A 56,504-nucleotide genomic window follows, 5' to 3' on the forward strand; every position below is an offset into this window, starting at 1 on the left:
CACGGTATGAAAAACGGGCAGAGAACTATCTGGCGATGCTGACAATTGCTGCAATTCTAATTTGGCTCAAATAGGGCATTACCTTACATTTAGACTTTGCAGATACGCCCTAGAACAATCTTTGCAAAGTTACATCAAGGCTTTAACACCCGTAGCCTGCACCCGTAAACACAGGTTTAAGCTGATTGCCCTGCAATTCATACACGCTGAAGTTAATTGATTCATAGCCATTGTTCTGAATCAACACTTCCTGTTTGCCGTCGCCATTTGCATCGATCGCGCCCAACACTTCATAAGCACGAGACACTTCACTCGTAGGAACAAAGTAAGGAACAACTTGACTTGCTAATATTTTTGGTTGTGGTGCAGTGTAGCCTAACCAAACATTGGCATAAATCGATTGTACAGTAGCACGATTTGAAGGCGTTACAGGTCTAGCGGGTGCTTTTCGCAGTTTGCCGTAGACTTCGGGTTTGCCATCACGATCGAGATCAAACACTTGCATATCCATCAGCGCAACTGAACCTTGCACCGATTTTGCCTGCGGATTTTTAGCGATTTCGCGAGTGCCGATCTGAATCAGGTCTTTACGGTATTGTTGTCTCTGAACAGGCGTTGAACGAACCGGAGTGACGGTAGATGGGACAGATTGTGCGGCAAGGGTAGAGCGCCAAGTCTCGTCAAACTCCTGACCGTTGAAGAAGCCGCTTAACTGTCTTTCACGATCGCGAGGAAGCTGATTGAACATTGTTTGTACATTAGATTGCCCAAGCAGTTTTCCTCGTCCGATTAACAGCGACGAACAAGCAAACTGACTCACGCCTAAGCGATCGATACTAAATTTACCTAGTGAATTGCCCTGAGCATTCACAGCCGTAAAGGTTGGATTGCTGTTGAGGACACTCTTTGCAGCATTGCGTTTGACAATATCGGCTTCTTTGGCATCCTGCCGCATTTGAAGTGTGACATCGAGACTAGCATCACTGTAGCGACCATTCTTGTACTGAACGATCGGATAGATTTCGCCACGATACTGTTGATTTAGATTGTTGCGCTTAACAATGAATAGCCCAATCAGATTGTCTTGACGCGGCGTTGGAGATTGAGCGATCGCAACAGAGCGCGATTCAGTACTTAAAAGCCCACAACTGCCTAACACTAAAGCAGCCCCGACTCCAGCGAAAAGCTTAAGATTAATCATTTTTGTGAATCTATAGTGATGACTTCAGGAAGAGGAAATAGCGTTAGTGTGTGAATTTCTCAGTGCAACTGGCTGTACATTCATCAACGCCATGCGTAGAACTCTCAACTGCTTTGATGTGAATTGAGTTCTGCATCAACCTCCATTACATAGATTCAGCGATCGGATCGTAAGTTCCGCAAAGCTTTTTCGGACTCAGCAACCCTGCAATATCCTGCTCTGAAGTGAATCGCATTCTCAAAAATCGAGCCGATTCACTTCGAGAGGTGTGATCACGCTAGTTTTTGTTCAGCGAGAAGACAAAATTGCTGTTGGCGACTTGTCCTGACATTGAGGCTCCCTTGATTGTGCCGCTCAACATCAGCGAAGTATTGCCGCTGAATTTCTCAAGCTTCAGAGTCACTTTGCCGCCTGTTTGCGTACCGATCAGCTTGCCTTGTTGCAGCACTCCATTTTCGCCCAAAACTTGCCATGTGCCTTGATAGCCCAATGCACTGCTTTTGATTTGCAACAGCAAAGATGTGACCGCATCATCACCTTTGCTGTGGATTCCGCCTTGCCAAACTCCGATCGCAGATGCAGGCATTGTAAAGCTGTTGAGAGGCTGAACTGGGAACTGTCCTTGCTGTACTGTTTGCGCTTGTGTCGGTTGTAGGGCGATTCCAGTCGTTAAAGTGGTTGCGGTAAACAGTGCGATCAAGGTGTTGCGAGCGTTCATTTGATATCTCCTAAGGTTTGAGTTGTGAAGTGTAAAACGTTGTTGCGTTCTACACTTCACAAGTAGGGCGGAGAAGAAACCTTTATGCACACCCGCTCAGAAAAAATGCAAAATTAAGCTCCCGATTGCTCCGCAAGTTGCTGCCGCAGTTGATCTGCATTGTTTAGTAGATCAGACTGTGAGATCGCACTTTGCTCCCCAGTTTTCAACCATTTAAGCTGTACAGTTCCCTGCTCTGCTTCAGCATCACCGAGAATCAAACAAGCCGCAGCCCCAGAACGATCGGCGCGTTTGAATTGCTTTCCGAACGCGCTGCCGCTCATATCCAGCTCGATCGCAAATCCAACGCGGCGAAACGATTGAGCCAGTTTTAATGCCTGTGCTTCTGCTTTTCCACCCCGCGACACAACATAGAAATCGATCGAGCTTGTCTGAGTTTGCTGCATTTTCTGCAATAGAATCACAAGCCGTTCTAATCCCATTGCCCAACCGACAGCAGGCGTATCCGCGCCGCCCAATTGCGCCACTAATCCGTCATATCGTCCGCCTGCACAAACCGTTGCTTGTGCTCCCAAATCATCCGACTGAATCTCAAAAACGGTGTGTGTGTAATAGTCCAAGCCGCGAACTAATCGGGCATTGATATTGCAAGGAATTCCGAGATCTTGAAGCAAGGCTTGAACATGATCGAATCTCTGTTTTGACTCTGCACTCAAGTAATCTAAGATGCTCGGTGCATTTTCTAAAATCGCTTGCGTTTGTGCATCTTTCGAGTCAAGAATTCTGAGCGGATTTTTAGTTAATCGCGTTTGAGAATCAGGATCGAGTTTGTCCTTAAATGGCGTAAGAAATTCAATTAATGCAGTTCGATAATTTTGCCGATCGTCTGCATTTCCGATCGAATTCAATTGCAGCGTCAGATTCTTTAATCCGATCGATTGCAGAATATCGGTGGCGATCGCAATCACCTCTGCATCGGCTCTCACATCCCCGCTTCCTAAAACCTCAACACCCAATTGATGAAATTGCCGTTGCCGTCCTGCTTGCGGACGCTCATAGCGGAACATCGCCCCGGTGTACCACAAGCGCTGCACGCCGCCTTGAGCCTGCATTCCGTGTTCGATATACGATCGCACCACTCCCGCCGTTCCTTCTGGTCGCAGCGTAATCGAGCGATCGCCCCGATCTTTGAACGTATACATCTCTTTGCCGACTACATCAGTTGCCTCTCCGATGCCGCGCTCAAACAAATCGGTCTGCTCAAACATCGGAGTGCGAATTTCTTGATAAGCCGCACGCGCCAGCGTTTCACGAGCGATCGCTTCAATTCGTTGCCAGTTGCCGATTTCTTCCGGCAAAATATCCCGCGTTCCGCGAGTCGCTTGAATACCCATGTCACACAAAATCAAATTCGCTTACTCAGTCTACCGACAAAGTTAAGCATTATGGTGACGACCCCTGACAAATTCCGCTAGTAAGGGCTAGGTTCTCGTCCATGCATTACTTGCAAAATGAAAACGTCATTGTTACGAACAACATCGTAAAGACGATCGCCATACTTGCCAAATCACGAGATTGAACGTTTATCTCAATCCAAACTCAATCTCCGAAGCCAGCTAACGGTAAAACGCAGCGGCGGTAGATAAACTTAAATTAAGTACCAGCGGCTTTCATCCGTCCGCTGCCATGGCGTGTTAGCTTGCCGCATAAAGTAATATTTATCATTAAACACTGGCTCATACCTACTCTTTACTAGGTGGTGTTTCTTCTCCTGGCAATTGCCGATCCTTCTTTAATCCCGTTACTACAGAATCTAAGATATCAGGAAAGGGATTGAACTCCTCCTACACCAATTACATAGCACCAGAAAAGGAGCCGAAGATATTGCTTATCTCCTACTTTAGATAAGCCTATCTCAACCTGTAGACCCACGTTTTCCCCCACCCTTCCCTCTATGGTGAGGAGGCCAATAGCTCCCATTTTGCAACACTTTGAGAATGGATTAGCGATAATAATAAGTAGGAAGAATAGACTATGTTTTTTCACAAAAAAGAACTCATCCACAACGTTGAGATTAAGGAAGCAAATCCTCGATATGCTCAACTGCTGCTAGAGCAGTTTGGTGGTGCTACCGGAGAGCTTACTGCGGCATTGCAATATTGGGTGCAGTCATTTCATGTAGAGGATGCAGGGATGCGTGATATGCTGCAAGACATTGCGATCGAAGAATTTAGCCATCTCGAAATGGTGGGCAAACTGATCGAAGGGCATACCAAGAATGTCGATCAAACAGAAGCATATAAGAGCACACTATTTGCTGTGCGGGGAGTCGGTCCTCATTTTCTAGATAGCCAGGGCAGTGCGTGGACTGCAAGCTATCTGAATGAGGGAGGTGATATTGTGCGCGATCTCAGAGCAAACATTGCCGCAGAAGCCGGGGCACGCCAAACTTACGAAGAACTGATCAAGTTAGCTACAGATGAAGGAACCAAACAAACGTTAGTTCATCTGTTAACGCGGGAAATTTCTCACACAAAGATGTTCATGAAAGCCTTGGAATCGTTGGGCAAATTGGACGAGCCATTTTTCGGCAATATTCAACCTGACGAGACCGTTGATCTTTACTTCAACTTGTCATCGGATGGGGAGAAAGATGAGCGTGGTGCCTGGAATTCTGATGAGAACTTTGAATACATTGCAGACCCGGCTAACCACGGCAAAGCTCAAGTTCAACGCAAAGCTGAACAAAAGCTAGGGTAGTGTTCTAGATGTGTGGAGTCGATATTGATATCGCTGTTTACCTGCCCCAGAGCAACCGTGTTTGACCCCATGATCACTGCCACAATCTGGGCAAAGTACAGGTTCTAAATCTACGTATAGTTTTAGAACCTGTCTCAATTCTCCCTTATCTCCACACGTCTAGAACGCTACCCACTCAAACCTTTATCTTTGGAACAACTCAACTGTAACTCAGCATCAAAAAATACCAGATAGCATTGAAGAACGTCCTCACCGAGAGATAGAGTAGCCTAACGGTTCGGTTGAGCGGCTGCAAGTAAACTTTGCATCCACACCGAGATCTTGCGGAAGTCCGCTCCAACCGAGTTGTTATGCGGCTGGTAAATGCATAAGATCTCAGCTTTTTTCGGACAACTTAATCAACGTAGTTACATGCATACACCACTCTTTAGATTGAAAATTGTACTGCAAGCTGAAATCTCCCAAACTTCCTTTCAATTGGTTTTCAACTATATACTTGACTGCCTTAACAATACTGCTAGGAATCATAGCTCTTGCTTCATCGGAGTGATACTTATTTAAGGCTATGCTTAATTGATTATTACCTAAATCAACTTTCAATATCAGATCTGTTTTCTGGTGGCGACACACAACGGCATGAGGATAATCTTTTAATAAGCCGTTGGTAACTGCAACTATTGTCGTCAGCTCTTTTTCCAACTTAAAGAACCATGATGCAATCTCTTCACGGTGACTTTCTCCTATTTCTTTGAGAGCATCACCATTTAGAAGTCCATCCAGATATTTTCTAATAAACGGCGCAATAACAAATGAAACCACTAATCCTATAGCGGGAGTGACTGGTGAAAGAAAGTTACTGCCGCTACCTCGGACAATCGGGCAACGAGTACCACCAAGTTTTTCTTCCAGAGACAGCAGGAAATGTTTTACCTCATCTGGGAAATCAGGATCGAGCAGATCATAGCTGTACAATAGCGAGATCGTCTCTAATTTAGATTCAGCTCTACTAGGTCTATTAAATCCTTCCCATGAACTTGAACTTTTCATGCTGATATATGGCTTGTTGGTCGTTTACTATTCAAGACTCTAAATCCAAACCACCTTCTCCATAGGACAGCAGATACTCATTACAGTTCAAGTTTCTTCTTCATGAGTTCTGCTGCTGCGGTTTTCTGCATTTCCTGCCAATTAGAAAACCGAGTTTTTTGGCTGATAAATTGATTCCATTCAGCCTCAGGAATAGAAAGAAAATCTTCGGCAGACTCAACAGAAAAACCACTTGCTTCTAGCATTAATTCAAAGCTTTGAAATTGTGTGTAGCTTTGGATAAAACCGGGAGTGAATAACTCAGCGAATGAAACTTGCTGAGGCCTACTTAACTCCTCAAGACGATTTAAGAACTGTTTTCCCTCAGGTGTCCACGAGAACTGAGCAGACATGATTTCTCCTTTGTGTATAGGGTCTAGCTAACCTTCATTGCCTGAAATGTTAAATCCAAAACGTCTTGGTTCCCTGTTTTCCTCTGGCGTGACTTTGACTGGCACAAATAGAATACTGATCTGTGTTACGTGCTGCACAAGCCGAGCTTTCTGACCTTGCTCAGTAGTTCCTGATAAAACAACGTAATAAGGATCTCGATAATTGATTGATTCGATATGCAAACATATACCACCCGCAAATGAAGCAAGGTAAGCGCCTATTTCTTCATCGGGTCTTAGTCCAGATTCAAATTCTTGAATCTCCTCAAGGAGACGATTGAACATCACATTGGCATAGCCAAATTTTTTCTCCATGCCCCAAACGATTAAAGTGTGGATGGCCGAACAATAAAGTACGGAACTCCTGCTCTAGTTTCAGCTTCACAGATGACTTTCCGATCAACTGCAATACTCATCAATTATTTGCAAGAACCGTCCCACCGATAAGATGAAGCCGCATAACTCTTTTTTAGACGGATTTGATCCGCCTTATTCTGTCTAACTCCTCTGATTAAGAGTCTTATATGGCTTTTCGTCTGGATAAAACTCTGAATCAGGATGATATATAGAATTTTGTCTGTATATCACTCCAAAACGGGCAACTATGTGGACGAAATTCTGTATAACACACTGATTTGGAACGTTATCTAGATGCACATCTACATAACACCTCAGATCTGGGTGATTAGGCAGGCGAGAATCTGTATAACACCCTAGTGCGGCGAGGTATACGGAAATCTGTCCATATAGTAGCGAATGGAACAGGCCTTTTTCATTTTTCAAGTAAATCATCTAACTCGGTATAGCTGGGTAAGGTCGTGTCGATCGCTTTTCCGTTTCTCAACACAATCCGATCGTGCTGCGATCGCGACAACAATTCCCGATAATTCCGCCCCTTAAATAACACTAAATCCGCAGGCAAACCAATCCCAATTCGCCCCGCATTTGGCAAACCCATTAAACCCGCAGGAGTCGAAGTAACCGCCTTCGCCCAATTCCCAAATGGATGATCTAACTGAGCAATTTTCACCGATTGGCTAAACACTTCTAACCCATCGTGGTCGCCGTAGGCATGAAACGGATCGCGGCAATTATCTGAAGCGATCGCCACCGGAACTCCTGCTTGTTTTAGCTCATGTAATAACGTGACTCCGCGCCATCTTGGAGTTTTTCCGGATCGTCTTCCTTGCAGGTAAAGATTGCACATGGGCAGGCTAACAATGCCGATTCCAGCTTCTTTTACAAGCGCGATCGTTCTGTCTGCCTCGGTATCTTCTTGAACTGCCAAACTACAACAATGACCGCAAACAACTTTGCCCTGATATTCATGTCGAATTGCGGCTTCTGCGACTCGACGTAAGGTATCTGAGTTTGGATCATCGTTCTCATCCGCGTGAAAATCTAAATTCAAGTTCCGTTCTTTCGCGAGTGAAAAGACGCGATCGATCTGTTGATCAATCTCAGGATTGATCAACGTCACTCCGCCTAAAATTCCATCAGATTCTGCGACTAAATCTGCAAGTTTTTCTCCTTCAGGTGTTAGAAAATAATCCAACGAAACCAGGCAAACGCCTTGCAAAACAATCCGATCTGCCCATTTCTTCCGCAAATCTCGAAACACCCCAAAACTGATCGCGCCTTGTTTATCTGCTGAATCTAAATGTGTCCGAATCGCTTTCGTCCCATGAGCATAGCTACACTTCAGACCAAACTCCATGCGACGATACACATCTTCCGCATCCCAATTCTTCTCTGAATCTGCGCGGACTGTCGCGAGTGCGCTCTCAAAGGTTCCATCTGGATTTGCTGCCCGATTCCAAATATGTCCCTTGTCTAAATGCGTATGCAAATCTACAAAACACGCCCAAACCATGCCGCCCTGTAGATCGATCGATGCAACTGCATTACTGCTCTGAGTTCTCGCTGGAACGATCGCAGAAATCACATCCTCGACAATTTCTAAATCGACGTTCAGCAAATCATCTGCCGAAGCATTCTGCGTTGTCCAAGGCTCCCCGCTCACGAACAAAGCAGCAGGAACATGAGCATTTCTAATCCAATAGTGATTTGCATCAAAAATCATAAAGTCTGAGCCATTGCATTCCTCTGATTTTGCCATGCAACTCGAATAAATCCGAGTAAACTAAGAAAGCTTGGAAACCAATGTAAAAAAAGTAACAACCATTATGGAGTGGCACCCGACCGACGCACAAAGCTTAGCCATCATCGATCGAGAAGTGGGTGATCACACTCTATCTCCGGCCGAATATGAAATCGTCCGACGAGCGATTTATGCAACTGCGGATTTTGACTATAAAACCCTGATTTATTTCTCGGATTTGGCGCTGCAATCCGGTGCAGCAGCGCTTGCGGCTCGGACAACCATTATTGTCGATGTGCCAATGGTGCAGGTTGGAATTAATACCAACATTCAAAACACCTTTGCCAATCCAATCTATTGCAGCATGGAGACGATCACTCGTCCCCAGAAAGAGAAAACCCGTGCAGCTTGGGGGATTGAGACATTAGCTAAACGCTATCCAGAAGGAATCTTTGTCGTCGGACAATCTCAAACTGCACTGATGACGCTTGCCGCCCTCATTCAAGCGGAAGAAATTAAACCTGCTTTAGTTGTTGCCACGCCGTCCGGGTTTCTCGATGTCGATGCTGCCAAAGCGCGATTGAGTGATTCTCTAGTTCCGCATATTCGCACCGAAGGCAGAAAAGGAAGCGCAGTCGTCGCGGCTGCGATCGTCAATGCCCTCGTGGATCTCGCGTGGCAAGCCTACGGCGGCAATCAAGCAAGTTAACGTCGCCGTCTCGATCGTGGAATCCGTTTTCTCGGTTGCGGTGCTTCAAACTGCTCGTAGCGATCGTCGTACTCCTCGGGTTCATCCCGACGATCGTCGTACTCCTCGGGTTCAATATCGATCGTGTTCAACCGCCGACTCACCGCTTCAAACTCATCGCGACGCAAGTAAGGATAATCGCTCACCCAAACGCCAACGCGACTGACAAACACATCGCTTACTTTAGCAATCCGACTCAAATCCGGTCGATCGGACATCACTAGCATTTCCGCCGTATCTCCAATCCGAATCGCTTGATGTTCGCGCTTAAGCGGCACTTGAATCCGCGTGGCAAATCCTGACTCATCCCCGACTTCTACATTAATCCGCCGCTCTCGATTCTCTGTGACAACCAAATCGCCCCGGTTATTCACACTTTCTTGAGTGCTAACGACTTCATCACTAACGAAGACATCAAACACCTCGCCGCGCAAAAATCCCGCGTACTTATAGCGCCGACACGAGGCATTTCGCGCTGCTGCCAGAACTGCGGGACTCCACAGCCAATACACCAGCGCAAACAGCGACATGAAGAACGTTACACCCTGAAGCACGTCCTGCAATTCGCCTGACGCAAAAAACGCTCGAATTAGCAGCACAGTTGCCAGTGCCGAGATCGAGATCAGCACTCGACGCAGGAAATCAGGAAACTTACCCCAGCAATACTTATACTGAGCGCCAGTCCCCACGAACGGAATCAGATCTTCAAATTTCTTACGGCTTAAAGGAACTAGCATAGGTCAGTCGATCGACAAACAAAACGGCGTTCCTTCAATTCTAGACTGGAGGAAAAGCACTGGTGCGATCGACTAAACGGCTTGCGCTTCAGAAGGCGCTGATTCCAGAGCATTGTTCAACTCCTGACGCGCCAAATAATCCGCTAATTGCGCCTCAATTTTAGTACGGACTGCTTGACGATATTCCAGGAAATGCTCATTCAGCGCACAAACCGAGAAGTAATGTTCTACAACGGTTGGATTGTGTTTCAGAATGCTGAATAAGTGGTGCCAGAATTTCCAGCGCGTTTCTCTCACGACCCCTTGTCGCCAACAAACAGTGAGAAATGCTCGGATAACCTTCCAGGTCACTTTTCTTAATTTTGCAGAATGTCTTGGCGCTCCCAGTTTCAGAAAATGGCGATAGGTGCGATCGAGATAGTTCACCGGATCATACAGCCGCCAAAATCCATCGATATATTCTCGTGTCACTTCCTCTAGCGGACGAGTCGGCACAAAGTTCATCAGCGTGGTTTGATTCAGGTTGGCGTTGTCTTCGACTAAGCGACCTTCTCGTTTTAAGCGATGCCAGAGTGCGGTATCGGGAAGGGCTTGCAGCATCGAGAAAATCGCGATCGGGATTGTTGTTTGCTCAACAAATCGCACAATGCGATCGCCCGCTCCCGATGTTTCGTTATCAAACCCGATGATGAAGCCTGCCATCACTCGCAGTCCTGTTCGGGTGATGGCATCGACTGCATCAGACAGGGAATTGCGTGTATTTTGATGCTTACTGGTCAGCGTCAAGCTCGATTCATCTGGCGTTTCAATTCCCAAAAACACGCCATTAAAATTACACTCGACCATCAGATCCATCAGTTCAGGATCTTGTGCTAAATCGACCGAAGCCTCGGTGCTGAGATGGAACGGATACTCATGCTCTGCCATCCAGTCTTTCAGCGCTCTCAACAAGAGTTTGACGTTGCGCTTATTGCCGATGAAGTTATCGTCCACCATGAAAATCGATCGTCGCCAGCCCAATTCATATAAACGATCGAGTTCGGCTAGAAGCTGCTCTGGGCTTTTTGTGCGAGGCTTACGCCCATAGAGAACAATGATGTCGCAGAATTCACACTGAAACGGACAGCCCCGCGAGAACTGCACCGACATATTATCGTAAGCCTCAAAATCCAGCAGATCGAATCGAGGAATCGGAGTAATGGTCACATCCGGTCGATCGCCCTCAGATCGATAAGTCCCTTGTGTTTCTCCGCGCTGAATCGCTGCGATAAACTTCGGCAAGGTAATTTCGCCTTCATCCAAAATTAAATAATCCGCTTCTGCGACTTCTTGAGGCAGTGCCGTTGCATAAGGGCCTCCAACTGCCACACGCTTTCCACGCCGCTTCGCTTCTCGGAGCTGCGCTAACAGATCCCCTTTCTGCACAATCATTGCCGACAGAACCACCAACTCTGCCCAGTCCCAGTCTGCCTCAGTCACCTCGCGAACATTGCGATCGACCAGCCTAAATTCCCAGTCTTGCGGCAGAATTGCTGCTACTGTAATCAGTCCAAGCGGCGGCAGCATCGCTTTCCTGCCCACAAGCTCTAACGCTTTTTCAAATGACCAGAAACTTTGAGGAAACACTGGATACAGCAGTAAAACACGCATATTGAAGCTGTGGCAATTCTTTCAAGAACGAATCAAAAGCTGTCGCAAGCTTATCTTGATCTTTCTGTTGACTTCTCAGACTTCGTATTTCGTAACAGTTCTGCAGGAGTTCTGCAAGGTTTTGTTAAAACTTCTCAACTCCACGGGAAGCTCTGCCTGATCTCTTTTAGGTGAGCCAGCCATTTGATTAACTCTTGCTCACTCAATCGCTGTTTCTCTGGAAAAAGTTGCGCCAGTTCTGCGGCAGGTCTTCCGGTTTGCTCCACCCACGCCTTGATCAACACTTCTCGATCAACCAACACCCCTCCAAGTCCTAACGATCGCTGGATCTGCAATTGCTCTTCACGCCCAACAACATCCACAACAAACTCACTCCGTCCCGCTTTGTACAACACACCTGCTAGAGCTTGCGTATACGCCTCGCTATCATTCACACGAGAAGTTTCAATCGGTTGTGCCTGTCCAAATCTGCGATTCTTTGCCCAAATCAGCACGATCGAAAGAACGATCGCCTGCAAAAGTACGACCGATAGAGGCGTTCCGAGCAAGTATCCTAACCAACTTTGCCGACTTTCAGTTTTGGCAGTTTCGTCGCGGTAGCCGTGCAGGTATTCATCAATCCAAATCTTTTTTCCAGTTACTAATTGCGCCAGAAACGGAAAATTCCCTGGCTCATCTTGATACGCATTAGCCGCTAAAAAAGACGTTACGGCATAAATAATTCGACCTTTTCCCTTGGGTTCTTCCCAAACGATCGATCCAAAGCGATCGCCCAACAATCGTTTAATTCCTTTATCGCTTGTCAGTCGTCTAGAAGTCTCAATTTTTACCAAGCCTCGATCGCTCTCGTGCTGCGTGGAAAATCCCGCCTCAGTTGCTGCTAGATCGCGTCCGCCTAGAACAATCCAAGTATTGCCGCGATCGATCCAGTTCAAATCGGGATTCGCCATTCCAAGCCCAGAGGGATCAACCTGGATCATTGTGTTTCCCGTGCCCGAAATTTGCTCAATCTCACGGATTGTTTTCCGCCACCGCTCAACCGGAGTTCCCTGACGCTGCATATAGGCATACCAAGCCCCGTAGCCATCCGGGGAACGGCTGAACGTAGAGCCGCTGGTAATTCGGTTGCTTCTGGGTGCGATAAACAGGGTTAAGCTGATGATCACAGCAAGCGCAATCAGCCCGAAAACCAAACGTCGATCGAGTTTTTTCATCACGCCATTTTTGCCATATCAACCGTTGCGCGTTCAATGTTGCCATAGGCGCGTTGGACTCGATCGAACATTTCCGCTGAAATTGGCGTATCGCTAAAACAAAGCAACTCGTGAGTTTCAAGTAACATTTGATACGACTCAGCTTGAGGCAGTAGTTGCACCAGCCGGGAATATTCGCGATCGGTACGGCTTTTGTCGATCGTAATCAGCTTCGTCTCATTCAACCGCTGCAGCATCGCCATATAAAGCGCCCTAGATGCTTCTCGGTAATTTCCCTGCTGTTGAAATTCCTGAGCAGACTTTACCCAGCGTGCGATCGTCCGCTCTTTTTCAGGCTGGGAAGCGGTGCGATCGAAAAACTTCGCAATCTCAGCTTGATTTCGATTTAGATAAGCGCGAACCCAGAGATAGATTTGAAATCCCAACCAAGCGACAGCCGAACTGACAAGCACCCAAAAACCTGCCTCTAGCCACCAAGACGGGAACCACCAATTTGGCGCATCGGGCAAATTCGGAGGCTGAGCCTGTGGAAATCGTAATTCAAGCCACTCGCCCACCCGCCGAAAAAACTGCTGGATTTGCCAATTAAAATCGCTTCTCTGGAATTGCTCAGCCGCCATCAGAAATTACTTGGTAAAGCTACTGACCACCCATAAAACCAGAAAAGTTACCAGACTGATAAAAATTTCGTTCGGGGGCAGCATCGGTACAGAGGGCTGCAACAGCGTATAGGCAACTCCACCGATTGCAAACCCCACCAACAAGCCCGCTACCCCTAGCAGCACCGCTCGCCCTAACTTCCGCTCTTTGCGGAAGAGAAAATACAACGCTGTTCCCGTCGCCAGCGCCATCGAAACTTGCAGCACCTGATCAGTGGGATAAAGATATACAAGCGTGCCTAGTCCCACCATTGCCACCCCAGGAAACGCGATATCCTGAGTGCTCGGCTGATCGATCAAGCTCATCAACCACTGATTCGATTTTGAGGCTGGAGCGGGAGTTTCAGTCGGAGTCGCTTGCACTAATTTCTCTGGAAATCGAATGCGATCGGGCACTTTGATCTTGCCTTCTTGGCGCAATCGAAGTCGCTCCATCAGCACAGAATCATATGCTGCTTCCACTTCTGCGATTTTTCGCTGATCACCTGCTAATTCTTCAACCAAACGGGCACGAGCCGTCTGAATCTCTTCAAACGTCGCACCTTCAGAAACGCCTAACTTTTCATACGGGCTTTGGGCACTCATGGGCTTGTTACTCCACCTTCTCTACCAAAGTAACCTAGCTGCATTGGGGATTACAACTAGAGTGTAGACGATGTGTTCCCGACTTGGAGATAAGTTTTCTGATCCAACTGGATCACCGCTTTCTCTGTAAAGCGCGGTCGCCGCGCTGTAATCAATGTGCGTATTCCCTACTTCTAGTTTAGATTCGACCGTAAAATTGCGGAAACTTTATCAAACCAGGATATTCTAATCAAAAGCTAAGGCATACTAATGCTGATGACAAATTTCTTCTGTGTAAAACAGAAATAGGAATTTTTTCTTAAACGCCCGATCGCTCCCTTCTCAATTTACTTTTAACGCAAAGTTATGGTCATGGCTCCAGCCAAGATACTCGTCGTGGATGATGATCCGGCAATTCGGAATCTCGTTCATCGCTTCCTTACCAAGCAAAGTTATCAAATGGAATCTGCCGAAGATGGCAAATCCGCGATGCAAATTTTTGAGCAGTTCAATCCGGATCTCGTCATCCTAGACGTAAATCTACCGGATGCGAACGGCTACTCGCTCTGCCAGGAGATGCAAAGCCGCACCAACGTTTTTGTCTTGATGCTGACCAGCCGGACAGATGAGGCAGATAAGGTACGTGGGTTCGCTCAGGGAGCAGATGATTACATCACGAAACCGTTTAGCTTGGTGGAGCTAGGTGGTCGAGTTGGCGCAATTCTCAAACGTCAACGGATTGTGACCACTGCCGAGCAGCAATGTCTCGCTTTTGGGGGATTGGTCATTGATCCGGTACGGCGCGAAGTGAAGCTGAATGATGAAATTGTGCCCCTAACCGCGCTAGAGTTCGATTTGCTGCACTTTTTAGCGGCGCATCCCGGACGAGTTTGGCGACGGGCGGAATTGATTCAGGAAGTTTGGGATTACGAGTACGTCGGCGATCAGCGAGTAGTGGATGTCCATATCGGACAGATACGCAAAAAGATCGAGATTGATACGAGCCAGCCTGCTTTGATTCAAACGGTTCGGGGTGTCGGTTACAAGTTTGAGTCGCCTGCGGCAGTTAGCTAGGGCAAAAAACTCAACCCAATATAAAACCGGGGAAAGCTTTTGCAAACCCCGGTTTTATTGTTTACAGATTTAATAGGTAGATGAACAAAATTAAGTTCCGCATTGGGTTTGGGCTTCGGCTGCGCTCAGCCTACAGTGATCTGGCTTTTGAGCGTTGAGCGTAGCCGAAACGCGGTAACCCATTCTGTCTACCTACTTGCATTAATTTAGCTGAGTGTTTGCAATGATCTCTACAACACGATCGTTCTTCAATCGAAGCATCAATAGCGAAGCGTTCGCATCATTGCTGTAAAAGATTCTGTCCTGAATCGTCGTGCTGGGTGTTCCATACACTCGCGTGACTTTACTGCGACGATCGCCCACTCGAACATCTTCTAGTGTGGCAACTTTGGCGCTCCGGGTTGAGATGGAATAGACCGATGCGTTGCGCGCTTGATTGGCTCCTTCTGGTACTTCCAACCGGACTTCGAACTCTGCATACTGCCAGCGCAGCAGTACCCCACAACAAGGAGACTTCTCTGCTTTCATTTTCAATGGCTTACCCAGCCTACGCTGCACTTCAGAGGCTTTCATTCCCAGTTTGATTCCGCCAATACCCATTCGAGAGTAGGAAAGTTCTTGCCTTGGGGAGGTGGGAACAGGCGCGGAAAATGAGATCGTTGGCGGAGCCGCGATTGTAGCAATGGTAAGCACAACAACTGGAAGAAGCGCTCTGTAATTTGAAGGCATCATCATTGGCGTATAGGGTGTTGAGGAATGCTTCAATCTGCGATCGACCCATTCCTCAACACCCTACAAACGGTATTGTCGAAAGACATCGCTCGCCGCCCGATGCACGATCGAATGCCGATAAACGAGCGCATCCATGTCTTCGGCATATCCGCCTCCAATCACACAAGCAACCGGATAGCCTTGCGAAACGCAGGTGGTTAAAACTTGCATCTCTCGACGATATAAGCCTGAATCTGTAAGTGCGAGTTTGCCTAAACGATCGCCCCAATGCGGATCAACGCCTGCGTCATACAGCACTAAATCTGGCTTGATTTCAGATAGTAAATCGGGTAAATATTCTGCCAAGGTTTGTAAGTATTCATCATCTTCCATGCCTTCTGCTAACGGAACATCTAAATCACTTTGCTGTTTTGTTCCAGGAAAGTTAATTTCGCAGTGCATAGAGAATGTAAAAACACTTGGATCAGATTGAAAGATAAATGCCGTACCATCACCCTGATGCACATCTAAATCGACAATTAAAATTCTTCTAACTAGCCCTAATTTCTGTAAGACACGAGAGGCGATCGCTAAATCGTTAAAAATACAAAATCCCGACCCATAATCGGGAAAAGCATGATGAGTTCCACCCGCAGTATTACAAGCTAAACCATATTGCAGAGCAAGTTTGGCAGTGAGAATTGTTCCTCCGACTGCGGTACAAGTCCGATTCACCAATTCAGAACTCCAGGGTAAACCGATGCGCCGCTGTGCCTTCGCATCAAGGGTTCCAGAGCAGTAAGCGCTGACATATTCGGACGCATGAACGAGTTCGAGCCAAGTTTGTGGTGGGCATTCAGGACGGTGAAATTGTGCGGGATCAGCGACTCGATCATTTAGAAGCATCTCGTAAAGTTTCTTAAATTTCTCCATTGGAAAGCGATGATCCCGTGGCAACGGTGCAACGTAATTGGGATGGTAAATTAGGGGCAAATTCATGCAAAAAAATGATCGATTTCTGTCTGTAGTTTTGTTAAAAAATTGCGTTCATTATTGCTATTTGTAAGACTTTCTAGAGTAGTAGACGTTTCATCCTTTAGACTGATTCATGACTTAAACCCGTCTTATACTCGCACTATGGCTCATTCAAATTGGCACGACTATTTGAACCTTGCTTCGTTCTTTGCCAGCGTCCTCGGACTCTATGTTTTGTGCAATAAAAAGCAAGCAGAGACAGAAGACGCTGATATTGCCGATCAGGTTCTATTTTCGATGGCGTTTGCCTATTGGATTGTACATTGCGTCGCGATTGGGGCACAGAAATGGATTTGCCCAGATTGGGAGGTTTGTATGCTGAGCCTCAAGTGGACAGGCGTAATTTCCTACCTCCTCACCTTCTCCTGCGCGCTGAGCCTACCGCTACATCGAATCGCCTCGACTCAACAGCAAGCGGAATAGTTACTTGAGCGAGCGGTTACTTCCCGTTCAGCAAGGCGATCGCGCTTTCAAGCTGATCTTGGTTCAGCGTCGTGAGAATGAAAACCTCTTGAACTGATTTACCTTGACGCGCAATCGCCTTGAACCCGCCCCTGATGGGCACAGAAATTTTGAGCTTAAACTGGGGAGAATGAGAGCGCACCGACCCGATTACCGCTGGCGTAACGGTCTGGATTCCCTCCACCTGGATTAGCTTCTCAAGCATTGCAATCAACCCCGGAATGTAGGTCGAATGCGTCAGCACCAGCCGCCCCGGTTTATTTTTCATGCTTGCTCCAAGGGAGCCATCGTTAAGCCCTCGACAGTTAACTGCATATGATAGAGTTCCGCTTGTTCTAGTGGGCCTGTCCAGACGATCGCTTGTCCTTCAAAATGCACTTGATTGGTCAGCTTCCAGGCGCGATCGCTGGTCATTTTTGGAATATACTGCATCAGGCATTTGGCGACGTGCTCAAATGTGTTGAAATCGTCGTCCAGAACGATTACCTTGTAGTTCGGATAGGTTTGGCGAGTCGTTTGACTGGTTTTCTCAAGAGTCGTGCCCCCCGCCGTCATTGAAGCTGAATTGACAAAAACGCTCGTCATAACTCTCAGTAAGGGCTTAATTCACTAAATTTATTACCAAATTCTAATTCAGTCTTCACTAAGTCGCTCAATTTTGAAATAGTAAGCTTGTTCTAAGCTAGAGATATTTGAATTAGACGATGCGAAAAAGAGATCGCCACAAGTCAGGAGCGGGCAGCGTGTTCAAAAATATTAGCTGGATGTTAGCGGGAAGCGGACTCATGTTGAGTGCTGTTCTCGTTACTGGATTCTTGCGATCGGGCGATCAGTTTTTCGCTCAGCTTAAATCGTTAATGAACGCTAAGCCACCAGAACCCAAAGTCGAAACTCGATCGGTGGTGATTCAGCAGGTTCGGCAAGTGAGCGAACTGACAACGGCTGTATTCACAATGGAGGCAGTGGTGCCGACGCAGCAGGATGCAACGATCGCAGGCATGGTGATTGGGACGACAAAGCTGTTGTACATCGCGCGAGGGGAGGTTCGAGCAGGCGTTGATCTAAGTGGGCTAACCGCTCAAGATGTGAAAATTACGGGTGATACGGTTCGATTGCAGCTACCTGCACCCAAGATTCTAGACAAAAAGATCGATGTGACTCGATCGAGCGTGTACGACTACAATCGTGGGCTTCTCGGATTAGGGCCAGATGTTGCCCCCAGCTTACAGAAATTAGCTCAAGAAGAAGCGCTTAAAAAGATTCAGCTCGCGGCTTGTGCTGATGGAATTTTAGACAAAGCTAACGATCGAGCAAAATTAGCCGTAAGCCAGATCATTCGGATTTCTGGGATTAAACAAGTGATTGTTGAACCACAGTCTGTCGCAACACAGGAATGTTCAGCACCATAAAAAGAATACAGAATTGAGAAATTCTACAGCAAAAATACTGATTCTTGTTAATGGAAATTGCTCAAGATTATAGAGTTATTACGCTACTTTCTTTAAAGAAAGTAAGATATTTAGGCAGCCCTTTTTAGCTAAATTGAAACGCTCATCAAGCCGGGGATCACCCTGTAGATAGGTGATCCCTCGATTTACCGACTCTAAAATAAGTATGAGATTTGAACCGGCTGAGCTTTTTACCGCTAATAATATGAAGTAATTCGTCACAACAGTCTGCGAAGTCGTCGCAAATTTAGTAGCAATCACTACAACTGTTAAGCGAACATCAGCCGCTCAAAGCTCAAATTATTAATGTTTTGATTTAGCGATCGTATCGAGGAATTTAAAATGCAAGTCATTCAAGCTGTTCGGTGCCCGAACTGTGGTGATCATGCCGAGCGAATTCAAATTGAACCTGATCAATTGACGCGGACGCAGTGTGCCCAGTGCGATTATTTGATGATTACTTGCTCTAGAACAGGCAGAGTAATCGAAGCTTACGCACCGGGCATCTACGCGCGTCGATAAATTCTTTTGAAAGTCCTCAAAATGTGAGGACTTTCAATTGAGGACTTTCAATTGAGGACTTTTAACCTTAAACTCCTGCAAAAGAAGCTCGGAGTTGGCCACAGGCTGCATCCGCTTCTAAACCGCGTGTTTTACGAACGCTCACCGCAATATTCCGGTCTTTCAACGCATTCACAAACTGAGTAATCCGGCGCTGATCCGGTCTTTGATAATCGGCTTCACTGATCGGATTGTACGGAATCAGATTGACGTGACTCTGGAATCCACGCAGATGATCTGCAAGCTCGATCGCATGATCACGACAATCGTTCACACCCGCCAGCAAGATATATTCAAACGTCACCCGCCGCCCGGTCAGCTTCACGTACTCGCGGCACTCATCTAAGAGCGCTTCTAGGGGATACTGACGCGCACTCGGAATCAGGCGTTCTCTGACCGCTTGATTCGAGGCGTGCAAGCTCACTGCTAGTGTTGCTTGAAGGTGGTGATCCGCAAGTTTACGAATCCTACCGGGAATGCCTACTGTGGAAATCGTGATAAAGCGCCGACCAATGCCAATATCTTCATTCATCGATCGCACCGCGCTCAGTACATTCTCGACATTCAACAGTGGCTCACCCATGCCCATGAAGACAATGTTGCTGACGCGCTGTTGGAACACTTCCTGCACCGTGAGAACCTGATCCACAATTTCATGGCGTTCCAAGTTGCGCTTAAAGCCGCCTTTCCCGGTCGCGCAAAAATCACACGCCATCGGGCAGCCTACTTGAGACGAGACACACACGGTCAGGCGCTTATCGCTAGGAATGCCAACCGTTTCGACAATCTGACCGTCACTCAAGTGGAGCAGGAATTTTACGGTGCCATCGATCGACTTCGCCTGGTGATAAATTTCCGATCGCCCGATCGCCCAATCTGCCATATCGGAGCGCCATTGTTTCGGGAATACAGAAATCTCAGACAGCGATCGTGCTCCTCGTTGATAAATCCATTGATGGAGTTGCTGTCCTCGATAGGCGGGCTGCTGCTGCTCTCTGACCCACTCGGTTAATTCTGGAAGGGATGCCCCTACTAAGGCTTTCATAGAAACTGAATAAAAAACTGTCGAAAATCTGGCGGTAACATCAACAAAATGCAGGCAAATTTTACTCACTGAGCAGCACTGCATTATCAGGCAACTCCGGGCATTCGTTCCGTCAGGCTTCTATTCTAGACTGCATCATTCGCACTCTGGGAATTGCTCCAGCCGATTTGCGTATTTTTCGTGATCTCTTGTAAAACTACTTACTTGTTTTTAACAAATTAGAAATCTACCCAAAGAATGATCCGTATAAACTCTGCTTTATGTTTTGCGGTCATGGTACAAACTTCTATGAGGATTTCAGAAATTGAATTGTCTTTCAAAGCCGTTTAGAATACTCGATCTAGAAGGTCAGCCTCGGTTTAAGTGGATTCAATATTGTTTCGTCGTTTGCCTGCACAGGCGATAAGATGAATGACCTTTGTCTAGCATCCTTTGATTCCTTTGCAAGTTATTGTTAATTTTCTTACTTTTCGTTCGCGATTCAAATCAGTTCTGATTCTTGCTCCTCACCTCAGCCTGGTAATTTTGTGGAAATGACAAATCACACACTTCCCGACAAACTTCTCCGTATTGGTTCTGTGGAGATTAGCCTGAGCCAATCGGAAGAACTGTTCCGAGCATATGTTGAAACCGCTAACGACATGGTTTACACCGTGGACTTAGAAGGACGCTTGACCTATGTGAATTCATATGGTCAAAAACTGCTGGGATGTTCGCAAGAAGAAATTATCGGGCGATCGTATTTAGAATTTGTCTCTCCACCGCACCGGGATAGAACAACGCAAGCCTTCGCCAATTTGGTAGAAACAGGCGAACTCCGGGATTTTGAATTTGTGCTAATGACTTCACGCGGCACAGAAATTCATCTTGAAGTGAACGGAAAGCTTCTATTTCGTCACAGTGAATTAATTGGCGGGATGGGAATTGGGCGAGATGTCACAGAACGGAAGCGAATCGAAAAGAAGCTGCAAATTTTTTCTCGCGCTGTAGAATCTGCGTATGACAGTACGGTGATTACTGACTTAGACGGCAAGATTCTCTACGCCAATCCGGCTTGCAGCAGGATTTTTGATTGGCAGACAGAAATGCTGGTAGGGACACATGCTGCTGTGTTTTATCCAGAGCGCAAGCAGACAGAATTACTGATTGCTCAAGCGATCGCAGGGGGTTGGAGTGGAGAAGTCACTTGCTTGCGGCGCAATGGTGATTTATTCCCGGCTTTGGTGTCAGTCAGCCCAGTTTTTGATGAAAACAATCAGCCAACTGCTGTTTCGATCATTACTCGCGATATTACTCAGCAAAAGCAAACTGAGGCAGAACTCGCAGCAAAAAATGATGAGCTGGAGCGCGCTAGCCGGATGAAGTCCGATTTCTTGGCGAATATGTCGCATGAGTTGCGAACTCCGCTGACTTCGATTTTGGGATTCTCGTCGATTCTGCAAAAGCAGATTTTCGGCGTTCTCAACCCAAAACAGCAGATTTACATTCATCAGATTTATCAGAGTGGACAGCATCTGTTAGGTCTGATCAACGATGTGCTGGACTTGTCGAAAGTGGAAGCAGGGCAGTTGCGGCTGGAGCTTGCACCGATCGTTGTAGATGAATTGTGCGAGAAGACTTTATCGTTTGTCACTGAGCAAGCACGATTAAAGGAGTTGACGTTGCATTCATCGATCGAGCCTGGTTTAGAGCCGTTAATGGCGGATGAATTGCGGGTGCGGCAAATGTTGCTGAACTTGCTGTCGAATGCGATCAAGTTTTCAACCGAAGGTGGCGAAATTGGTCTCACGGTGAAAATGTGTGGTGAAATGCTCGATCTCACCGTTTGGGATCACGGCATTGGCATTCCCGAAGACAAGCAGCACCTTCTGTTTCATCCCTTCCAGCAGGTCGATGGTTCATTGTCGCGCAAGCATGAGGGGACAGGACTAGGACTGGCGCTGACGAAGAAATTGGCGGAACTGCATTCAGGTACCGTCGTGATGCATTCGAGAGAGGGTGAAGGCAGTCAGTTCACGATTCTGTTGCCGATGGATTTGCAGCATCCGGCAACGGTGGGAACGATCGCGATCGAGCCAAATCGCAGGTAAATCCACCGGTGAGAGATGTTATGGTGATCAGTGCCATTTCTCGGTTTGGATTTATGCTGTCTGATGTTGTTTTGGCGTTTCAGTTTACCTCTCCCGGACGCGGCATTGAGTTAGGCCCGTTGTCGATCCGGTGGTATGGCGTTTTGATTGCGTCGGCGGTGCTGATTGGGGTGAATTTGTCTCAGTATCTGGCATCCCGACGGCAGGTAAATCCAGATTTGATTAGCGATCTGGCAATTTGGTTGGTGCTGGCTGCGATTCCGAGTGCAAGGCTGTATTACGTGATTTTTCAGTGGCGCGATTATGCTGCCAATCCCGCCTCGATTTTTGCAATTTGGCAGGGTGGGATTGCGATTCACGGGGCGATTTTAGGCGGTGTAATTGCAGCACTGATTTTTGCTCGGTTGAAGCGGGTATCGTTCTGGCAGTTGGCAGATTTGGTCGCACCCTCGCTGATTTTGGGACAGGCGATCGGGCGTTGGGGAAATTTCTTCAATTCAGAAGCATTCGGGAGTCCGACCGATTTATCCTGGAAGTTATTCATTCCGCTCGATCGTCGTCCGCTGGGTTTAGAAAATGTTGCGTATTATCATCCGACATTTTTGTATGAATCGTTGTGGAATTTAGGCGTATTTGCGCTGTTGATGTTCCTACTCTTCAAACGTCCTCGGCTGAAAGTTGGCACACTATTTCTCACCTATTTAGTTGGATACAGTGCAGGTCGCGTTTGGATTGAGGGATTGCGAACCGATAGCTTGATGCTGGGCTTTTTGAGGATGGCTCAGGTGGTGAGTTTAACCGGAATTGCGATCGGAACTCTCGGTTTAGTGTGGCTGTACGTGCTGCGGCGATCGCTGCCTGATGTTGTGCCTGACCCAAACACCCCGGATTCCCAACCTTCTTAGAAAAATATGTTGCATCATGCGCTTCCGCCTGCCGTCTACATTGTGGGTGCAGGGCCGGGAGACCCAGATTTACTCACCGTTAAAGCGCAAAAACTGATCGCGCAGGCAGATACGATCGTCTTTGCCGATTCGCTTGTGCCGCCGGAAATCCTCGAAGGCGCTCGATCGGATGCGGAAGTGATTCCGACCGCAGATAAGACGCTAGAGGAGATTTTGCCGATTTTGATTGAGCGAGTACGATCGCAGAAATCCGTTGTGCGGCTTCACTCAGGCGATCCATGCTTGTATAGCGCCATTCAAGAGCAAATGCAGGCACTGTTTGAAGCTGAGATTCCATTTGAGATTGTTCCTGGAATCAGCGCGTTTCAGTTGGCTTCTGCGCGATTGCGGGTTGAATTTACCGTTCCTGGATTGGTGCAATCGATTATTCTGACGCGCATCAGTGGACGGACTCAAGTGCCGGAATCAGAAGAACTCTCCTCGTTAGCGGCACATCGATCGACCCTCTGCCTTTATCTCAGTGCAAGACATATTGAGTCTGCACAGCAAAAATTAATGCAGCATTACCCCACAGAAACTCCAGTTGCAATCTGTTTTCGGCTCGGTTGGTCAGATGAAAAAATCCGGCTCGTTCCACTGAGCCAAATGGCAGAAGTGACGCAGCAAGAGAACTTAGTGAGAACGACGCTCTATGTGATTAGTCCGGCGCTTAGTGCTGCAACCGTACCTTATGAATTTGCAGGAACCGATCAAGTGACGGGTAAACGATCGCAGCTTTACAACCCAAACCACGATCGTTTATTTCGTCAAGGATAGAAGCTGAATTTCGGCAATCCGAGCGTTTCATCCCAGCCCATCATAATGTTAAGGCATTGGATCGCTTGCCCCGCTTGACCTTTGAGCAGGTTATCGATCGCCGACATCACAATCACTCGACCTGTTCGCGCATCGACTTCGATGCCGATGTAGCAAAGGTTTGTACCACACGCCCATTTTGTCTGCGGATATGTGCCACTCGGCAACAGCTTCACCCAGGGGGACGATCGATAGAACGCGCTATAAATCGTCAGCAAATCATCGCGTACCAATCCCGGATCGCGTAACGTCGCGTAAACTGTGGCTAAAATTCCTCGCACCATCGGAATTAAGTGCGGCGTGAACTGAATCAGCACTTCATGTCCGGCTAAGTCGCTACACACTTGCTCGATTTCTGGTGTGTGTCGGTGTCTCGCTACGCCGTAAGCACCGAGAGAATTATCTGCCTCAGCTAAAAGGAAATTCGTTTTTGCAACCCGACCCCCGCCAGAAGTGCCGGATTTTGCATCAATAATTGCGGTTTCTGGAACAATTAGCCCTTGTTTTAACAACGGAGACAATGCTAATAAACTCGCAGTCGGGTAACACCCTGGACAGCCGACCAGTTGCGCTTGAGCAATTCGATCGCGATACAGTTCGGGCAATCCATACACTGCCGTTTCAGCGATCGCTTGATCGCTACGATCGCCACCGTACCACTGCTTATACACCGCCAAATCTGAGAAGCGATAATCTGCTGAAAGATCCAACACCTTACAGCCCTTCTCGATCAGCACCGGAGCCATTTTTAACGCTAAACCATTCGGCAGCGATAAAAATACCACGTCGCACCGAGCAGCAATCTCATCAAGGTCGATCGCTTCAATTTGCTGATGGACAGCGTGAAACAGATGTGGATACTGAGTTGCGAAATCCTGCCCGACGGTACTATCCCCGCCTAAATACGCCAATTCTAGACGCGGATGTTCGAGCAACAGGCGAACCAGTTGAACTCCTCCATAGCCTGAAGCTCCGACTATTCCCACGGAGACTCGTTCTGAATCACCCATATTGCCTCGACTTTCCCGTGAATGACCTTTATGTTTGCTGCATTGTAATGCCGATCGCGCCATTCTCAAAGCAGATTCTCAAGAAATTGAGTTGTTGCCTCTCAATCTAGAGGTTGACCTGTTTCAGAACTGCTCACTCCGATACTATAGCTATCTAGGCATTCCCCCAAAAAGAACTACAATTGTACGAAACTACGCTTGAACACCCAGTTCTGTAGTCCGAAGAATTACAATCAAAGAACAGTCCGCTTCAAGAATCTTTACGGTGTAGTCGCCTTGAACTTCTCTGTTAATTCGTCTCAATCAACTTATACTCAGCCGTCTACCTTCGATACGATCGAGGATGCGTTAACTGACCTGAAAGCGGGTCGGGCAATCGTGGTGGTCGATGATGAAAATCGGGAAAACGAGGGAGATGTGATCTGCGCGGCGCAGTCTGCCACGGCTGACATGATCAATTTCATGGCAGTATATGCGCGGGGTCTGATCTGTCTTGCTATGACCGGAGAGCGATTAGATGAACTCGATATTCCACTAATGGTGCGGGAGAATACCGATAGTAATCAAACTGCATTTACCGTCAGCATTGATGCGTCTCCACGAGTGGGAGTGACAACGGGGATTTCGGCAGACGATCGGGCGAGAACGATTCAAGTGGTGCTCGATCCGACTACGCGCCCTGCGGATTTGCGTCGTCCGGGTCATATCTTTCCGATTCGAGCCAGAGAAGGGGGAGTGCTTAAACGCGCTGGACATACCGAAGCCGCAGTCGATTTAGCGCGGCTTGCAGGACTGTATCCGGCGGGCGTAATTTGCGAAATTCAGAATCCGGACGGTTCGATGGCGCGGCTACCGGAGTTAATCGAATATTCCAAAGCGCACAATCTCAAGATTATTAGCATTGCGGATCTGATTAGCTATCGATTGCGCCATGAGCGCTTTGTGCATCGTGAAACGATCGCAGATCTGCCCTCACAATTCGGGCACTTCAAAATTTACGGCTACCGGAACTTATTAGACCATACCGAGCATGTGGCGATCGTTAAAGGGGATCCGGCGGAATTTAACGATCAGCCTGTGATGGTGCGGGTACATTCAGAGTGCTTGACCGGGGATTCGCTCGGCTCATTGCGGTGTGATTGTCGGGTGCAGCTTGAAGCGGCGCTGAAGATGATTGAGCATAACGGCTCTGGCGTGGTGGTGTATCTGCGGCAAGAAGGGCGCGGCATTGGGCTGGTCAATAAACTGAAGGCGTATTCGCTGCAAGATATCGGGCTGGATACAGTCGAAGCAAATGAGCGATTAGGCTTTCCGCCGGATTTGCGCGATTACGGAGTCGGCGCTCAGATTCTGAATGATCTGGGCGTGAAGCAGATTCGCTTGATTACTAATAATCCGCGCAAAATCGCAGGCTTAAAAGGCTACGGCATCGAAATGGTCGATCGCGTTCCGTTACTCACCGAAGCGACGACCTACAATTCCAGCTACTTGACGACGAAAGCGGAAAAGCTTGGACACTTGTTTCTGCGGACTTATTTGGTGACGATCGCGCTGCATCTAAGTGATGACTTTAATTCGGTGACAGAACGATATGCGCTGTTAGAAAAACTGCGGCATCTTGCTAAATCTCAAGATCTGATGCTGCAAGAAGAAGCGCGACCTGTGGCGTTAGCGTTGTTCGATCGTGCTTCGTTGATCGTGAATTTGGGGTTTGAGCAGGAAATCATCCATGATGCAGACTGGTACAAGGCTCCACAGCACCCCCTGACGAGCGCAATTGCCCAAATTCTGGATCAGGTTTCAACCAGCTTTGAAATGGAGAAATTAGAGTTTCTAGTTTCACCCGGAACCGATCCGCTGATCGGATTGCAAATCCAACTCGATCGCCAAACGTTTCCGATCGATCATTTGCCCTCAAAGGTCTGTGAATCGCTCTCAACCCAAACGATCTATAGCTTTGAGAAACCGTAAGTTCAGGGTGCATTCACCGCTTCAGCAAGTCTTACAGGCTCGGCTGTGGTTTCGATCAAGTGTGAGTTCTCTTGAAACACAACTAAATCAAACCAGAACGTTGTCCCACAGCCAACTTCGCTCACCAGTCGAACATGACTGCGATGGCGCTCGATAATGTTTTTGACGATCGACAGTCCCAATCCCGTTCCTTCGAGCGTATGAACTCGGTTTTCCACGCGGAAGAAGCGATCGAAAATGGCTTCTTGATCGACTCCATCGATTCCAATTCCGGTATCACCGATTTCAACGCGCACAAATCGCTGGGATTGAGATTCATGCGCTGGTAGCGAGTAAGCGCGGATTGCCACTTTTCCACCCGCTTCGGTGAATTTCAAAGCATTACCCACCAAATTCGCAAAGACTTGAAGCAGCAAATCGTAGTGTCCAAACACAGGCGGTAAGTTTGGCTCGATTTCTTGAATCAGTTCGATGCCTTTATCTTTGGCATTGAGCTGGTAAGTTCTGAGAATTTGTTCGATCGGCTGCACCAGATCGATCGCTTCAAAGTGATAGATCTTGCACGATTCCAAACGCGAGAGATCCAGAACATCGTTGACTAAGCGGGTAAGACGATCGGTTTCTCGATTGGCAGTTTCAAGAAATTCAAGTTTCTGAGTTTCGGTGAGTTCTTCACCGTATTCGTAAAGCGTTTCGATAAACGATTTGATATTAAATAATGGCGTTCTGAGTTCGTGAGAAACGTTGCTGATAAATTGGCTTTTTGCTTCGTTGAGTTCGACTTCGCGAGTAATATCTTGCACTGTGACCGCAATGCCTTTCACGTTCTCACGCACCGGATCAACCACAGCATTTAACAGAACGCGCAAAGTACGATTATTCGGTTCGATCGCCGTAATCCGAAATTCTGCTTCTTCGCGCAGTTCACCCCGCGCCATTTGAAACAGCGGTCTTGTCAGTTCAACTTGAACCGCGACCGGAAAGGCATAAAGCGCGTTTTCGCCTTCGATCGCTTTGTTTTCCCAACCGAAAATCCTGCGCGCTGTCGGATTGGCTAACACGATTTGCATATTGGCATCGAGCAGCACCGCTCCATCTGCGATCGTCGAAATTAGGGTTTCTAATTTGGCTTTTTCTGCGGTCAGTTCTTCGATGTTTTGTTCTTCGTAGCGCTCTAGCCGCTCTGCCATGTCGTTAAAGCTGTCAATGAGTCCGCTCAGTTCAACGCCTGCGCCAACGGGCAGATCCACGCGCTGTTTAAAGTTGCCTTTGGCAATATTGCGAACCCCGATGACTAATTCACGAATCGGCTTGGTAATTTGTAGCGCATTAAACACCGCCCCCAAGATCACCATCACCCAGATTGAGACGAATACCGCGATCGTCACATCTCGCGTCAAGTGCGAAGAAGTGACCACGGTTGGATTCGGATTCGTGCCGATCGCCAAAACGCCGAGATATTTGCCCTCGGACACCAGCGGCACAAATACATCCGTCACCTCACCATCCGGAGTGAGATGCTGGCGTACCAGCGGATGATCCGTGCGTTCTGTAAAATCTTCGGGCAGTTGAATTTTGCGCTGAATCGTTAGCGAGTTCTGCACCTGAGCATCGGAAAAAGGAATCCCAAAAAAGATGTTGCCGTCCGCATCGGCGTAGAGCATATAGCGAATGCTGGCAGTGCTGCTATAAAAGCGATGCGAAAAGCGAGCCAGTTCCGTTCGATTCTCTTCGTTTATCAGGGGCGCAACGTTCGCCGCCATCAGTAAACCCAAATCGCTGCCGAAGCGCGTATCGTTCAACCGCGCATCCATCTGGATTGTATTGACCGCCCAGAAGGTTAAGCCACTCATCACGATCGACACGACCAAAGTAGCCGCCGCCATGAGTTTTGTCTGGAGGCTAAAACCAGACCACCAGCGACGTAGAACATCCGGAATTTGGGCAACGAGGGATGACACGGTGAAGATTATGAATAAAGAACAAACTGCGAAGCATCATAACAACTTGTTTCTGTCTTCGCGTTTTTCTTCATCTTACTTCGTCTTTACGCGGCTACCAATGTCACGGCGGTAGTACATTCCCTCAAACTGAATGCGATCGACCGCTCGATAAGCCGCCTCGATCGACTGATCGAACGTTTCACCGATCGCCGTGACTCCAAACACTCGTCCACCGTCTGTGATTAATTGCGCTTGCTTTAATTGCGTTCCCGCATGAAACACAGCCGCTCCGGTTTCTTCTGCCGCTTGGATGCCGCCCACGGGTAGTCCCTTTGGATGGCTCCCCGGATAGCCACCGGCTGCAATCACGACGCAGGTTGCTGCACCCGATTTCCACTCAATTTCAGGAAAATCTGTGAGTTTCTGCTGGGCGCAAGCGTACAAAAGCTTTTCTAACGGCGTTTCAAGCAGCGGCAAAATCGCTTGCGTTTCTGGATCACCGAATCGACAGTTAAATTCGATCACTTTTGGATCGCCTTCAGGCGTAATCATCAATCCCGCATACAAAACGCCGCGATAATCGATATTGCGATCGCGCAGTACCCGAATTGCAGGTTCGAGAATTTCTTGCTGAATTCGATTCATCAACTCTGGAGTTGCGCTCGGAGCCGGAGCGTAAGCCCCCATGCCGCCTGTGTTCTCTCCGGTATCGCCTTCGCCAATCCGCTTATGGTCTTGAGCAGGCAATAGTGGGCGAATCGTTAAGCCATCGGTGACAGCCAAAATTGAAACTTCTTGACCCATCAGGCATTCTTCGATCACAACTTGGCTTCCGGCTGCACCAAACTGACCGGAGAAACAGGCAGCGATCGCGCCCTCTGCCTGCTCCACAGATTCGGCTACAGTCACCCCTTTTCCGGCAGCAAGTCCATCGGCTTTAATCACGATCGGCGCACCCTGAGCGCGGACATAATTCTTTGCCGACTCTGCATCGGTGAACACCTCAGCCTTTGCGGTTGGAATTCCTGCTTCTTGCATCAACGCTTTTGCCCAAGCCTTACTCGACTCGATTTGTGCTCCCGCTTGAGTCGGCCCAAACACTGTTAAGCCTTGCTGTCTTAGAAAGTCTGTAATTCCAAGCGAGAGCGGCAACTCAGGCCCCACGACCACCATGCCAATATTGTTCACCAGCGCATATCGCGCCATGCCCGCAAAGTCGTCGATCGATAGCGGCAAATTACGGCAATTTTTCAGAGAAGCCGTGCCGCCATTGCCCGGAATACACACCACTTGCTGTACCTGCGGAGACTGCAAGAACTTCCAAGTTAGAGCGTGTTCGCGCCCACCATTGCCAACGACCAAAATTCTCACAGTTTCCTCGCTCAGGCTCTTTTTGAATGAATCTAACGAACAGCGCGATCGATTTAATCACACCCAGTCCAGTACAAATCTTAAGCCTAAGTGTAAAATCTTCGATACACAGAAATGATAATTTTTAGGTTTTAACTTCTAATTCGATGAAGTTGTAGAAGGTTTGCTGTATTGTGCTGAAACTTTTCGATAACCTGAGATTCTGGTAAAGAAAGACCTAAGACATCATCATGACCCTACTGCGCTACTGGAGCGGAATCGCAGGCACGATCGTCTGTAGCTTGAGCATGACACTCAGCATCAATGCGGCTGATCCCCCGGCAAAACCGCAACTTCCAGACCGATTCTACAATCCTTTAGAGCTAAGCACGCCTGACCCCTTGCTGCCCGGTGGCTTAAACCGCCCGCTGCCCGAAGCTGAGAAGCAAGCCCTAAGAACGGCACTTGATCGACTCGACACGGAAGCCGGCGCAAAACTGCGATCGGGCGATTCTTTGGGTGCGTTTGATATTTGGAATCGTGAATTACGGTTAAGGCGAGCGCTGGGATTGCTCGAAGAAGTGCAGGCGTTAGGACGAGTCGGAAATATCGCTTGGGTGCAGAACCAGCCGAATCAGGTGAGGGTTATCACAAATCGACTTTCGGCTATTCAAACCCAGATTCAGCAACCGCAGAACAATCAGGCCGTACCGCCTGATCGCGCACAGATCCTCCCCGGTTTAGGACTTGCATTTCAGCAAGTACGATCGCCCGGACTGGCGCTGAAGGTTTATCAGCAGATGTTAACGGAAGCGAGAGCGCGTCAAGATGCTGCCGCCGAACTCAATTTACTCAACACGATCGGACAGGTACACCTCAGTTGGTTTGATTATCCGGATGCGATCGCAACTTATACAGAACTCTTAAATATTGCAAAGGCGCGTAACGATGCTCAGAACGTGACGGCGAATTTAGCTCAGCTTGCCTATATTTCTGAGCAAGCCAAACAGCCCGCTCAGGCGATCGCCTACCGACAGCAGTTAATTGACATCTATCAGCGTGATCCTCAGCAAGCCAAATTAATTCCCGCACTCAAACTGCGACAGGCGGATAATTATGCGGCAACAAATCAATTAGAGGCAGCAGAAAAGGTTTACCAAGAAACGTTTGAACTTGCAGCACCGCTGTTACAGTTTGCCTGCGCGAGCGATGCGCTCCGAAAATTGGGAGCGCTATATCGATCGAACAATCGCCTTGATGCGGCGCTGCAAGTTTATCAATATCTCGCAGGTGTCCAGCAGCAGGCTTACGATACGTTCGGCGTGATGGATGCCTACGACCAAATTGGACAAATTCAGCTTCAGCGCAATGCACGAACAGAGGCGGCGAATGCCTTTCGTCAAGGGTTAGAAGTGGCTCAACAAATCAACTACAGAGTGGATTACTTTACCGAACAACTCCAGAAGATTCAGGCGGCACGTTAACAAAAAGGGCGGCACGATCGCGCCGCCCCTAAACTCTTGATGAGATTTAACTTATGAGATTTAACCTACGCCATGCTATTTTCGATCGCCCACCGCGCCAACTCGGTGCGGTTGTGCAATCCGGTTTTACCGAGCATATTGCTGACGTGGCTTTCGATCGTGCGTTGACTCACGTTTAATTCTTCGGCAATCTCACGATTCGCCATACCTCGCGCCACAAACTGAACCACCCTTAATTCAGTCGGCGTTAATTCCACATCAAACGGCACCTGAATCTTAGGAGCCGTTTCGCCGCCTTTGGCATCCTTATGCTGAATCAGACGCGAAGCCTGCTTGAGCGAGGATTCCACCTGTGCCACCAGTTCTTCTGGCTCAAACGGCTTCACCATATACACATCCGCGCCGATATTCAGACCTTTTACTCGGTCTTGGCTCTGACCTTTAGCAGAGAGAAACAACACTGGAATCCAGCTTGTTTTGGGGTCTTGGCGGATGTTGCTTACGAGTTGATAGCCGTCCATTTCTGGCATCATCACATCGCAAATAATCATATCTGGGATATCTTGCTCTAGGACTTCCAGCGCTTCCCGCCCGTTTTCTGCGGTGACGACTTCGTATCCCCGGAACTCCAGATAATCTTTAACCAACAGAATTAGGTTAGGGTCATCATCAATCAACAGCAAGCGTCTGTGATTCCCTGAACTGGTTTCCTTCATGCTGTGCTACTCGCTCTGCCTGAATCTAAATCAACATTTACACAAATCGACTTCATGACTGAGCTATCTTACCGATTCTGAGCGTTCAGAGTCGTGTATTTCGGCTCAACAGTACGGATTATTCTGGCTGATCGGACTCGAAGTTGATTCAAGAACTGAAACCATCCAGATTTTTATCTAATCTATATGTCATGCGCCATTATATCCGACTCGTCAAGAAGTTAAACTTTTTTCGGATGCAGCCGGGGCAGGGGCAACGATCGCGATCCAAGCGCATGGACTATTTGCTACAAAATCAATCTAGTAGTGTTTAAACAATCTCGGAAATGAAGTGAGAGTGATTGATTTTGACGATCGTAAAGCACGAACTCTCTCAACATTTATTAATTTTCACCCTCTTAAAGGTTTAGTTTTTTCTTAGTCAGAAGCTACCGGATCTTCGTTCTTTTTAGAAGGGTTTTCTGGTTGCGGAAGCGGATGTCTCAAAAGAACAAACTCTTCAACAATCCGATTGCCAATCAGGTGTTCTTGGATAATCCGTTCAATCACTTCTGGCGTAACGGAGTGGTACCAAACGCCATCGGGATAGACGACTAGAATCGAGCCGCGATCGCAAACCCTTAAGCAGTTTGCTTTGGTGCGAAACACACAGCTTGGACGCTCAGCAGTGGGCTTGTCTAACTCTAGTTCTCGTAAGCGTTTTTTCAAATAGTTCCAAGCTTCGATCCCCGCTTCTTTGCTGCAACATAAGGGCTTTGTTTGATCAGCGCAAATGAAGATATGCCGATCGATGCGATCGAGTCCTAAGGTTTGAATACAAGTTGAAAACGAGTCAGATGCAGTCATAAATACCTATTCAAACAAGAAATACGCAAATCAGCACGATCGCCAAAATTATGTAGAAAGTCAGATGCAGCGATTCCCCCGAAATTACAGGATGAGAGCAAATTCGATTACTCGCGTTCATTGTTCTCATACGCTTAGACCCAATGCTACATCGTAAACTGATCCATCCGCCAAAGCACATTTATCCACATGATCCTTGGCGGTGGGTTGAAACTGAGTTCTACCCGCAACGCCTTGCCCAGATGGAAACTTTATTTTCTACTGCTAATGGCTATGTTGGAATGCGTGGGGGGTGTGAGGAAGGCAATCCGGTGGCGCAAAACGGGACATTCATTAATGGCTTCTATGAGTCGTATGAGATTGAGTATGCGGAAGCGGCATATGGCTATGCGAAAACCGGACAGACGATCGTCAGCGTGACTGACAGTAAGCCGATTAAGCTTTATGTTGATGATGAACTATTTTATTTGCCGACTGCAACAAAGTTGCAGTTTGAACGCGCTCTGAATATGCAGACGGGGACGCTCGATCGAGAAATTCTCTGGGAAACGCCGTCGGGAAAGCAGGTTTTGATCCGATCGCAGCGATTGATATCGCTTGTGCAGCGTCATGTGGCGGCGATTTCCTATGAAGTCACTTTGCTCAATGCAGAAGCGCCGATCGTCATTTCTTCGGAAGTCCGCTACGAGCCAGAAGGCGGTAGCACCAGCAACGATCCAAGATTGGCGAAGAAGTTTAAAGAGCGGGTTCTCCTTCCGCAACAACAGTCCAAGCGCGATCTCCGATTGATTCTCAGTCACCAAACTCGAAATAGTCACATGACAGTTGCCTGTGGTGTCGATCATCAGTTTGAGACAGACTGTGCTTATGAGTACACCAGCGATTGTTCTGAAGATGATGGCAAAGTGGTCTTTAGCATTGATGGAAAGCCCAATGCAACGATTCGATTGATCAAGTTTATTACTTACCATCATTCGGGGCGCTGTTCGAGTCAGGAATTGCACGATCGCGCAGAACGGACGCTCGATCGAACGACGAAACAAGGCTTTGATGCACTCCTGAAAAGCCAATGTGACTATCTCGATGATTTTTGGTATCGCAGTGATATTGAGATTGATGGCGCACCCGATCACCCCGATGAAACACCAGAGCGGCTACAGCAAGTTCTGAGATTTAATCTGTTCCACATTTTGCAAGCTTCGGCGCGATCAGAGGGAGCGGGAATTCCATCAAAAGGATTGACCAGCCAAGCCTATGACGGACATTACTTCTGGGATGCAGAAATCTATGTGATGCCATTTCTAACTTATACAGCACCCTCGATCGCAAAGAATCTATTAATGTTCCGCTATCAAATGTTGGATCAAGCAAGACAGCGGGCAAAGGAAGTAAGTCAAGCAGGGGCATTGTTCCCCTGGAGAACCATCAACGGAGAAGAAGCTTCGGCTTATTATGCAGCAGGAACGGCTCAGTATCACATTGATGCTGACATTATGTATGCCCTAAAAAAGTATGTAAAAGTCACGCAGGACGATGAGTTTCTTTGTCAGGTTGGAGCAGAGATGCTCGTGGAAACAGCGCGAATGTGGTTTAGCTTAGGATTTTTCTCACCGCGATCGAACAACCAATTCTGCATTCATGCAGTGACAGGGCCGGATGAATACAACACTGTGGTTGATAACAACACTTACACCAATTTGATGGCAAGAGAGAACCTTTGGTATGCTGCCAAAGTGGTGCGACAACTGCACAATGAGTATCCCGATCGCTTTGCTGCGCTAGCTGCAAAAATTCAAGTTGAACTTTCAGAAGCGGATGACTGGCAAAGAGCAGCCGACTCAATGTATCTTGCTTTTGACGAGAAGCTAGGCATTCACTTACAGCACGATGGATTTTTAGAGCAAGAGGTTTGGGATTTTGAGAACACACCTGCTGAGAAGTATCCTCTGCTGCTTCACTTCCATCCTTTGGTAATCTATCGACATCAAGTGATCAAGCAAGCTGACATTGTGTTAGCAATGTTTTTATTGGGGCATGAGTTTTCGCGAGAGCAAAAGCGCCAGAACTTTGAGTATTATGATCCGCTAACGACAGGTGATTCTTCGCTATCTGTGTGTATTCAAAGCATTGTTGCAGCAGAAATCGGCAAAATGGATCAAGCGATCGACTATGCCCGCTATGCCACCTTGATGGATTTAGGCGATGTGGCAGGCAATGTAGAAAATGGATGCCACATTGCATCAATGGGCGGAACCTGGATGGTGTTAGTGTATGGATTTGCAGGCTTACGCGATTCTGATGGAGGGTTTTCGTTCCATCCTCGGCTACCAAAGACCTTAAAGCGGATGAAGTTTGCGCTGATTTTACAAGGGCAGCGGTTAGAAGTTGAGATTACGCACGACAAAGCAACTTACTTGCTGCGAGAAGGAACGAAATTAACGATCGAGCATCAGGGCGAAACCATTGTTCTGGGCGCGGAAGAACCTGTATCGATGGCAATTAAACCAATCGACAAGATAGAAACTTGCATTCAGGATCAGTCTAGGTAAATAGAACTACGATCGGCATTCTAAATCCAGGCAACATTGCACTTGTGATCTCATCACCCGGAAACAATGTTGCGGCTAGCACGAGGGTAGCGGATTCTCGGCGGTAAACCTCCATCTGTTGAGCTTGCCAATCAATGATCCAATACTCTCGCACTCCTCGCGCTGAATAAAGGCGAAGTTTGAGTTCGCGATCAATAATTTCATATCGTCGGTCATCCTCCGGAGGTAGCTCTAGATCTGCGATCGTCCACCGCATCCGATCAGTAATGGGTTGATTCATGCTCTACCTCACTGGTTGCAATATCTTGATCTTAACAATGACTCAGAACAAAAAATAACGTTGCGACATGGGTAAAACCGTTGCAGGTTCGCAAGTTAATAGTTCGCCATCTGCCCGAACTTGATACGTCTCTGCATCTACTTCCATGTGAGGGAGTGCATCATTCAGTTTCATATCGCGTTTGGTCAGACTGCGAATTCCAGAAACGGGAACTAATCGACGTTTCAAATGCAGCGAATCTAAACTACCTTTCTTCAACGAAGCCTGAGAAACAAACGTAAGGGAGATGGGCGCGATCGCTTGACCAAAACTGCCAAACATCGGACGCATATGTACAGGTTGCGGAGTCGGAATACTCGCATTCGCATCGCCCATCTGTGACCAAGCGATCATTCCTCCTTTGATTACCATTTCTGGCTTGACTCCAAACATTGCAGGTCGCCACAAGCACAAATCGGCTAACTTACCAACTTCAACCGATCCAACGTGATCCGCAATGCCATGTGTGATTGCAGGATTGATCGTGTACTTGGCAACATAGCGTTTGGCTCGGAAATTATCATTCCGATCGCTATCCTCTGATAATGCTCCCCGTTGTACTTTCATCTTGTGTCCGGTTTGCCAAGTGCGAATGATCACTTCTCCGATGCGCCCCATTGCTTGCGAGTCGGAAGACAACATACTAAATGCACCAATATCATGCAGAATGTCTTCGGCCGCGATCGTTTCTCGGCGAATCCGCGATTCTGCAAAGGCAACATCTTCGGGAATGCTCGGATCAAGATGGTGACACACCATCAACATATCCAAGTGCTCATCTAAAGTGTTCTGGGTGTAAGGGCGAGTGGGATTCGTCGAAGAGGGAAGCACATTCGCTTCACCGCAAACTTTGATAATATCTGGAGCGTGTCCGCCGCCTGCGCCTTCGGTGTGATAGGTGTGAATGACGCGATTTTTGAAGGCTGCGATCGTATCTTCAACAAAACCTGCTTCGTTTAGGGTATCGGTGTGAATGGCAACTTGCACATCATAGTCATCAGCCACACTTAAACAGGTATCGATCGCCGCAGGCGTGGTTCCCCAGTCTTCGTGCAGCTTCAGTCCCATTGCGCCCGCTTTGATCTGTTCTTCGAGTGCATCCGGTTGGCTCGAATTTCCCTTGCCTAAGAATCCTAAGTTCATCGGGAAGGCTTCTGCCGCTTGCAGCATTAGATGAATGTACCAAGGTCCGGGAGTGCAAGTCGTGGCATTCGTTCCCGCAGCAGGTCCTGTTCCGCCACCGATCATCGTTGTAACACCCGATGCGATCGCAACTTCGATCTGTTGCGGACAGATAAAGTGAATGTGAGTATCAATTCCGCCTGCGGTGAGGATCATGCCTTCTCCGGCGATCGCTTCAGTACCAGGACCAATAATGATCGTTACATTGTCTTGAATATAGGGATTTCCAGCTTTACCGATCGCATGAATCTTCCCATCCTTAATTCCCACATCTGCTTTCACAATGCCCCACCAGTCAAGGATCAGCGCATTGGTAATCACCGCATCAACCGCACCCTCTTCATTGGTAATCGGCGATTGTCCCATGCCATCGCGAATCACTTTCCCGCCGCCGAATTTCACTTCATCCCCGTAAGTGGTCAGGTCTTGTTCGACTTCGATGATCAGTTCAGTATCCGCAAGCCGGACGCGATCGCCGACAGTCGGGCCAAAAGTTTCGGCATAGGCGCGGCGATTCATGCGATAGCTCATAAGGCAACCCTCGGAAAATTCTCGGTTGTTTATTATCGGTTGGATTTAGAGCAGATGCAGAAGGCTTTAGGATTTTGACTGATTTTGACGGGCGATCGTGGGTGATTCAAGTTTTGCGACAGAATGATAGAGTAAATCGTCTTTGAAGAGGGCGAATGATGTCGATTTATCTAGGTTTTCAATGGGATATAGAAGTTAGAAATCGCTCTGGTCAACTTGTCGTAGCGGTTGAAGTAAAAACCAAACTGAATGCTGCACCAGATTGGGCTGCGAAATTTAGAAGTAATCTTCTCGCTCATGAAGAAGCTCCAAAGGCTCCATATTTCCTGATGGCTTTTCCCGATCGTCTCTTCCTGTGGGTTGAATCTGATGGTCAATTCGATCGAGAACCAGACTACATCATTGATGCTGTTCCAATTTTTCAACCTTATTTTGAACGAACAGGAATCCAGCCTGAGCAAATCTATAGCGACAGTTTTACGCTGATGGTTGGTGCGTGGTTAAGCGAACTGACGCTTTCAAAAAATCTTGCTGAGACATCCTATCAATCACAATCCTGGCTGATTGATTCTGGTCTCTATTCAGCCATCTCTGGAGGACAACTCCAGTATGAGGAATTGGCGTGAATATTTACGTCGAAACGAACTTTATTCTGGAATTGGCTTTTGAGCAGGAACAGTGTACAAGTTGTGAATCAGTTTTAAGTCTGTGCCAAACTGGTCAGGCAGGGCTGATCATTCCGGCTTATAGTTTGGCTGAACCCCATGAAAAGTTGAGCCGTCAAGCCATTCGTCGCACGAATTTGCAGCAACAACTGAATGCTGAATTAGCTCAACTTTCACGGACAGTCTCTTATGGCGATCGGATTAGGAATATTCAAGATGTCTCTGATCTCATTACTCTAAGCAATCAAGAAGAGCGACAACGATTCAATCAAATTCGATCGCGCTTAATCAGCCTTGCTGAAATTATTCCACTGACTTCCGACATCTTGCTTGAAGCCGCATCCTGTGAGCTAACTTATCAGCTAAGACCTCAAGATGCGATCGTCTATGCTTCTGTGGTGGATCATTTGCAGCAGAATCAACCCCAGCGATCGTGCTTTCTCAATCGCAATGCAAGAGACTTTGATGATCCCAATATTATTGGTGAACTCAATCAATTGAATTGCCGAATGCTTTCCCGATTTGATCACGGATATCAGTTTATTCAGGCACAACTGCGATCGTCATAAAGTTTGCAGAATTTACCGATGGCTTTAGGGTTTTGAAAGGAAGCTCTTAAACTAGAAGCAACTATCTGAAAATCTTGATTGCTAGAGTATAAACAATGCAAACGGGATTAGGAATTGAAGAGCTTTTATCGGAGAAACGATCGCAGATCCTAGAAGTCGCGGCACGGCATGGAGCATTGGACATCCGAGTATTTGGTTCAGTTGCGCGGGGAGAAGCGACAGCAACCAGCGACATCGATTTTCTGGTTAACTACGATTTGGAAAGGATTTCGCCTTGGTTTCCTGGAGGGCTAAAGCTTGATTTAGAAAGGCTTTTGCAGCGCAAGGTTGATGTTGCAACGGTGGATATGTTGAAAGAACGGATTCGAGAGTCTGTTCTTTCAGAGGCAGTGCGGTTATGAGGCGAGATGATGAACGGTTGCGGGATATTTTGGTGCGATCGCAGCGAATGAACGGTACGCGAATCAAGGAAAGCAGGCGTTTGATGAACAAGAACTGATTCAAGTTTGGATTGTTCATCATCTTCAGGTTATTGGAGAGGCAACCAATTCATTATCAGTCGAATTGATGAATCAATACTCCGAAGTGCCGTGGGCGCAAATTATTGCGTTCAGGAACATTGTGGTGCATGAGTATTTCCGGGTGTCGCTGAACTTAGTTTGGGCGATCGTGCAGAACAACTTACCTAGTTTGAAGGATACGGTTGATAGAATGCTTGTGGAGATTGATGATCTCTAAAAGGTTCATCACAGCAATGTGTAACTTGTAGAAGTTGGGTCTCCACGACAGTCATAATTACTGGCTTGTTGAGCTTCTGCTGTTAACGACAGTGATCACAGTGACCACAAGCAAAGTTCTCAGCATCCTGCTCAAAGCCAAACGATCGCAACACAAACCTCCACCGACAGCCTTTAGTGCTGAGATAGTCTTTCATGGATTGGGTCGAATTGTGCGAAGTCTTCAATCGCTTTTGTTTAGACTGAATTTCATAGTGAAAAGGATCAGTCCAAGCCAGTTGATTTGCATTGTGCAGAAGAGAAAGCGCGATCGCTGCTCCCTTAAACTCTCGCGCTACCACATCAATATTGCCTTGCTGGGGTAGCTTCGGAATTAATTGCTGTGCTTTGATAGCTTGATTGCGTTCCTGAGTCTCAAAGAACTGCCAGCGCTGACGATCTTCTGGATCAAGCCAACTACTTTTGAGTAGAACCGCGATCGCAGCTTTTCCATCTCGTCCTGCCCGCCCAATCTCTTGGACATACTCACTCATCAGCAACGGAGCATGATAATGTACAACCCATCGAGTTGCAGCTTTGTTAACTCCTAGACCAAAAGCGCAAGTTGCAACCACAAACCGTAACTGATCGTTCAGCCAAGCCTGTTCAATCTGTCGTCGATCGGTTGATTTTAAGCCTGCATGATAAGCTGCGGTTCGATGTCCTTGTTGAGTTAACCATTCTACGAGTTCTTCAGCATCTCGACGCGATCGTACATACACTAAACCTGAGCCAGTTTGAGCGCGAATCACCTCTAATAACTTCTGTCTGCGCTGTTTCGGCGTTGAAACAGGTTGAACCTTCAAGGTTAGATTCGCTCGATACGGACTCACTCGAAAACATTGCGGTGCTTCAAGTTGTAAAAGGCGTTGGATGGTTGCTTGAGTTGCTGGGTTTGCAGTTGCCGTAAAAGCTGCGATCGCAACGCGGTTTCGATGGTTCGATAAGGTCGATCGAGCAGCGCCTAATCGATAGTAAACAGGTCGAAATGTCTCACCCCACTGAGCTAAACAATGCGCCTCATCAATGATTAGTGAATTAATCTTAAGTTGGGGATTGATCAATCGCTGCCAAACGGGTGGACTTAGCAGTGTTTCGGGGGAAAGATACAGTAAGCGATGAGTTGCAATAGCATTTAGAACTTGTTTGCGTTGCCAGCTTGAAAGTTCACTGTGTAGCAGTGCTGCTGGAATACGTTTTTGCTGTAGCTCTTGGACTTGGTTTTCCATCAGTGCAACCAAGGGAGAAACAACGATCGTTAATCCTTGCTGCATGATGGCAGGAAGCTGAAAGCACAATGATTTACCGCCACCTGTGGGTAAAACAATCAACGCATCCTGCCGAGCTAGAATCGCTTGAACGATCTCAAATTGAGGAAACCGAAACTCTGAATAGCCCCAAATTTGCTTTAAGCGATCGTGTAAGAGTGGCATCATCCTACACACCGCCAAAAAACCAATGATCCACGAAGCTCAGACCAAAATACAACCCCTGCACCCGTGGATCATTCAATTTCTTCATTTGGTAAATTCTCGCGATAGTACCCACTTAACGTAGACAGACCCACGCAAGAAATCGCACCGTCGAACTATTTCACCGTCAACATATTTGCCAACTCTGCATGAATAAACGCAATATCTGGATCGCGCTGAATTGCGTGATAATAATTCTGCTCTAACGTCGATCCGGTTTGCGACGGTTGCATCAGTTGACGAGTTTGAACGAGTAGCTCATCCGCTTGAGCCAGTGTAATCGGCTCCTTCGCGCTCAAAGCCTCATCAATCTGCACAATAAACTGCGAAATCGGTCGCAACCAGGCAAACCATTCATTTTCCAGCACCAACTGAAAAAACTCCGTATTCGATCGAATCCGTCCATACTCCTGCTCATACCTTACCCGCTCTCCATCGAGCAGCGCTTTATGCAGACGCAACAGGGCAAACCGCACCTGTCCCAATCGTTGCAGCGTTGAATCAAACTCAGTCAAAGACATCCGGCAACATCTGGTAAACACCATCCCCATCTTGTCACATCCGAAGCGAGCAGACTGTCCAGTGCCCGATTGATTTCAATAGAGATTCTTCTACCCCAACGATTAATCTTAAAGTTTATTGAAAGTTTTGTCCGAGCAGATAGATCCTCAACGGAGCAAAACCATAATATCGATCAGCCATTCATTGAGATTCAGTATTTATGAACCTTTCATCCAACCTGCTCTCGACTTTACTGGGTTTGGTTGCGGCCAGCGGTCTAACCGTGCTGCCCCAAAAGGCGATCGCCCAAAACACGACACCCTATCCAGCCGAAGCAGTTGAAGTGTTTACGAAAACTTGCGTTGAGCAAGGGGACAGCAAAACCATTTCTTCCGAGGCGATGCGTCAGATTTGTACCTGTAGCATCGAAGAACTTCAGAAAACCTATTCGTTTGAGCAATTCACCCAAATCGGCAACAGCATTGGACAAGGCAAGGCTGCACCAGAAGAATTAAACTCGATCGTTCAAGCCTGCGTCGCTGAGGTAATGAAAAAGTAAAAACGAGATTCAGCACGATATTTAATTTGTGAAGCGGGGCGGGAAAACTAAAAGCGTTAATTAGCCATACCGCCCCAAATGTTTAACGCCACAGAACTCTTAATTGATGATTTTGTTCAGAAGCTGAAGGAAGGCTACCATCGCACGTATGGCGGCTGGAAGTCTGATTATGAAGATATCATCGGCTGGGTTGGGTCGATGGCAATGGAAAATATCGCAAATAGCGATGCGCTTTATCACAATGTTGAACACTCGATCTTGGTGACTCTGGTGGGTCAAGAGATTTTGCGAGGTCGGCATATTCGCGATGGTGGCGTGTCGTGTGAAGACTGGCTCCACTTCATTATTTCGCTAGTTTGCCACGATATTGGCTACGTTCGGGGAGTTTGTCGGCAGGATAGACACAATTTGTATGCAACTGGACGCGATGGTGCAATGGTGGCAGTGCAGCCCGGATCGTCGGATGCGGCGATGACTCCCTATCATGTCGATCGCGCCAAACTCTTCATTGATGAGCGATTCGGTGGACACAAACTGATCAACGCCGAAATCGTTAAGCAGAATATCGAGTTAACGCGCTTTCCGGTTCCCGCTGCCGAAGATCACCAGGACACGATGAACTATCCCGGCTTGATTCGCGCCTCAGACTTGATCGGGCAATTAAGCGATCCCCGCTATCTGAAGAAAATTAGCGCCCTCTACTACGAATTCGAGGAAACAGGGGTCAACAAAGCCTTGGGATACCGTCATCCTGGAGATTTACGCAAGAATTACCCTAAATTCTACTGGCAAGGCGTTTATCCTTACATCAAACACGCGCTGTACTATCTGTCGCTGACGCAACAAGGAAAGCAAATCATTGCGAATCTCTACTCGAATGTGTTTGTGGTTGAGCACGAACCTGCGGATGATTATTGGATGTAACTTCAGGTAGAAAGCCGCGATCGCATTTCCCACCCATTCGCCAAATCAGGCGGCAGAATTAAAAGGTACTCGATCGCGCCTGCTCATGGATCGTTTTTTCTCCCCCATTCAGCAATTTCTCATTACTTGGTTGCTGATTCTAGTATCTGGATGGCTGACGCTCAACGCCCTCACTTATTTTGGTGAGCTGATTAGCGTTCTAGTCACAGCGAGCTTGATTGCTTTTATGCTGAACTATCCGGTTTCACGGCTGAGCCAAGTGCTACCGAGAACGATTTCGGCTGCGATCGTTTACCTATTCGCTGGCGTAATTTTTGGTGTGGTGGCGGTGACGATCGCGCCGCCAATTCTTCAGCAAGCGCAACAACTCGCAGCAAATTTGCCAAATCTGATTGCGTCAGGACAAGATCAAATTTCGGAATTTCAAGCGTGGAGCCAAGCGCGGCATTTAGGCTTTGATTTGTCGTTTCTTGAGCAGCAGTTCTCCGCTCAACTGCAAGGACAGGCGCGATCGCTCGCTTCAACCGGAATTGGCTTGGTGCTGGGCACGTTTAACTGGGTGCTGGATTTTATTTTGATCTTGGTGATCTCGTTTTACTTGGTGCTAGATGGGAAGAAGCTTTGGAACGGGATCACGGGAATTTTTTCGCAGCCGATTCGGGAAAGTCTAACGAACTCCATGCGCGATAGTTTACAGCGATTTGCATCCGGTCAATTGCTGTTAGGGCTGTTTATGGCAGTGATGCTGTCGATCGCGTTTTGGTGGCTGCGAGTGCCGTTCTTCCTGGTGTTTGCCGTGTTTATCGGGGCGATGGAAGTGATTCCGTTTATTGGGGCGAGTTTGGGAATTGCGATCGTTGGGATTTTGGTGGCGTTTATTGATTGGTGGTTAGCGATCGAAGTGGTCGGGGTTGCAATTGGGATTCAGCAGGTAAAAGATAATGCGATCGCGCCTCGGATTTTAGGAGAGTTAACGGGGTTCAGCCCCGTCATCATCCTCATGTCGCTGCTGGTAGGTGCTAGAGTAGCGGGATTATTGGGTGTGATTTTGGCGATTCCTTTAACCAGCGTCGTTAAAACGACCGTCGAAATTCTCCTCAATCCTGACTTGCCGCCGCAGCGGGGATCGATCTTCTCGGAAACGGTGGAAAATAGCATTCTGGAGCCCATGCTCTCGGTTGAGCCTGACGACGAACCGAAAGTCACAATCATCGTCAACGATTCGCGTTAACCCCTATCTTCTCTGACCTATGGACTGGTGGCTGAAACTCAAAAGAAATCCGTTAGCCAAGCTTGGAGCGCTGCTGCTGCTGATGTTCTATTTCTCGGCGATCGCTGCCGAGTTTGTTGCGCCCTATAGCCCGTGTGATACGGTGTCGATTACCAGCGGGGCTTGTAAGCCTCAAACGGATGGTGCATTGTTACCCCCGACGCAGATTTATTGGACGGATCAAAATAATCGCTTCATTGGCCCGCACGTCTATCCGACCACGCAAGGCCCGGTAGATGTGAATACGGGCGATCGCGAATTGCGGGTCGATCGATCGAAGCCTTCACCGCTGAGATTGTTTGTGCAAGGTGAGCCTTACCGCTTTTTTCAAATTCGATTACCGTTACCGACCCAGTTTTCACTCAGCGATCCGAAGTTTGAAGAAATTGAACTGTTTCCAGGGATTCCTGGCAATCTGCATTTGTTCGGCACGACTGGCGAAGGGAAATTTAATTTATTGGGGACAGATGAGCAGGCGCGGGATTTGTTTAGCCGCTTGGTGTATGGCGGTCGAATTAGTCTCAGTATCGGATTGGTGGGGATTGCGCTGTCGTTTCCGATCGGAATGTTAATCGGCGGAATTTCTGGCTACTTTGGCGGCTGGATTGATGGGGTGTTGATGCGAATTGTCGAAGTGTTGATGACGATTCCGAGCATTTATCTTTTGGTGGCACTGGCTGCGGTGTTACCCCCAGGTTTATCAAGCGCTCAACGGTTTTTGCTGATTATCTTCATTACGTCGTTTATTAGCTGGGCAGGATTGGCGCGAGTGATTCGGGGGCAAGTGCTTTCGATTAAAGAGCGTGAGTTTGTGCAGGCATCGCGGGCAATGGGTGGAAAATCGCTCTACATTATTGTTCGGCACGTTCTACCGCAAACCGCAACCTATGTGATCATTTCGGCAACGCTGCAAATTCCGAGTTTTATCATTGCGGAATCGGTTCTGAGTCTGATTGGTCTTGGAATTCAGCAGCCTGATCCGTCCTGGGGAAATATGTTGTCGTTGGCAAGCAACGCCTCAATTTTAGTGCTACAACCGTGGTTGGTGTGGCCGCCTGCTGTTTTGATTGTCCTGACAGTGTTGGCGTTTAACTTGCTTGGAGATGGATTGCGCGACGCGCTCGATCCCCGGAGTTTGCAGCGATAGTTCCAAGGCGCGATCGCGCTTCTAGTGTCGAGGTGCGTACATCATCACCAACACACCCATGAGCGCGATCGCGCCTCCGAGCCAATCGTAATAATCAGGACGAACGCGATCGACGATCCAGCCCCAAGCGATCGACAACACAATAAACACGCCCCCATAAGCTGCATAAGCTCTGCCAAAATTGACAGGCTGCAAGGTTGGCACAATTCCGTAGGTCGCTAAGATGATCACGCCAACTACTGCAAACCAAACGCTTTTTCCTTCACGCAACCAGAGCCAAAATAGATAGCCGCCCCCGATTTCACATAGTCCAGCTAAGACGAAAAACAATAGAGACTGAAGCATCGGTTTAAACATGCAGATTCTTTTCAGTATTGTTCAGTATGGGGTGTTGTAAGTTGAAATGAAGTGTTTGTTCTCAGTGTCTCCATGAATCAACCGAATAAAAAACACAAACAATATACAACTGAGACTCATGAAGCAAAAAAGCTCAGCTCAGAATTCTATGAAGCTGAACTGAGCAGCTTACAAGCCGAACTGGTGAAGATGCAGTATTGGATCAAGCACACTGGATATCGGTTGGTGATTCTGTTTGAAGGGCGAGATGCGGCGGGTAAAGGGGGCACGATCAAACGCATTTCCGATCCGATGAATCCGCGTGGGTGTCGGGTTGTGGCGTTAGGAACGCCGTCCGATCGCGAAAAAACCCAATGGTATTTCCAGCGCTATGTAGAGCATTTACCGTCAGCAGGTGAGATTGTGCTATTTGATCGCAGTTGGTACAACCGCGCTGGGGTCGAGCACATCATGGGTTTTTGTACCGAAGTGCAGTATCAAGAGTTTATGCACTCCTGCCCAGAGTTTGAGCGAATGCTGGTGAGATCGGGGATTATGCTGCTGAAATACTGGTTTTCGGTGAGCGATGAGGAGCAAGAGCGGCGATTTCAATCACGGGCAATTGATCCGATGCGGCGATGGAAATTGAGTCCGATGGATTTGGAGTCTCGCGATCGCTGGGTGGAATTTTCCAAAGCAAAAGATACAATGCTTGCTCACACAAATATTCCTGAAGCGCCCTGGTTCACGGTCGAAGCGGATGATAAAAAACGTGCTCGTCTCAACTGTATCAGTCATATTTTGAGCAAAGTTCCGTATACCGATATGACTCCTGAACCGATCGAGCTAACGCCGCGTCAGGCTGCTCCCGATGATTATGTTCGTCCCCCGATCAATGAACAATTCTTTGTGCCCTCGATTTATTGACGCAGTTACAACAGAATTTTCAGCGCTAAAGAAAATCCTGGAACGACATCTTCACCGCTTAAAGTTGCAGACTCAGGATATTGCGTGATTGAACCATCGACGCGATAGACAAAAGCGGTTTTGTTTTTACAATCAATTAGCCATCCTAAGCGCACCCCATTCTCGATGTACTCCTGCATTTTGGCTTTTAACTCTTCGAGGGAGTCGGATTTCGATCGAATTTCGATGACAAAATCAGGTGCGATCGCGATAAATTTGTCTTCTTGCTGTTTCCAGTTTTGAGGTAATCGGCCCTTCGCGACAAATGCCGCATCTGGAGAGCGAATTGCTGTATTTGCCAATCGAAATCCAGTGCTAGAACTGAAAACGTTGCCTAATTCTTGCCCATGAACGTGAACGTAGAGAAAGCTAATTGCAGACGCTTCTCGATCTCCTGAAATTCCCCCAACCGGTGGCATCGTGACTAAACTCCCATCTGCGTTACGTTCAAATCGCAGTTCAGGATTTTTGGAACTCATTTGCATTAGTTCTTCATCGGTAATCTCAGTAAAGGCAGGATGTACCATCAGCTTGTCCAGAATGCAGCGATACTCTTGACTATAACAGGGAAGTTTTGGATTATCGTCTGATGAAATATGCGATCGCGCTCGGTAGCAATTTGGGAGATTCACGCTCGATTCTAGAATCTGCATTGAGTCAGTTAGAGGATGTGATTGCGCGATCGTCTTGGTATCAAACCAAAGCTGTGACGCTCCCTAACAGTCCGCCACAACCCGATTATCTCAATGGCTGTGCGATTCTTGAAACTGAATTAGAACCCCTAGAACTGCTCGCAAAGCTTCAGCACATTGAAAGCGAATTTGGGCGGATTCGGCAGCAGAAATGGGATGCTCGTACCCTTGACTTAGATATCCTTCTATTTGAAGATGGAATCTTTCAAGCGCAAGTGCTAAATATTCCGCATCCGCGTATGAGCGATCGAGCCTTTGTGCTGGTGCCTCTGGCTGAGATTGCTCCGGCTTGGCAGCATCCAGTGTTGAATCGATCGATCTTGGAACTAGCGCGATCGATTGATGCGTCTGATGTGCGAAAGCTCTGAGTTATCCTTCACCTCGTTAAGTTTATGTCCTTCGGATCAGAACCTCCTCAACTCCTAAAGCAGCGCCTTTTATACAAAGGACGCAAGTTTAACTTTGAAGTCAACAGTTTACGATTGCCGAATAAATCAGAGGGCGATTGGGAATGTATCCGTCATCCGGGCGGTGCATTGGTAATCCCGGTGACAACTGACGGCAAGCTTGTGCTGGTGCGGCAGTATCGATTTGCGGCGAAGGGACGATTGTATGAGTTTCCGGCAGGCACTGTTGAACCGGGAGAAGATCCGCTCGAAACGGTGCAGCGCGAGGTTCAGGAAGAAACAGGCTACACCTCGGAAAATTGGAAGAAGCTTGGACAGTTCTTTTTGGCTCCAGGCTATTCGGATGAGATTATCTATGCGTTTTTGGCGACAGAAGCCACTGTCGTCGAGAATCCGCCTGCTCAAGATGAGGATGAAGACATGGAAACAGTGTTAATGACTCCCCAGGAAGTCGAGAGTGCGATCTACGCTGGAGATATCGCGGATTCTAAGTCGATTTCTAGCTTCTTATTAGCGCGATCGTTGTTACTCGGTTCGTAGGTTATGTCTGATTTAATTTTGTTTTGGCATCGTCGGGATCTTCGAGCTTCAGATAATTTGGGGCTATCCAAGGCAAGAGAACGATCGCCAAAAGTCGTGGGCGTGTTTTGCCTTGATCCGTTGATTCTCGATCGCGATGATGTGGCTCCTGCGCGAGTGAAGTATCTGATCGGCAGTCTGGAATCGTTGCAGGAGAAATATGCGGCGGCGGGGAGTGAGTTACTGATTATTCAGGCTGATCCGAAGGAAGGGATTCCGAAACTGGCACGATCGATCAGTGCTAAGGCGGTGTTTTTGAATCAGGATGTGGAGCCGTATGGACGCGATCGCGATCAAGCGGTGATCGATGCGCTGAATGAAAGCGGCATCGAAGTGCAGCGATTTTGGGATCAACTGCTCCATTCACCGGAAGACATCAAATCAGGCACAGGTTCGCCTTATACGGTTTATTCGCCGTTTTGGAAGAATTGGAGCAGTCGATCGAAAGCGTCTCCCGTTGCAGATTTGGCAGGGGCAGAAGGATTGACCGATGCCGAGCGGGAACAAGCAGCAGGGATCATTCCGCTTCCCTCGGCAAAAGACTTAGGCTATGTCTGGGACAATGCTTTGATGCTTGATCCGGGTGAACAGGCAGCACAGGAACGATTAGAAGAGTTTTGTGCGAGTGCGATTTACGAGTATCAACAACAGCGCAATTTTCCCGCTCAGCCTGGAACTTCGCTTTTAAGTGCGGCGCTCAAGTTCGGCGTGATTGGAGTCCGGACGGTTTGGGCGGCGACCGTGGAAGCGGCAGAGCATCGGGGGGAAACCGATGATATTCGAGTTTGGCGGCAGGAGATTGCTTGGCGCGAGTTTTATCAACACGCGATGTATCATTTCCCTGAATTAGCTGAGGGTGCTTATCGTCCGGTGCTGAAGACGTTTCCCTGGGACAATAACGAAAAGTATTTTCAGGCTTGGTGCGAAGGGCGGACGGGATATCCGATTATCGATGCGGCGATACGGCAGATGAACGAAACCGCTTGGATGCACAATCGCTGTCGGATGATTACGGCAAGCTTTCTGACAAAAGATTTGTTCGTGGACTATCGCTTGGGTGAAAAGTATTTCATGCAGCGCTTGTATGATGGCGATTTGTCTTCTAATAATGGCGGCTGGCAGTGGAGTACGTCGAGCGGCATGGATCCAAAGCCGTTGAGAATCTTTAATCCTGCCAGTCAAGCGAAGAAGTTTGATGCGGAGGCGGAATATATTCGCGAATGGTTGCCAGAGTTGCGGAGCGTTGAGACTGAGGATTTGATTTCGGGCAAGATTTCGCTAGAGGAGCGCGATCGAGCCGGATATCCCAGACCGATCATTGATCACAACGTTCAGCAGCGCAAATTTAAGGAGCGGTTTGCCGCGCAGAAGGCAGCAACCGGAGATGGCGGCGGGGATTAGTTATCGTGATCCAGCGATCGTTTGAGTTGCGATCTCTCTCCGTTGAGCAATTTTTGCCCATCGTCGCACTGTTTCAGCGATCACGAGCACTGTTTTAGTGGATCGTTGAGCTATTTTAGCGATCGCGTGAACTGTTTTAGTGATCCGGAGCGCTGTTTTAGTGCATCGCTGAGCTATTTTAGCGATCGCGTGAACTGAAATAGCGATCGCGAGCACTGTTTCAGTGATCCGATGAACTGTTTTAGTACATCGTTGAGCTATTTTTGCTCATCAAACCCGTGTTTACCGATCAACGTTGCGCTTTTCTTGAGAACGATCGTGCTAAAAACACTGAGCTTTGCTCGATTGCCTTAGCACGATCGCTTCTTCACTGGTTTAAGCTTCAGCACGCTCCTTGGCAAATTGCTTACGCAGACGGTGAATTCCACCCAGCAGACCAGAAACGGCTAACCCTGGAAGTGGCGTAAATCCAAAGGGTACAGGCGTTGCGGCAGCCCCGATTTGGAGAGTGTCAATGACCCCTCCATTATCGCTGCTAGCGATGGAAACTTGGATTTCGTCAAATCCGCTGCTTCCTGTAAATCCATAGAAGTTGTTAGACCCAGAGAAGCCAGTATTAGCATTGAATGTTTCTACCGCTACGCCATTCAGTAAAGCAGTAAAGGTTGCTGTTCCTGCCACAGTTACCATTGCGAACGCTGCACCGCTCCGAGGAGTGCTGAATCGAATAGAAAAAGGATTTTGTGCACCAGAACCAAGACCGCTTGAGAAATTTGTCAAGTTTCGACCAGTGATATTACTACCGCTGCTCCAGGTCGAAGCGAAAAGGTTGGAAAATGTCACTCCTGGGTATTGGTTGGTAATGACAGTTGTATCACCAACAGTAAGATCGTTGAAATCGATCGTTTGAGCCGGATTTGAAATTCCAGATGACGCTCCATTAATCGCTAACGCATGAGCCGGGGCAACATCAACACTCGAGGCTGCGATCGCGATCGTCGCTCAAATCGGAGCGACGATCGTACTCCTCACAATAGAATTCATCGTTTAACACCTAGCTAGGGGAATAAAACTATTTTGTCGCTCGCCCAACTTGCGACATCCATAGTTCTACTCACCTTTTCCCTGCATCTTTTGAGAAAATACGGGACATATACCCAAGCCAATTTCCGTCCTATGCCCTTTTCTCAAATCACTGTTCAAGACCTCGCCCAATGCCTCGATAATCCCAATATTCAATTCGTCGATGTGCGCGAACCCTGGGAAGTAGAAACCGCCTCGCTCCAGCCGTTTCAAAACCTGCCGCTCAGCCAATTCTCCGAATGGTCAGAGCAAATTCACAGCAAGCTCGATCCAGAAACGGAAACCTTAGTGCTTTGTCATCACGGAGTACGATCGGCGCAGATGTGCCACTGGCTAACTCAGCAAGGATTTACCAATGTAAAAAACATTTCCGGTGGAATCGACGCCTATTCCGCGGCGGTCGATCGCTCAATTCCCCGGTATTAGTACGATTCCGTCGGTTTTGCTACGATGCGTGACCCAAATCTAAAGTAAAAATAAGGGAAATGCTATCTTAGTCTCAATCCGATAAAACGCGATCGTTCTTGAAAATGTCCTTAAATCCTCCGCTTAATAACCGTCAACAACGAGTTCTCTGGGCAACCGTGAGGCATTACATTGCCACGGCAGAACCTGTGGGATCAGGCGCATTGGTCAAAGAGTACAATCTCAGCGTCAGTTCTGCCACAATCCGCAATGCGATGGGACACCTGGAAAAAGTCGGACTCCTGTTTCAGCCCCACACTTCAGCAGGTCGAGTGCCCTCAGATTCGGGCTATCGGATCTATGTCGATCAGTTGATTCAACCCTCGCCAGGAATCGCTGTTCAACTAGAGCAAATCCTGAGCGATCGCCTCAACTGGGACAAATGGAGTTTTGAAGCCGTCCTCAAAGGAGCCGCGCAAATTCTTTCAACTCTGAGCGGCTATATTGCAATCGTCACCCTGCCAATGACGAACACAACGCAAATCCGGCATCTTCAACTGATCCAGGTTGATTCGGCTCACGTCATGCTGATTCTGGTAACGGATACTTACGAAACCCAATCGGTATTAATGGAGATACCGCCCTCAGATCTTGATGCCGAAAGCGTCGATCGAGAGTTGAAAATTCTTTCAAACTTCTTATCCGAACAGTTGCGCGGTCGATCGCTCTCAGAAATCCAGCGGTTAGACTGGGGCGAACTGGGGCGGGAGTTCGATCGCTATAGTTCGCTCTTGACTTCTGTGCTTGCGGATCTATTACACCGCCTAGCACAATCGGCTTTACCGTCGCAGTTGATGATTAGCGGCGTTTCGGAAGTGCTAAGACACCCAGAATTTTCAGAACTGAATCAAGTGCAAATGATTCTGCAACTGCTTGAAGAAGAACAAGATCAGCTTGTACCACTCATTTTTGATCAGCCCGATTCAGACGGTCGGCGCGTTTCGATTCGGATTGGTTCAGAAAATCCACTAGAGCCGATTCGGGCTTGCTCATTAATCTCATCGACCTACAATCGCGGAACGGTTCCCGTCGGAAGCATTGGCGTTTTAGGCCCGACTCGAATGCTGTACGAAGATACGATCGCCCTTGTTGAAGCCACTGCCGATTATCTCTCGGAGATGCTGAGCTAGTTCCGAAAATATCCCAATCGTCGCCAGTATTGTTGCACTCGTGCTTCCCATTGCTGCCAATACTCGTCGATCGCGCTTGGCTCAAACCAAAAGATCTCCGCAGGCGTTTCCGGAATCGCAACGACCAGCAAGGCATGACAGAGGTTGAGGCTATACTCGCGATATAGCTGGTTCACTGCTCCACAATATGCTACTAACTGAAGTGGATAATCATACAAGCGATCGACCGTTTTCTTGGGTCGATCGCTTGTTTTCCATTCACAAATGCAGGGCACGCCTTCATAACTGGCAACGCAATCGACCACTCCGGCATATCCCAATTGATCGTGAATCACCACCCCTTCAATCAATCGCACTTGCTCGATCTCTTTCAGCACAGGTTCAACACTCTCCCAATACGGGCGAATGGTCTCTGGACAATCGACCTCTTGCCCTTGCAGGAATTTCTGAATGTAGCGATGCGTTCCGGTGCCGCGCCGACTCGCGGTTTTGGTAATTTCTGTTGCCTGCTCGACTCCAACTCGCTGCTGCCAGTTAAATAAGCGCTCTCGGTCTTCACGCGGCTTTGTCGCATTCAGAATCGTGGTCACACTGGGAATACGATCGCCATTCGCATCGACATAAAACTGTTTGCCCGCTTCTCGGACAGATTTGGACGCATAGCGCGGCAGTTCAGACACCATTGATTCCTCAAAAATTGCTCTCGATCGTACCTAAAAAATCAGGCGTTGAATCCCTCAAATTTCTAGCTTCCTCAACCACTTTGAAAACTGTCCTAAGTTCAGAAACTTCTGCGGAAACCTAACGGTCATTGTTGAATATAAAGCGTAGAGAACTGAGCCAAAATGCTGCACTTCAAACAAAGTTAAAGATAGTTCTTTAGCCGGATGCAGGAACTTTTTAGCTCATTCAAACATCTACGTAACTAACAAGAAAAAACTCTCTCTCGCTTGGGAACAGCTACCTATGTATAGCACTGTAAAATCTGGTTTAGCTTTGACTTTGGCACTCGGTACGATCGCAGGTGCAGCAGCTCCAATGATTATGGTAGCACCTGCTTCGGCTCAAGCAGCCTTCTCTGATGTTGCTTCGGATAACTGGGCTTCTCCATTTATTCAAGAATTGGCTTCTCGTAACATTATTGCTGGATTTCCTGATGGCACATTTCGCCCGAATGATCCGGTGACTCGCGCTCAATTCGCTGCAATTCTTCTCAAAGCATTTCCGAATGCGCCACGAGTAAATACACCGATCAATTTCTCTGATGTTCCCAGCAATTATTGGGGACTTCAAGCGATTCGGAACGCCTATGCAACAGGATTTCTTGCAGGATTTCCAGGCGGAACATTTCGACCGAATGACAATATCCCTCGTGCTCAAGCTTTGGTGTCTCTGTCAAACGGTCTGAGATACGCTAGCACTCAACCTGCTGACTCTGTGCTTCAGGTTTACACCGATGCGTCCAACATTCCTGGCTATGCTCGCAACAGCATTGCCGCCGCCACCGAACGCCGCATTGTCGTCAACTACCCGGATGTCCGCTTCCTCAACCCGAACCAAGTCGCAACCCGTGCGGATGTCGCTGCCTTCGTTTATCAGGCATTAGTCAGTTCTGGACAGGTCGCCGCAATTCAATCGCCTTACATTGTCGGTCAAGCGCCAACGCAGCCTCAAGCGATCAATATTCCTGCTGGAACTGCAATCCCGGTTCGCTACGATCGCGCCGACAAGATCCTGCTTGCGAAAAACGAACCGCAACCCACCCCGGTTACGCTCACCGTGGCTCAAAACATTGTGACCTCTGACGGAACAGTTTTGATTCCATCGGGTAGCCAAATTGCTGGTCAGCTCACGGTTTCTCAAGGTGCAGCCCAGTTCACCGCCTCGGAACTCATCCTGGCAAATGGCCAGCGAGTCGCGATCGCGGCAACTTCTGACCCGATTACAACGACAGAAACGGTGCGTCGTGGTGCAAGTACAGGCACAATTCTTAAGGATGCGGTGCTGGGTAGCGCTGCTGCTGCAGGGATTTCTGCCGTCACGGGCGATCGTAATATTCGCGCCGAAGAAGTCTTGATTGGAACTGGAGTCGGTGCTTTGGCAGGGCTGATCTTTGGGGGCGATCGCGTTGATTTAATTTCCATCCGTCCTAACTCGGATCTAAATCTCCGCCTCACCAGCGCCTTGACCTTACCGCGCTCCTAACCCTTACCTGTGAGGGTTTCCTCAACTTCGTTCTTCAGCAACTTCACAACAAAACTTGTTCCTCGCTGCGGGGGGTGGTCGTCTTGAGCGATCCAGCCCTCGCTTTTTAATGGGCTAAACACCTGAATCGACCCGTGCATTTGTTCAATCAGTCGGCGAGCGATCGCCAGCCCCAACCCTGTCCCTGGAATATCACCATCCGCCTGCACTCCCCGATAATGCCGCTCAAATAACCGCTCTAAATCCTGCGGCGGAATTCCATATCCCGTATCGCTAACCCAAACATTCACATAATCGTCCCTATGATTTGCCCGGATATGCACCTCTCCGCCTAACGGTGTATATTTCAAAGCGTTATCGATTAGATTACTTAATACCTCACGCAGCGCCCCAGGATTGGCAGAAACAAGGGGGAGGGGGTTTGGAACTTCGGTTCTAAGTGCCAGCCCTTTTTCTTGCGCGATCGCGCCTGCCGTTTCAACTAGGAGCAGCAAAATCTCATTCACCGAACAGGGCATCAACTCCAGACTAGAAGTGGTCAGCACCCCTGCGGGCAGCAAAGGAATCGGACGGCTCACCAGCGAGGCATCCTCCGCCAACACATCCACGGAATCGAGGTCGATCGCCTCGTCAAACTGCTGTAAAAGCTCCTGTAAACGATCGCTTTCCCGCAAAATACTGCCTGCAATCTCACGATTTGCATCTGTCGCCTGCATCCGCTTGACTAACAGCTTTCCAAACGTGCGGAGTGCCGTCAGTGGACTCTTTAACTGGTGCAGCAAATTATCCAACACATCATGCTGCTGAGATTGCCTTGATCGATGTTGCCGTTGAGCCTGATCGAGCCACTGCGCCCGCTGATCCATTACGCAAGCCAGCGATAATGTATTGGCAATGCGCTCTACCTGCGATCGCTCCCAGGTTGTCCAAGGACGATCCTCACGCTCGGTCACGAGCAACCCGAACACTAATTCTTCATGAATCAGCGGCAAAACTAATTGTTTTGGCTGAGTTAGTCCGCTCGATGTCGTCACCTCTGGATACGACTCAACGGCTGCCGGGAGCGCCAGCCGTTGAGTCGTATCCAGCGTCCCAGCCGCTTCTGGGTAAGCTGCGATCGGCATCAAACGCGCTTGAGAACTCTCAACTAATTCTTCCGTCAGATAGATCACGCTGAGCGATGCCCCCAGTGCCTGAGTCAATAACGCAATTTGCGATCGACACAACTCAATGAATTCGCTACTTGTGGGCATTAGCATCTCTTCTTCGGCAGATTTTAGGAAAATAAGGATTGACGATAAGTAATTTTTCTTATTAATTTAGTAGATAGCTCTGATCCCCAACCTTTTGCATCCGTTTGTCTTAACTTTTGTGAGTGTAACCCCACTCCTTTTGATGACCTAGCAGGAATTCGGAAAAAGAAAATTAAGACTTTGTATA

At 48.0% G+C, this 56,504-nt stretch carries 57 protein-coding genes and 1 pseudogene; 27 read left to right on the plus strand and 31 right to left on the minus strand.

Going from position 1 to position 56,504, the window contains the following annotated elements:
- Positions 1-142 precede the first annotated feature (142 nt).
- The 3 genes from NC980_RS15525 to hisS form a co-directional block, all read right to left on the minus strand.
- Positions 143-1,201 carry a hypothetical protein gene (locus NC980_RS15525; protein ID WP_190378053.1) on the minus strand — a complete coding sequence of 353 codons (1,059 nt, stop codon included), beginning with the start codon at positions 1,199-1,201 and terminating at the stop codon, positions 143-145.
- Between the two features lie 277 nt (positions 1,202-1,478).
- Positions 1,479-1,919, minus strand: coding sequence for a hypothetical protein (locus NC980_RS15530; RefSeq protein WP_190378054.1), 441 nt, complete (start codon positions 1,917-1,919; stop codon positions 1,479-1,481).
- Positions 1,920-2,032: 113 nt separating this feature from the next.
- Positions 2,033-3,313 (minus strand): histidine--tRNA ligase, encoded by a 1,281-nt coding sequence (hisS, locus tag NC980_RS15535; protein ID WP_190378055.1) that lies wholly within the window; start codon positions 3,311-3,313, stop codon positions 2,033-2,035.
- Between the two features lie 640 nt (positions 3,314-3,953).
- Here hisS and NC980_RS15540 point away from each other — a divergent pair.
- Positions 3,954-4,679, plus strand: coding sequence for a manganese catalase family protein (locus tag NC980_RS15540; protein WP_190378056.1), 726 nt, complete (start codon positions 3,954-3,956; stop codon positions 4,677-4,679).
- Positions 4,680-5,054: 375 nt separating this feature from the next.
- On the opposite strand, the gene NC980_RS15545 is transcribed toward NC980_RS15540, so the two are convergent.
- The 4 genes from NC980_RS15545 to NC980_RS15560 form a co-directional block, all read right to left on the minus strand.
- Positions 5,055-5,726 carry a hypothetical protein gene (locus NC980_RS15545; RefSeq protein ID WP_190378057.1) on the minus strand — a complete coding sequence of 224 codons (672 nt, stop codon included), beginning with the start codon at positions 5,724-5,726 and terminating at the stop codon, positions 5,055-5,057.
- Positions 5,727-5,806: 80 nt separating this feature from the next.
- Positions 5,807-6,118: a hypothetical protein gene (locus NC980_RS15550; protein ID WP_190378058.1), complete on the minus strand. Its 312-nt coding sequence runs from the start codon at positions 6,116-6,118 to the stop codon at positions 5,807-5,809.
- A gap of 27 nt (positions 6,119-6,145) precedes the next feature.
- Entirely contained in the window at positions 6,146-6,472 is a 327-nt protein-coding gene (locus NC980_RS15555) for a DUF6173 family protein (RefSeq protein WP_190378059.1), read from the minus strand.
- A 457-nt stretch (positions 6,473-6,929) separates the two neighbouring features.
- Positions 6,930-8,240, minus strand: a complete 1,311-nt coding sequence (locus NC980_RS15560; protein WP_190378164.1) for a cytosine deaminase — start codon at positions 8,238-8,240, stop codon at positions 6,930-6,932.
- Positions 8,241-8,343: 103 nt separating this feature from the next.
- Between NC980_RS15560 and NC980_RS15565 the strand changes: the two genes are divergently transcribed.
- On the plus strand, positions 8,344-8,967 hold the full coding sequence (locus NC980_RS15565; protein WP_190378060.1) for a precorrin-8X methylmutase: 624 nt from the start codon (positions 8,344-8,346) through the stop codon (positions 8,965-8,967).
- Here the strand turns inward: NC980_RS15565 and NC980_RS15570 are convergent.
- From NC980_RS15570 to NC980_RS15590, 5 genes are all read right to left on the minus strand, one after another.
- Positions 8,964-9,743, minus strand: coding sequence for a phosphate ABC transporter permease (locus NC980_RS15570; RefSeq protein WP_190378061.1), 780 nt, complete (start codon positions 9,741-9,743; stop codon positions 8,964-8,966). The genes NC980_RS15565 and NC980_RS15570 overlap by 4 nt on opposite strands.
- A 72-nt stretch (positions 9,744-9,815) precedes the next feature.
- Positions 9,816-11,393: a B12-binding domain-containing radical SAM protein gene (locus tag NC980_RS15575; RefSeq protein WP_190378062.1), complete on the minus strand. Its 1,578-nt coding sequence runs from the start codon at positions 11,391-11,393 to the stop codon at positions 9,816-9,818.
- A 134-nt stretch (positions 11,394-11,527) separates the two neighbouring features.
- The gene (locus tag NC980_RS15580) at positions 11,528-12,607 is read right to left on the minus strand and encodes a DUF4350 domain-containing protein (protein ID WP_190378063.1); all 1,080 of its coding nucleotides are present in this window, start codon (positions 12,605-12,607) and stop codon (positions 11,528-11,530) included.
- The gene (locus tag NC980_RS15585; protein WP_190378064.1) at positions 12,607-13,227 is read right to left on the minus strand and encodes a DUF4129 domain-containing protein; all 621 of its coding nucleotides are present in this window, start codon (positions 13,225-13,227) and stop codon (positions 12,607-12,609) included. The genes NC980_RS15580 and NC980_RS15585 overlap by 1 nt, the downstream gene beginning before the upstream one ends.
- 6 nt (positions 13,228-13,233) lie before the next feature.
- Positions 13,234-13,851, minus strand: a complete 618-nt coding sequence (locus NC980_RS15590; RefSeq protein WP_190378065.1) for a CPP1-like family protein — start codon at positions 13,849-13,851, stop codon at positions 13,234-13,236.
- Between the two features lie 351 nt (positions 13,852-14,202).
- Between NC980_RS15590 and NC980_RS15595 the strand changes: the two genes are divergently transcribed.
- The gene (locus NC980_RS15595) at positions 14,203-14,904 is read left to right on the plus strand and encodes a response regulator transcription factor (RefSeq protein ID WP_190378165.1); all 702 of its coding nucleotides are present in this window, start codon (positions 14,203-14,205) and stop codon (positions 14,902-14,904) included.
- 201 nt (positions 14,905-15,105) lie between these two features.
- On the opposite strand, the gene NC980_RS15600 is transcribed toward NC980_RS15595, so the two are convergent.
- Both NC980_RS15600 and NC980_RS15605 read right to left on the minus strand, forming a co-directional pair.
- Positions 15,106-15,597: a hypothetical protein gene (locus NC980_RS15600; protein ID WP_190378066.1), complete on the minus strand. Its 492-nt coding sequence runs from the start codon at positions 15,595-15,597 to the stop codon at positions 15,106-15,108.
- Between the two features lie 99 nt (positions 15,598-15,696).
- Complete coding sequence (locus tag NC980_RS15605) at positions 15,697-16,614, minus strand: histone deacetylase (protein ID WP_190378067.1); 918 nt, start codon at positions 16,612-16,614, stop codon at positions 15,697-15,699.
- A 138-nt stretch (positions 16,615-16,752) separates the two neighbouring features.
- Between NC980_RS15605 and NC980_RS15610 the strand changes: the two genes are divergently transcribed.
- Entirely contained in the window at positions 16,753-17,073 is a 321-nt protein-coding gene (locus NC980_RS15610) for a hypothetical protein (protein WP_190378068.1), read from the plus strand.
- A gap of 16 nt (positions 17,074-17,089) precedes the next feature.
- Here NC980_RS15610 and NC980_RS15615 read toward each other — a convergent pair whose 3' ends face one another.
- Complete coding sequence (locus tag NC980_RS15615) at positions 17,090-17,380, minus strand: DUF2103 domain-containing protein (RefSeq protein ID WP_190378069.1); 291 nt, start codon at positions 17,378-17,380, stop codon at positions 17,090-17,092.
- Entirely contained in the window at positions 17,377-17,697 is a 321-nt protein-coding gene (clpS, locus tag NC980_RS15620) for an ATP-dependent Clp protease adapter ClpS (RefSeq protein ID WP_190378070.1), read from the minus strand. The genes NC980_RS15615 and clpS overlap by 4 nt, the downstream gene beginning before the upstream one ends.
- A 119-nt stretch (positions 17,698-17,816) precedes the next feature.
- On the opposite strand from clpS, the gene NC980_RS15625 reads away from it, so the two are divergent.
- Positions 17,817-18,521, plus strand: coding sequence for a DUF4230 domain-containing protein (locus NC980_RS15625; RefSeq protein ID WP_190378071.1), 705 nt, complete (start codon positions 17,817-17,819; stop codon positions 18,519-18,521).
- Positions 18,522-18,902: 381 nt separating this feature from the next.
- Positions 18,903-19,082 carry a replication restart DNA helicase PriA gene (locus NC980_RS15630; protein WP_190378072.1) on the plus strand — a complete coding sequence of 60 codons (180 nt, stop codon included), beginning with the start codon at positions 18,903-18,905 and terminating at the stop codon, positions 19,080-19,082.
- Between the two features lie 67 nt (positions 19,083-19,149).
- On the opposite strand, the gene rlmN is transcribed toward NC980_RS15630, so the two are convergent.
- The gene (gene rlmN / locus NC980_RS15635) at positions 19,150-20,166 is read right to left on the minus strand and encodes a 23S rRNA (adenine(2503)-C(2))-methyltransferase RlmN (protein ID WP_190378073.1); all 1,017 of its coding nucleotides are present in this window, start codon (positions 20,164-20,166) and stop codon (positions 19,150-19,152) included.
- A 533-nt stretch (positions 20,167-20,699) separates the two neighbouring features.
- On the opposite strand from rlmN, the gene NC980_RS15640 reads away from it, so the two are divergent.
- Genes NC980_RS15640 through cobM form a run of 3 tightly spaced genes read left to right on the plus strand, consistent with a single transcriptional unit; the run spans position 20,700 to position 23,977 of the window.
- Entirely contained in the window at positions 20,700-22,256 is a 1,557-nt protein-coding gene (locus tag NC980_RS15640; RefSeq protein WP_190378074.1) for a PAS domain S-box protein, read from the plus strand.
- A 53-nt stretch (positions 22,257-22,309) separates the two neighbouring features.
- Entirely contained in the window at positions 22,310-23,161 is an 852-nt protein-coding gene (lgt, locus tag NC980_RS15645; protein ID WP_190378166.1) for a prolipoprotein diacylglyceryl transferase, read from the plus strand.
- A 6-nt stretch (positions 23,162-23,167) separates the two neighbouring features.
- Positions 23,168-23,977: a precorrin-4 C(11)-methyltransferase gene (gene cobM, locus NC980_RS15650; protein WP_190378075.1), complete on the plus strand. Its 810-nt coding sequence runs from the start codon at positions 23,168-23,170 to the stop codon at positions 23,975-23,977.
- Here cobM and argC read toward each other — a convergent pair.
- On the minus strand, positions 23,968-25,026 hold the full coding sequence (gene argC / locus NC980_RS15655) for an N-acetyl-gamma-glutamyl-phosphate reductase (protein ID WP_190378076.1): 1,059 nt from the start codon (positions 25,024-25,026) through the stop codon (positions 23,968-23,970). The two genes, cobM and argC, sit on opposite strands and share 10 nt — an antisense overlap.
- 276 nt (positions 25,027-25,302) lie before the next feature.
- Between argC and ribBA the strand changes: the two genes are divergently transcribed.
- On the plus strand, positions 25,303-26,997 hold the full coding sequence (gene ribBA, locus NC980_RS15660) for a bifunctional 3,4-dihydroxy-2-butanone-4-phosphate synthase/GTP cyclohydrolase II (RefSeq protein WP_190378077.1): 1,695 nt from the start codon (positions 25,303-25,305) through the stop codon (positions 26,995-26,997).
- 2 nt (positions 26,998-26,999) lie between these two features.
- Here the strand turns inward: ribBA and nblS are convergent, their stop codons facing one another.
- On the minus strand, positions 27,000-28,958 hold the full coding sequence (gene nblS, locus NC980_RS15665) for a two-component system sensor histidine kinase NblS (RefSeq protein WP_190378078.1): 1,959 nt from the start codon (positions 28,956-28,958) through the stop codon (positions 27,000-27,002).
- 75 nt (positions 28,959-29,033) lie between these two features.
- A complete protein-coding gene (purD, locus tag NC980_RS15670; RefSeq protein ID WP_190378079.1) occupies positions 29,034-30,311 on the minus strand; it encodes a phosphoribosylamine--glycine ligase in 1,278 nt (425 codons plus the stop codon).
- A 230-nt stretch (positions 30,312-30,541) separates the two neighbouring features.
- Between purD and NC980_RS15675 the strand changes: the two genes are divergently transcribed.
- Positions 30,542-31,774, plus strand: coding sequence for a hypothetical protein (locus NC980_RS15675; RefSeq protein ID WP_190378080.1), 1,233 nt, complete (start codon positions 30,542-30,544; stop codon positions 31,772-31,774).
- A gap of 65 nt (positions 31,775-31,839) precedes the next feature.
- Here NC980_RS15675 and NC980_RS15680 read toward each other — a convergent pair whose 3' ends face one another.
- Both NC980_RS15680 and NC980_RS15685 read right to left on the minus strand, forming a co-directional pair.
- Positions 31,840-32,490 carry a response regulator transcription factor gene (locus tag NC980_RS15680; protein WP_190378081.1) on the minus strand — a complete coding sequence of 217 codons (651 nt, stop codon included), beginning with the start codon at positions 32,488-32,490 and terminating at the stop codon, positions 31,840-31,842.
- A 417-nt stretch (positions 32,491-32,907) separates the two neighbouring features.
- Positions 32,908-33,336 carry a ferredoxin gene (locus NC980_RS15685; protein ID WP_190378083.1) on the minus strand — a complete coding sequence of 143 codons (429 nt, stop codon included), beginning with the start codon at positions 33,334-33,336 and terminating at the stop codon, positions 32,908-32,910.
- Between the two features lie 143 nt (positions 33,337-33,479).
- Here NC980_RS15685 and NC980_RS15690 point away from each other — a divergent pair, with 143 nt between their 5' ends.
- Positions 33,480-35,885 (plus strand): glycoside hydrolase family 65 protein, encoded by a 2,406-nt coding sequence (locus NC980_RS15690; RefSeq protein WP_190378084.1) that lies wholly within the window; start codon positions 33,480-33,482, stop codon positions 35,883-35,885.
- On the opposite strand, the gene NC980_RS15695 is transcribed toward NC980_RS15690, so the two are convergent.
- Both NC980_RS15695 and ureC read right to left on the minus strand, forming a co-directional pair.
- Positions 35,878-36,165, minus strand: coding sequence for a Uma2 family endonuclease (locus NC980_RS15695; protein WP_190378085.1), 288 nt, complete (start codon positions 36,163-36,165; stop codon positions 35,878-35,880). The genes NC980_RS15690 and NC980_RS15695 overlap by 8 nt on opposite strands.
- 42 nt (positions 36,166-36,207) lie before the next feature.
- Positions 36,208-37,917 (minus strand): urease subunit alpha, encoded by a 1,710-nt coding sequence (gene ureC / locus NC980_RS15700; protein WP_190378086.1) that lies wholly within the window; start codon positions 37,915-37,917, stop codon positions 36,208-36,210.
- Positions 37,918-38,072: 155 nt separating this feature from the next.
- On the opposite strand from ureC, the gene NC980_RS15705 reads away from it, so the two are divergent.
- The 4 genes and pseudogenes from NC980_RS15705 to NC980_RS15720 all read left to right on the plus strand — a co-directional run bounded on the left by NC980_RS15705 (position 38,073) and on the right by NC980_RS15720 (position 39,889).
- Entirely contained in the window at positions 38,073-38,543 is a 471-nt protein-coding gene (locus NC980_RS15705; protein ID WP_190378087.1) for a hypothetical protein, read from the plus strand.
- On the plus strand, positions 38,540-39,151 hold the full coding sequence (locus NC980_RS15710; RefSeq protein WP_190378088.1) for a PIN domain-containing protein: 612 nt from the start codon (positions 38,540-38,542) through the stop codon (positions 39,149-39,151). Before NC980_RS15705 ends, NC980_RS15710 begins: the two co-directional genes overlap by 4 nt.
- A gap of 95 nt (positions 39,152-39,246) precedes the next feature.
- Complete coding sequence (locus NC980_RS15715) at positions 39,247-39,552, plus strand: nucleotidyltransferase domain-containing protein (RefSeq protein ID WP_190378089.1); 306 nt, start codon at positions 39,247-39,249, stop codon at positions 39,550-39,552.
- A pseudogene (locus NC980_RS15720) lies at positions 39,549-39,889 on the plus strand (HepT-like ribonuclease domain-containing protein). Before NC980_RS15715 ends, NC980_RS15720 begins: the two are co-directional and overlap by 4 nt.
- An 82-nt stretch (positions 39,890-39,971) precedes the next feature.
- On the opposite strand, the gene NC980_RS15725 reads toward NC980_RS15720, so the two are convergent.
- Positions 39,972-41,363, minus strand: coding sequence for an ATP-dependent DNA helicase RecQ (locus NC980_RS15725; RefSeq protein ID WP_190378090.1), 1,392 nt, complete (start codon positions 41,361-41,363; stop codon positions 39,972-39,974).
- A 152-nt stretch (positions 41,364-41,515) separates the two neighbouring features.
- Positions 41,516-41,920: a hypothetical protein gene (locus NC980_RS15730; protein WP_190378091.1), complete on the minus strand. Its 405-nt coding sequence runs from the start codon at positions 41,918-41,920 to the stop codon at positions 41,516-41,518.
- 200 nt (positions 41,921-42,120) lie between these two features.
- On the opposite strand from NC980_RS15730, the gene NC980_RS15735 reads away from it, so the two are divergent.
- The 4 genes from NC980_RS15735 (at position 42,121) to NC980_RS15750 (ending at position 45,800) form a co-directional block, all read left to right on the plus strand.
- On the plus strand, positions 42,121-42,459 hold the full coding sequence (locus NC980_RS15735; protein WP_190378092.1) for a hypothetical protein: 339 nt from the start codon (positions 42,121-42,123) through the stop codon (positions 42,457-42,459).
- A 78-nt stretch (positions 42,460-42,537) separates the two neighbouring features.
- Complete coding sequence (locus NC980_RS15740; RefSeq protein WP_190378093.1) at positions 42,538-43,383, plus strand: Npun_R2479 family HD domain-containing metalloprotein; 846 nt, start codon at positions 42,538-42,540, stop codon at positions 43,381-43,383.
- A gap of 85 nt (positions 43,384-43,468) precedes the next feature.
- Positions 43,469-44,614 (plus strand): AI-2E family transporter, encoded by a 1,146-nt coding sequence (locus NC980_RS15745; protein WP_190378094.1) that lies wholly within the window; start codon positions 43,469-43,471, stop codon positions 44,612-44,614.
- Positions 44,615-44,633: 19 nt separating this feature from the next.
- Complete coding sequence (locus NC980_RS15750; protein WP_190378095.1) at positions 44,634-45,800, plus strand: ABC transporter permease; 1,167 nt, start codon at positions 44,634-44,636, stop codon at positions 45,798-45,800.
- 21 nt (positions 45,801-45,821) lie between these two features.
- Here NC980_RS15750 and NC980_RS15755 read toward each other — a convergent pair whose 3' ends face one another.
- A complete protein-coding gene (locus NC980_RS15755; protein WP_190378096.1) occupies positions 45,822-46,145 on the minus strand; it encodes a YnfA family protein in 324 nt (107 codons plus the stop codon).
- Between the two features lie 84 nt (positions 46,146-46,229).
- Here NC980_RS15755 and ppk2 point away from each other — a divergent pair, with 84 nt between their 5' ends.
- Entirely contained in the window at positions 46,230-47,063 is an 834-nt protein-coding gene (ppk2, locus tag NC980_RS15760) for a polyphosphate kinase 2 (RefSeq protein WP_190378097.1), read from the plus strand.
- Between the two features lie 5 nt (positions 47,064-47,068).
- On the opposite strand, the gene NC980_RS15765 is transcribed toward ppk2, so the two are convergent.
- Positions 47,069-47,629, minus strand: coding sequence for a Uma2 family endonuclease (locus NC980_RS15765; RefSeq protein WP_190378098.1), 561 nt, complete (start codon positions 47,627-47,629; stop codon positions 47,069-47,071).
- Between the two features lie 62 nt (positions 47,630-47,691).
- Between NC980_RS15765 and folK the strand changes: the two genes are divergently transcribed.
- The 3 genes from folK to NC980_RS15780 are packed head-to-tail and all read left to right on the plus strand — an operon-like array spanning position 47,692 to position 50,181.
- Positions 47,692-48,162: a 2-amino-4-hydroxy-6-hydroxymethyldihydropteridine diphosphokinase gene (folK, locus tag NC980_RS15770; protein WP_190378167.1), complete on the plus strand. Its 471-nt coding sequence runs from the start codon at positions 47,692-47,694 to the stop codon at positions 48,160-48,162.
- A 24-nt stretch (positions 48,163-48,186) separates the two neighbouring features.
- Entirely contained in the window at positions 48,187-48,741 is a 555-nt protein-coding gene (locus NC980_RS15775) for an NUDIX hydrolase (protein WP_190378099.1), read from the plus strand.
- A 3-nt stretch (positions 48,742-48,744) separates the two neighbouring features.
- Positions 48,745-50,181 carry an FAD-binding domain-containing protein gene (locus tag NC980_RS15780; RefSeq protein WP_190378100.1) on the plus strand — a complete coding sequence of 479 codons (1,437 nt, stop codon included), beginning with the start codon at positions 48,745-48,747 and terminating at the stop codon, positions 50,179-50,181.
- Between the two features lie 375 nt (positions 50,182-50,556).
- Here the strand turns inward: NC980_RS15780 and NC980_RS15785 are convergent, their stop codons facing one another.
- Positions 50,557-50,871 carry a hypothetical protein gene (locus NC980_RS15785; protein WP_190378102.1) on the minus strand — a complete coding sequence of 105 codons (315 nt, stop codon included), beginning with the start codon at positions 50,869-50,871 and terminating at the stop codon, positions 50,557-50,559.
- 486 nt (positions 50,872-51,357) lie between these two features.
- On the opposite strand from NC980_RS15785, the gene NC980_RS15790 reads away from it, so the two are divergent.
- Positions 51,358-51,690, plus strand: coding sequence for a rhodanese-like domain-containing protein (locus NC980_RS15790; protein ID WP_190378103.1), 333 nt, complete (start codon positions 51,358-51,360; stop codon positions 51,688-51,690).
- Between the two features lie 104 nt (positions 51,691-51,794).
- Entirely contained in the window at positions 51,795-52,859 is a 1,065-nt protein-coding gene (gene hrcA / locus NC980_RS15795; RefSeq protein ID WP_190378104.1) for a heat-inducible transcriptional repressor HrcA, read from the plus strand.
- Here the strand turns inward: hrcA and NC980_RS15800 are convergent.
- Positions 52,856-53,542 (minus strand): PD-(D/E)XK nuclease family protein, encoded by a 687-nt coding sequence (locus tag NC980_RS15800; RefSeq protein ID WP_190378105.1) that lies wholly within the window; start codon positions 53,540-53,542, stop codon positions 52,856-52,858. The genes hrcA and NC980_RS15800 overlap by 4 nt on opposite strands.
- 283 nt (positions 53,543-53,825) lie before the next feature.
- On the opposite strand from NC980_RS15800, the gene NC980_RS15805 reads away from it, so the two are divergent.
- Positions 53,826-55,064, plus strand: coding sequence for an S-layer homology domain-containing protein (locus tag NC980_RS15805; protein WP_190378106.1), 1,239 nt, complete (start codon positions 53,826-53,828; stop codon positions 55,062-55,064).
- On the opposite strand, the gene NC980_RS15810 is transcribed toward NC980_RS15805, so the two are convergent.
- Positions 55,061-56,317: a GAF domain-containing sensor histidine kinase gene (locus tag NC980_RS15810; protein WP_190378107.1), complete on the minus strand. Its 1,257-nt coding sequence runs from the start codon at positions 56,315-56,317 to the stop codon at positions 55,061-55,063. The two genes, NC980_RS15805 and NC980_RS15810, sit on opposite strands and share 4 nt — an antisense overlap.
- Positions 56,318-56,504 lie beyond the last annotated feature (187 nt).

Source organism: Leptolyngbya sp. AS-A5 (assembly GCF_039962495.1).
GTDB lineage: Bacteria > Cyanobacteriota > Cyanobacteriia > Leptolyngbyales > Leptolyngbyaceae > Leptolyngbya.

Excerpts from the sequence above, each read along its gene's own strand:
- NC980_RS15525 (WP_190378053.1), bottom strand. The coding sequence starts at position 1,201 with ATGATTAATCTTAAGCTTTTCGCTGGAGTCGGGGCTGCTTTAGTGTTA.
- NC980_RS15530 (WP_190378054.1), bottom strand. The coding sequence starts at position 1,919 with ATGAACGCTCGCAACACCTTGATCGCACTGTTTACCGCAACCACTTTA.
- hisS (WP_190378055.1), bottom strand. The coding sequence starts at position 3,313 with ATGGGTATTCAAGCGACTCGCGGAACGCGGGATATTTTGCCGGAAGAA.
- NC980_RS15540 (WP_190378056.1), top strand. The coding sequence starts at position 3,954 with ATGTTTTTTCACAAAAAAGAACTCATCCACAACGTTGAGATTAAGGAA.
- NC980_RS15545 (WP_190378057.1), bottom strand. The coding sequence starts at position 5,726 with ATGAAAAGTTCAAGTTCATGGGAAGGATTTAATAGACCTAGTAGAGCT.
- NC980_RS15550 (WP_190378058.1), bottom strand. The coding sequence starts at position 6,118 with ATGTCTGCTCAGTTCTCGTGGACACCTGAGGGAAAACAGTTCTTAAAT.
- NC980_RS15555 (WP_190378059.1), bottom strand. The coding sequence starts at position 6,472 with ATGGAGAAAAAATTTGGCTATGCCAATGTGATGTTCAATCGTCTCCTT.
- NC980_RS15560 (WP_190378164.1), bottom strand. The coding sequence starts at position 8,240 with ATGATTTTTGATGCAAATCACTATTGGATTAGAAATGCTCATGTTCCT.
- NC980_RS15565 (WP_190378060.1), top strand. The coding sequence starts at position 8,344 with ATGGAGTGGCACCCGACCGACGCACAAAGCTTAGCCATCATCGATCGA.
- NC980_RS15570 (WP_190378061.1), bottom strand. The coding sequence starts at position 9,743 with ATGCTAGTTCCTTTAAGCCGTAAGAAATTTGAAGATCTGATTCCGTTC.
- NC980_RS15575 (WP_190378062.1), bottom strand. The coding sequence starts at position 11,393 with ATGCGTGTTTTACTGCTGTATCCAGTGTTTCCTCAAAGTTTCTGGTCA.
- NC980_RS15580 (WP_190378063.1), bottom strand. The coding sequence starts at position 12,607 with ATGAAAAAACTCGATCGACGTTTGGTTTTCGGGCTGATTGCGCTTGCT.
- NC980_RS15585 (WP_190378064.1), bottom strand. The coding sequence starts at position 13,227 with ATGGCGGCTGAGCAATTCCAGAGAAGCGATTTTAATTGGCAAATCCAG.
- NC980_RS15590 (WP_190378065.1), bottom strand. The coding sequence starts at position 13,851 with ATGAGTGCCCAAAGCCCGTATGAAAAGTTAGGCGTTTCTGAAGGTGCG.
- NC980_RS15595 (WP_190378165.1), top strand. The coding sequence starts at position 14,203 with ATGGCTCCAGCCAAGATACTCGTCGTGGATGATGATCCGGCAATTCGG.
- NC980_RS15605 (WP_190378067.1), bottom strand. The coding sequence starts at position 16,614 with ATGAATTTGCCCCTAATTTACCATCCCAATTACGTTGCACCGTTGCCA.
- NC980_RS15610 (WP_190378068.1), top strand. The coding sequence starts at position 16,753 with ATGGCTCATTCAAATTGGCACGACTATTTGAACCTTGCTTCGTTCTTT.
- NC980_RS15615 (WP_190378069.1), bottom strand. The coding sequence starts at position 17,380 with ATGAAAAATAAACCGGGGCGGCTGGTGCTGACGCATTCGACCTACATT.
- clpS (WP_190378070.1), bottom strand. The coding sequence starts at position 17,697 with ATGACGAGCGTTTTTGTCAATTCAGCTTCAATGACGGCGGGGGGCACG.
- NC980_RS15625 (WP_190378071.1), top strand. The coding sequence starts at position 17,817 with ATGCGAAAAAGAGATCGCCACAAGTCAGGAGCGGGCAGCGTGTTCAAA.
- NC980_RS15630 (WP_190378072.1), top strand. The coding sequence starts at position 18,903 with ATGCAAGTCATTCAAGCTGTTCGGTGCCCGAACTGTGGTGATCATGCC.
- rlmN (WP_190378073.1), bottom strand. The coding sequence starts at position 20,166 with ATGAAAGCCTTAGTAGGGGCATCCCTTCCAGAATTAACCGAGTGGGTC.
- NC980_RS15640 (WP_190378074.1), top strand. The coding sequence starts at position 20,700 with ATGACAAATCACACACTTCCCGACAAACTTCTCCGTATTGGTTCTGTG.
- lgt (WP_190378166.1), top strand. The coding sequence starts at position 22,310 with ATGCTGTCTGATGTTGTTTTGGCGTTTCAGTTTACCTCTCCCGGACGC.
- cobM (WP_190378075.1), top strand. The coding sequence starts at position 23,168 with ATGTTGCATCATGCGCTTCCGCCTGCCGTCTACATTGTGGGTGCAGGG.
- argC (WP_190378076.1), bottom strand. The coding sequence starts at position 25,026 with ATGGGTGATTCAGAACGAGTCTCCGTGGGAATAGTCGGAGCTTCAGGC.
- NC980_RS15675 (WP_190378080.1), top strand. The coding sequence starts at position 30,542 with ATGACCCTACTGCGCTACTGGAGCGGAATCGCAGGCACGATCGTCTGT.
- NC980_RS15680 (WP_190378081.1), bottom strand. The coding sequence starts at position 32,490 with ATGAAGGAAACCAGTTCAGGGAATCACAGACGCTTGCTGTTGATTGAT.
- NC980_RS15685 (WP_190378083.1), bottom strand. The coding sequence starts at position 33,336 with ATGACTGCATCTGACTCGTTTTCAACTTGTATTCAAACCTTAGGACTC.
- NC980_RS15690 (WP_190378084.1), top strand. The coding sequence starts at position 33,480 with ATGCTACATCGTAAACTGATCCATCCGCCAAAGCACATTTATCCACAT.
- NC980_RS15695 (WP_190378085.1), bottom strand. The coding sequence starts at position 36,165 with ATGAATCAACCCATTACTGATCGGATGCGGTGGACGATCGCAGATCTA.
- ureC (WP_190378086.1), bottom strand. The coding sequence starts at position 37,917 with ATGAGCTATCGCATGAATCGCCGCGCCTATGCCGAAACTTTTGGCCCG.
- NC980_RS15705 (WP_190378087.1), top strand. The coding sequence starts at position 38,073 with ATGATGTCGATTTATCTAGGTTTTCAATGGGATATAGAAGTTAGAAAT.
- NC980_RS15715 (WP_190378089.1), top strand. The coding sequence starts at position 39,247 with ATGCAAACGGGATTAGGAATTGAAGAGCTTTTATCGGAGAAACGATCG.
- NC980_RS15725 (WP_190378090.1), bottom strand. The coding sequence starts at position 41,363 with ATGATGCCACTCTTACACGATCGCTTAAAGCAAATTTGGGGCTATTCA.
- NC980_RS15730 (WP_190378091.1), bottom strand. The coding sequence starts at position 41,920 with ATGTCTTTGACTGAGTTTGATTCAACGCTGCAACGATTGGGACAGGTG.
- NC980_RS15735 (WP_190378092.1), top strand. The coding sequence starts at position 42,121 with ATGAACCTTTCATCCAACCTGCTCTCGACTTTACTGGGTTTGGTTGCG.
- NC980_RS15740 (WP_190378093.1), top strand. The coding sequence starts at position 42,538 with ATGTTTAACGCCACAGAACTCTTAATTGATGATTTTGTTCAGAAGCTG.
- NC980_RS15745 (WP_190378094.1), top strand. The coding sequence starts at position 43,469 with ATGGATCGTTTTTTCTCCCCCATTCAGCAATTTCTCATTACTTGGTTG.
- NC980_RS15750 (WP_190378095.1), top strand. The coding sequence starts at position 44,634 with ATGGACTGGTGGCTGAAACTCAAAAGAAATCCGTTAGCCAAGCTTGGA.
- NC980_RS15755 (WP_190378096.1), bottom strand. The coding sequence starts at position 46,145 with ATGCTTCAGTCTCTATTGTTTTTCGTCTTAGCTGGACTATGTGAAATC.
- ppk2 (WP_190378097.1), top strand. The coding sequence starts at position 46,230 with ATGAATCAACCGAATAAAAAACACAAACAATATACAACTGAGACTCAT.
- NC980_RS15765 (WP_190378098.1), bottom strand. The coding sequence starts at position 47,629 with ATGGTACATCCTGCCTTTACTGAGATTACCGATGAAGAACTAATGCAA.
- folK (WP_190378167.1), top strand. The coding sequence starts at position 47,692 with ATGAAATATGCGATCGCGCTCGGTAGCAATTTGGGAGATTCACGCTCG.
- NC980_RS15775 (WP_190378099.1), top strand. The coding sequence starts at position 48,187 with ATGTCCTTCGGATCAGAACCTCCTCAACTCCTAAAGCAGCGCCTTTTA.
- NC980_RS15780 (WP_190378100.1), top strand. The coding sequence starts at position 48,745 with ATGTCTGATTTAATTTTGTTTTGGCATCGTCGGGATCTTCGAGCTTCA.
- NC980_RS15785 (WP_190378102.1), bottom strand. The coding sequence starts at position 50,871 with ATGGTAACTGTGGCAGGAACAGCAACCTTTACTGCTTTACTGAATGGC.
- NC980_RS15790 (WP_190378103.1), top strand. The coding sequence starts at position 51,358 with ATGCCCTTTTCTCAAATCACTGTTCAAGACCTCGCCCAATGCCTCGAT.
- hrcA (WP_190378104.1), top strand. The coding sequence starts at position 51,795 with ATGTCCTTAAATCCTCCGCTTAATAACCGTCAACAACGAGTTCTCTGG.
- NC980_RS15800 (WP_190378105.1), bottom strand. The coding sequence starts at position 53,542 with ATGGTGTCTGAACTGCCGCGCTATGCGTCCAAATCTGTCCGAGAAGCG.
- NC980_RS15805 (WP_190378106.1), top strand. The coding sequence starts at position 53,826 with ATGTATAGCACTGTAAAATCTGGTTTAGCTTTGACTTTGGCACTCGGT.
- NC980_RS15810 (WP_190378107.1), bottom strand. The coding sequence starts at position 56,317 with ATGCCCACAAGTAGCGAATTCATTGAGTTGTGTCGATCGCAAATTGCG.